The sequence below is a fragment of the Helicobacter sp. CaF467b genome, from assembly GCF_022664765.1.
Lineage (GTDB): Bacteria > Campylobacterota > Campylobacteria > Campylobacterales > Helicobacteraceae > Helicobacter_D > Helicobacter_D colisuis.
On the sequence record NZ_JALAIY010000001.1, the window covers coordinates 62,217 to 119,887 of the forward strand.

59 protein-coding genes and 3 tRNA genes (1 of these 62 only partly in view) are annotated in these 57,671 nt (G+C 35.3%); 34 read left to right on the forward strand and 28 right to left on the reverse strand.

Annotated elements, in window-relative coordinates:
• Window positions 1-1,384, reverse strand: a 1,384-nt coding sequence (locus MKD52_RS00355) for a hypothetical protein (protein WP_242098848.1), incomplete at its 3' end; no start/stop codon positions are given.
• 242 nt (window positions 1,385-1,626) lie between these two features.
• Between MKD52_RS00355 and MKD52_RS00360 the strand changes: the two genes are divergently transcribed.
• Genes MKD52_RS00360 through leuB form a run of 3 tightly spaced genes read left to right on the forward strand, consistent with a single transcriptional unit; the run spans window position 1,627 to window position 3,403 of the window.
• Window positions 1,627-1,845 (forward strand): hypothetical protein, encoded by a 219-nt coding sequence (locus MKD52_RS00360; RefSeq protein WP_112058000.1) that lies wholly within the window; start codon window positions 1,627-1,629, stop codon window positions 1,843-1,845.
• 9 nt (window positions 1,846-1,854) lie between these two features.
• Window positions 1,855-2,340 (forward strand): 3-isopropylmalate dehydratase small subunit, encoded by a 486-nt coding sequence (locus MKD52_RS00365; RefSeq protein ID WP_242098850.1) that lies wholly within the window; start codon window positions 1,855-1,857, stop codon window positions 2,338-2,340.
• Window positions 2,315-3,403, forward strand: coding sequence for a 3-isopropylmalate dehydrogenase (gene leuB, locus MKD52_RS00370; RefSeq protein ID WP_242098851.1), 1,089 nt, complete (start codon window positions 2,315-2,317; stop codon window positions 3,401-3,403). Before MKD52_RS00365 ends, leuB begins: the two co-directional genes overlap by 26 nt.
• On the opposite strand, the gene MKD52_RS00375 is transcribed toward leuB, so the two are convergent.
• The 6 genes from MKD52_RS00375 to secG all read right to left on the reverse strand — a co-directional run bounded on the left by MKD52_RS00375 (window position 3,400) and on the right by secG (window position 6,711).
• Complete coding sequence (locus tag MKD52_RS00375) at window positions 3,400-3,966, reverse strand: thiamine phosphate synthase (protein WP_242098853.1); 567 nt, start codon at window positions 3,964-3,966, stop codon at window positions 3,400-3,402. The two genes, leuB and MKD52_RS00375, sit on opposite strands and share 4 nt — an antisense overlap.
• Window positions 3,950-4,630: a F0F1 ATP synthase subunit A gene (locus tag MKD52_RS00380; protein WP_112058004.1), complete on the reverse strand. Its 681-nt coding sequence runs from the start codon at window positions 4,628-4,630 to the stop codon at window positions 3,950-3,952. The genes MKD52_RS00375 and MKD52_RS00380 overlap by 17 nt, the downstream gene beginning before the upstream one ends.
• A gap of 62 nt (window positions 4,631-4,692) precedes the next feature.
• Window positions 4,693-5,163 (reverse strand): RDD family protein, encoded by a 471-nt coding sequence (locus tag MKD52_RS00385; RefSeq protein WP_242098856.1) that lies wholly within the window; start codon window positions 5,161-5,163, stop codon window positions 4,693-4,695.
• Window positions 5,164-5,178: 15 nt separating this feature from the next.
• Window positions 5,179-5,790 carry an orotate phosphoribosyltransferase gene (gene pyrE, locus MKD52_RS00390; RefSeq protein WP_112058006.1) on the reverse strand — a complete coding sequence of 204 codons (612 nt, stop codon included), beginning with the start codon at window positions 5,788-5,790 and terminating at the stop codon, window positions 5,179-5,181.
• Window positions 5,791-5,802: 12 nt separating this feature from the next.
• The gene (gene frr, locus MKD52_RS00395; protein ID WP_112058007.1) at window positions 5,803-6,363 is read right to left on the reverse strand and encodes a ribosome recycling factor; all 561 of its coding nucleotides are present in this window, start codon (window positions 6,361-6,363) and stop codon (window positions 5,803-5,805) included.
• Window positions 6,364-6,372: 9 nt separating this feature from the next.
• Window positions 6,373-6,711 (reverse strand): preprotein translocase subunit SecG, encoded by a 339-nt coding sequence (gene secG, locus MKD52_RS00400; protein WP_112058008.1) that lies wholly within the window; start codon window positions 6,709-6,711, stop codon window positions 6,373-6,375.
• Between the two features lie 152 nt (window positions 6,712-6,863).
• Between secG and MKD52_RS00405 the strand changes: the two genes are divergently transcribed.
• A complete protein-coding gene (locus tag MKD52_RS00405; RefSeq protein WP_242098858.1) occupies window positions 6,864-8,777 on the forward strand; it encodes an NERD domain-containing protein in 1,914 nt (637 codons plus the stop codon).
• A gap of 19 nt (window positions 8,778-8,796) precedes the next feature.
• Here the strand turns inward: MKD52_RS00405 and MKD52_RS00410 are convergent, their stop codons facing one another.
• The 12 genes from MKD52_RS00410 to MKD52_RS00465 form a co-directional block, all read right to left on the reverse strand.
• Window positions 8,797-9,339, reverse strand: a complete 543-nt coding sequence (locus MKD52_RS00410; protein ID WP_242098859.1) for a hypothetical protein — start codon at window positions 9,337-9,339, stop codon at window positions 8,797-8,799.
• Window positions 9,339-10,271: a protein-methionine-sulfoxide reductase catalytic subunit MsrP gene (gene msrP, locus MKD52_RS00415; RefSeq protein ID WP_242098861.1), complete on the reverse strand. Its 933-nt coding sequence runs from the start codon at window positions 10,269-10,271 to the stop codon at window positions 9,339-9,341. The genes MKD52_RS00410 and msrP overlap by 1 nt, the downstream gene beginning before the upstream one ends.
• 42 nt (window positions 10,272-10,313) lie before the next feature.
• The gene (locus tag MKD52_RS00420) at window positions 10,314-11,837 is read right to left on the reverse strand and encodes a 2-isopropylmalate synthase (RefSeq protein WP_242098863.1); all 1,524 of its coding nucleotides are present in this window, start codon (window positions 11,835-11,837) and stop codon (window positions 10,314-10,316) included.
• Window positions 11,838-11,972: 135 nt separating this feature from the next.
• A complete protein-coding gene (gene pssA, locus MKD52_RS00425; protein ID WP_112058012.1) occupies window positions 11,973-12,704 on the reverse strand; it encodes a CDP-diacylglycerol--serine O-phosphatidyltransferase in 732 nt (243 codons plus the stop codon).
• Window positions 12,704-13,306, reverse strand: coding sequence for a hypothetical protein (locus MKD52_RS00430; RefSeq protein ID WP_242098865.1), 603 nt, complete (start codon window positions 13,304-13,306; stop codon window positions 12,704-12,706). The genes pssA and MKD52_RS00430 overlap by 1 nt, the downstream gene beginning before the upstream one ends.
• Before the next feature lie 12 nt (window positions 13,307-13,318).
• The gene (ftsH, locus tag MKD52_RS00435; protein ID WP_112058014.1) at window positions 13,319-15,250 is read right to left on the reverse strand and encodes an ATP-dependent zinc metalloprotease FtsH; all 1,932 of its coding nucleotides are present in this window, start codon (window positions 15,248-15,250) and stop codon (window positions 13,319-13,321) included.
• Window positions 15,231-16,085, reverse strand: a complete 855-nt coding sequence (prmA, locus tag MKD52_RS00440; protein WP_242098867.1) for a 50S ribosomal protein L11 methyltransferase — start codon at window positions 16,083-16,085, stop codon at window positions 15,231-15,233. The genes ftsH and prmA overlap by 20 nt, the downstream gene beginning before the upstream one ends.
• 2 nt (window positions 16,086-16,087) lie before the next feature.
• Window positions 16,088-16,462 carry a chemotaxis response regulator CheY gene (locus tag MKD52_RS00445; protein ID WP_112058016.1) on the reverse strand — a complete coding sequence of 125 codons (375 nt, stop codon included), beginning with the start codon at window positions 16,460-16,462 and terminating at the stop codon, window positions 16,088-16,090.
• A 111-nt stretch (window positions 16,463-16,573) separates the two neighbouring features.
• On the reverse strand, window positions 16,574-17,281 hold the full coding sequence (hisA, locus tag MKD52_RS00450; protein WP_242098869.1) for a 1-(5-phosphoribosyl)-5-[(5-phosphoribosylamino)methylideneamino]imidazole-4-carboxamide isomerase: 708 nt from the start codon (window positions 17,279-17,281) through the stop codon (window positions 16,574-16,576).
• A 149-nt stretch (window positions 17,282-17,430) separates the two neighbouring features.
• Window positions 17,431-18,042 carry an imidazole glycerol phosphate synthase subunit HisH gene (hisH, locus tag MKD52_RS00455; protein ID WP_242098871.1) on the reverse strand — a complete coding sequence of 204 codons (612 nt, stop codon included), beginning with the start codon at window positions 18,040-18,042 and terminating at the stop codon, window positions 17,431-17,433.
• 2 nt (window positions 18,043-18,044) lie between these two features.
• Window positions 18,045-18,959, reverse strand: coding sequence for a PDC sensor domain-containing protein (locus MKD52_RS00460; protein ID WP_242098873.1), 915 nt, complete (start codon window positions 18,957-18,959; stop codon window positions 18,045-18,047).
• 136 nt (window positions 18,960-19,095) lie between these two features.
• Window positions 19,096-19,278: a hypothetical protein gene (locus MKD52_RS00465; RefSeq protein ID WP_112058020.1), complete on the reverse strand. Its 183-nt coding sequence runs from the start codon at window positions 19,276-19,278 to the stop codon at window positions 19,096-19,098.
• A 93-nt stretch (window positions 19,279-19,371) separates the two neighbouring features.
• Between MKD52_RS00465 and MKD52_RS00470 the strand changes: the two genes are divergently transcribed.
• Entirely contained in the window at window positions 19,372-20,565 is a 1,194-nt protein-coding gene (locus tag MKD52_RS00470; protein WP_146743791.1) for a hypothetical protein, read from the forward strand.
• Entirely contained in the window at window positions 20,562-22,208 is a 1,647-nt protein-coding gene (locus MKD52_RS00475) for a hypothetical protein (RefSeq protein ID WP_112058022.1), read from the forward strand. The genes MKD52_RS00470 and MKD52_RS00475 overlap by 4 nt, the downstream gene beginning before the upstream one ends.
• A 251-nt stretch (window positions 22,209-22,459) precedes the next feature.
• Here the strand turns inward: MKD52_RS00475 and MKD52_RS00480 are convergent, their stop codons facing one another.
• Window positions 22,460-23,290: a 3'-5' exonuclease gene (locus tag MKD52_RS00480; RefSeq protein ID WP_242098875.1), complete on the reverse strand. Its 831-nt coding sequence runs from the start codon at window positions 23,288-23,290 to the stop codon at window positions 22,460-22,462.
• A gap of 73 nt (window positions 23,291-23,363) precedes the next feature.
• Here MKD52_RS00480 and MKD52_RS00485 point away from each other — a divergent pair, with 73 nt between their 5' ends.
• From MKD52_RS00485 to MKD52_RS00500, 4 genes are all read left to right on the forward strand, one after another.
• Window positions 23,364-24,155: a pyridoxine 5'-phosphate synthase gene (locus MKD52_RS00485; protein WP_242098877.1), complete on the forward strand. Its 792-nt coding sequence runs from the start codon at window positions 23,364-23,366 to the stop codon at window positions 24,153-24,155.
• Window positions 24,156-24,327: 172 nt separating this feature from the next.
• A complete protein-coding gene (locus MKD52_RS00490) occupies window positions 24,328-24,648 on the forward strand; it encodes a F0F1 ATP synthase subunit C (protein ID WP_006656070.1) in 321 nt (106 codons plus the stop codon).
• Between the two features lie 47 nt (window positions 24,649-24,695).
• Window positions 24,696-24,779, forward strand: a tRNA-Leu gene (locus tag MKD52_RS00495).
• 154 nt (window positions 24,780-24,933) lie between these two features.
• Complete coding sequence (locus MKD52_RS00500; RefSeq protein ID WP_242098879.1) at window positions 24,934-26,136, forward strand: glycosyltransferase family 8 protein; 1,203 nt, start codon at window positions 24,934-24,936, stop codon at window positions 26,134-26,136.
• An 85-nt stretch (window positions 26,137-26,221) separates the two neighbouring features.
• Here the strand turns inward: MKD52_RS00500 and metK are convergent, their stop codons facing one another.
• Entirely contained in the window at window positions 26,222-27,382 is a 1,161-nt protein-coding gene (gene metK / locus MKD52_RS00505) for a methionine adenosyltransferase (RefSeq protein WP_242098880.1), read from the reverse strand.
• A 159-nt stretch (window positions 27,383-27,541) separates the two neighbouring features.
• Between metK and MKD52_RS00510 the strand changes: the two genes are divergently transcribed.
• Window positions 27,542-28,138, forward strand: coding sequence for a peroxiredoxin (locus MKD52_RS00510; protein ID WP_242098881.1), 597 nt, complete (start codon window positions 27,542-27,544; stop codon window positions 28,136-28,138).
• A 63-nt stretch (window positions 28,139-28,201) separates the two neighbouring features.
• On the opposite strand, the gene MKD52_RS00515 is transcribed toward MKD52_RS00510, so the two are convergent.
• Window positions 28,202-29,059, reverse strand: coding sequence for an HDOD domain-containing protein (locus tag MKD52_RS00515; protein ID WP_112058027.1), 858 nt, complete (start codon window positions 29,057-29,059; stop codon window positions 28,202-28,204).
• 149 nt (window positions 29,060-29,208) lie between these two features.
• On the opposite strand from MKD52_RS00515, the gene MKD52_RS00520 reads away from it, so the two are divergent.
• The 6 genes from MKD52_RS00520 to MKD52_RS00545 all read left to right on the forward strand — a co-directional run bounded on the left by MKD52_RS00520 (window position 29,209) and on the right by MKD52_RS00545 (window position 32,991).
• Window positions 29,209-29,904 (forward strand): MqnA/MqnD/SBP family protein, encoded by a 696-nt coding sequence (locus MKD52_RS00520; RefSeq protein ID WP_112058028.1) that lies wholly within the window; start codon window positions 29,209-29,211, stop codon window positions 29,902-29,904.
• 98 nt (window positions 29,905-30,002) lie between these two features.
• Entirely contained in the window at window positions 30,003-30,416 is a 414-nt protein-coding gene (gene ndk / locus MKD52_RS00525) for a nucleoside-diphosphate kinase (RefSeq protein WP_242098882.1), read from the forward strand.
• Window positions 30,417-30,791, forward strand: coding sequence for a hypothetical protein (locus MKD52_RS00530; protein WP_242098883.1), 375 nt, complete (start codon window positions 30,417-30,419; stop codon window positions 30,789-30,791).
• A 10-nt stretch (window positions 30,792-30,801) separates the two neighbouring features.
• Entirely contained in the window at window positions 30,802-30,954 is a 153-nt protein-coding gene (gene rpmF / locus MKD52_RS00535; RefSeq protein ID WP_112058031.1) for a 50S ribosomal protein L32, read from the forward strand.
• Between the two features lie 21 nt (window positions 30,955-30,975).
• Window positions 30,976-31,971 (forward strand): phosphate acyltransferase PlsX, encoded by a 996-nt coding sequence (plsX, locus tag MKD52_RS00540; protein ID WP_220101908.1) that lies wholly within the window; start codon window positions 30,976-30,978, stop codon window positions 31,969-31,971.
• A gap of 15 nt (window positions 31,972-31,986) precedes the next feature.
• A complete protein-coding gene (locus MKD52_RS00545; protein WP_112058032.1) occupies window positions 31,987-32,991 on the forward strand; it encodes a beta-ketoacyl-ACP synthase III in 1,005 nt (334 codons plus the stop codon).
• Between the two features lie 303 nt (window positions 32,992-33,294).
• Here MKD52_RS00545 and MKD52_RS00550 read toward each other — a convergent pair whose 3' ends face one another.
• Entirely contained in the window at window positions 33,295-33,705 is a 411-nt protein-coding gene (locus MKD52_RS00550; RefSeq protein ID WP_242098884.1) for a prepilin-type N-terminal cleavage/methylation domain-containing protein, read from the reverse strand.
• On the reverse strand, window positions 33,695-34,180 hold the full coding sequence (locus tag MKD52_RS00555; RefSeq protein ID WP_242098885.1) for a prepilin-type N-terminal cleavage/methylation domain-containing protein: 486 nt from the start codon (window positions 34,178-34,180) through the stop codon (window positions 33,695-33,697). Before MKD52_RS00555 ends, MKD52_RS00550 begins: the two co-directional genes overlap by 11 nt.
• Window positions 34,181-34,408: 228 nt before the next feature.
• Here MKD52_RS00555 and MKD52_RS00560 point away from each other — a divergent pair, with 228 nt between their 5' ends.
• Window positions 34,409-36,403, forward strand: a complete 1,995-nt coding sequence (locus MKD52_RS00560; protein WP_242098886.1) for a hypothetical protein — start codon at window positions 34,409-34,411, stop codon at window positions 36,401-36,403.
• Between the two features lie 127 nt (window positions 36,404-36,530).
• On the opposite strand, the gene MKD52_RS00565 is transcribed toward MKD52_RS00560, so the two are convergent.
• From MKD52_RS00565 to MKD52_RS00575, 3 genes are all read right to left on the reverse strand, one after another.
• Window positions 36,531-37,193: a 16S rRNA (uracil(1498)-N(3))-methyltransferase gene (locus MKD52_RS00565; protein WP_242098887.1), complete on the reverse strand. Its 663-nt coding sequence runs from the start codon at window positions 37,191-37,193 to the stop codon at window positions 36,531-36,533.
• A gap of 1 nt (window position 37,194) precedes the next feature.
• Complete coding sequence (locus MKD52_RS00570) at window positions 37,195-37,602, reverse strand: hypothetical protein (RefSeq protein ID WP_242098888.1); 408 nt, start codon at window positions 37,600-37,602, stop codon at window positions 37,195-37,197.
• Window positions 37,603-37,670: 68 nt separating this feature from the next.
• Window positions 37,671-38,423, reverse strand: a complete 753-nt coding sequence (locus tag MKD52_RS00575; RefSeq protein ID WP_242098889.1) for a TSUP family transporter — start codon at window positions 38,421-38,423, stop codon at window positions 37,671-37,673.
• 171 nt (window positions 38,424-38,594) lie between these two features.
• On the opposite strand from MKD52_RS00575, the gene mnmG reads away from it, so the two are divergent.
• From mnmG to MKD52_RS00635, 12 genes are read left to right on the forward strand one after another with little or no spacing between them, the layout of a single operon-like run.
• Window positions 38,595-40,514: a tRNA uridine-5-carboxymethylaminomethyl(34) synthesis enzyme MnmG gene (gene mnmG / locus MKD52_RS00580; protein WP_242098890.1), complete on the forward strand. Its 1,920-nt coding sequence runs from the start codon at window positions 38,595-38,597 to the stop codon at window positions 40,512-40,514.
• 59 nt (window positions 40,515-40,573) lie between these two features.
• Window positions 40,574-41,866: a S41 family peptidase gene (locus tag MKD52_RS00585; RefSeq protein WP_242098891.1), complete on the forward strand. Its 1,293-nt coding sequence runs from the start codon at window positions 40,574-40,576 to the stop codon at window positions 41,864-41,866.
• Between the two features lie 10 nt (window positions 41,867-41,876).
• Window positions 41,877-42,593 (forward strand): phosphoribosylaminoimidazolesuccinocarboxamide synthase, encoded by a 717-nt coding sequence (purC, locus tag MKD52_RS00590; RefSeq protein ID WP_242098892.1) that lies wholly within the window; start codon window positions 41,877-41,879, stop codon window positions 42,591-42,593.
• A gap of 9 nt (window positions 42,594-42,602) precedes the next feature.
• A complete protein-coding gene (purS, locus tag MKD52_RS00595) occupies window positions 42,603-42,839 on the forward strand; it encodes a phosphoribosylformylglycinamidine synthase subunit PurS (protein ID WP_112057883.1) in 237 nt (78 codons plus the stop codon).
• Between the two features lie 13 nt (window positions 42,840-42,852).
• Entirely contained in the window at window positions 42,853-43,512 is a 660-nt protein-coding gene (gene purQ, locus MKD52_RS00600; RefSeq protein WP_242098893.1) for a phosphoribosylformylglycinamidine synthase subunit PurQ, read from the forward strand.
• Window positions 43,509-44,810 (forward strand): SH3 domain-containing protein, encoded by a 1,302-nt coding sequence (locus MKD52_RS00605; RefSeq protein WP_242098894.1) that lies wholly within the window; start codon window positions 43,509-43,511, stop codon window positions 44,808-44,810. The genes purQ and MKD52_RS00605 overlap by 4 nt, the downstream gene beginning before the upstream one ends.
• Window positions 44,794-45,495, forward strand: coding sequence for a lysophospholipid acyltransferase family protein (locus MKD52_RS00610; protein ID WP_112057885.1), 702 nt, complete (start codon window positions 44,794-44,796; stop codon window positions 45,493-45,495). Before MKD52_RS00605 ends, MKD52_RS00610 begins: the two co-directional genes overlap by 17 nt.
• Window positions 45,496-45,553: 58 nt before the next feature.
• Window positions 45,554-47,074, forward strand: coding sequence for a DEAD/DEAH box helicase (locus MKD52_RS00615; protein ID WP_242098895.1), 1,521 nt, complete (start codon window positions 45,554-45,556; stop codon window positions 47,072-47,074).
• A 3-nt stretch (window positions 47,075-47,077) separates the two neighbouring features.
• The gene (locus MKD52_RS00620) at window positions 47,078-48,199 is read left to right on the forward strand and encodes a succinyldiaminopimelate transaminase (protein WP_242098896.1); all 1,122 of its coding nucleotides are present in this window, start codon (window positions 47,078-47,080) and stop codon (window positions 48,197-48,199) included.
• On the forward strand, window positions 48,190-49,524 hold the full coding sequence (gene murC / locus MKD52_RS00625) for a UDP-N-acetylmuramate--L-alanine ligase (protein ID WP_242098897.1): 1,335 nt from the start codon (window positions 48,190-48,192) through the stop codon (window positions 49,522-49,524). The genes MKD52_RS00620 and murC overlap by 10 nt, the downstream gene beginning before the upstream one ends.
• The gene (locus tag MKD52_RS00630; RefSeq protein WP_242098898.1) at window positions 49,524-49,889 is read left to right on the forward strand and encodes a hypothetical protein; all 366 of its coding nucleotides are present in this window, start codon (window positions 49,524-49,526) and stop codon (window positions 49,887-49,889) included. The genes murC and MKD52_RS00630 overlap by 1 nt, the downstream gene beginning before the upstream one ends.
• Window positions 49,886-52,096, forward strand: a complete 2,211-nt coding sequence (locus MKD52_RS00635; RefSeq protein WP_242098899.1) for an endonuclease MutS2 — start codon at window positions 49,886-49,888, stop codon at window positions 52,094-52,096. The genes MKD52_RS00630 and MKD52_RS00635 overlap by 4 nt, the downstream gene beginning before the upstream one ends.
• A 157-nt stretch (window positions 52,097-52,253) precedes the next feature.
• Here the strand turns inward: MKD52_RS00635 and uvrA are convergent, their stop codons facing one another.
• Window positions 52,254-55,079, reverse strand: a complete 2,826-nt coding sequence (gene uvrA / locus MKD52_RS00640; protein WP_242098900.1) for an excinuclease ABC subunit UvrA — start codon at window positions 55,077-55,079, stop codon at window positions 52,254-52,256.
• Window positions 55,080-55,364: 285 nt separating this feature from the next.
• Here uvrA and htpG point away from each other — a divergent pair, with 285 nt between their 5' ends.
• The 4 genes from htpG to MKD52_RS00660 form a co-directional block, all read left to right on the forward strand.
• Window positions 55,365-57,251, forward strand: coding sequence for a molecular chaperone HtpG (htpG, locus tag MKD52_RS00645; protein ID WP_242098901.1), 1,887 nt, complete (start codon window positions 55,365-55,367; stop codon window positions 57,249-57,251).
• 98 nt (window positions 57,252-57,349) lie between these two features.
• Window positions 57,350-57,427, forward strand: a tRNA-Pro gene (locus MKD52_RS00650).
• Window positions 57,428-57,453: 26 nt separating this feature from the next.
• Window positions 57,454-57,530: transfer RNA gene (locus MKD52_RS00655), tRNA-His, on the forward strand.
• 105 nt (window positions 57,531-57,635) lie between these two features.
• Window positions 57,636-57,671, forward strand: partial view of a hypothetical protein gene (locus tag MKD52_RS00660; protein ID WP_242098902.1) — the 5' portion only. 1,092 nt of this gene lie beyond the right edge of the window; only the first 36 of its 1,128 coding nucleotides appear in the window; it begins with the start codon at window positions 57,636-57,638; the stop codon falls past the right edge of the window.

The window sequence follows — 57,671 nt, forward strand, 5'->3', positions numbered from 1 at the left end:
CTGTGCTACTTTTTGCACTTTCTCTTACATCTTTAAAGAAGTCTTTATTTGTGATTGCACCTATACCCACACTAGCATTAATATTAGAGTTAATCAAACTATCAAAGATACCTTGTGCTTCATTTAGGTTGCCGGAGGATTTTAGGGAAGTTACTGCGTCACCTATATTTTTATTTACATCTAAAAGTAAAGCTGCGTGCATTTCTGTATTTTTTACACCATTTAGTTTATCTACTAGCTCTCCTGCTAGGGCTTTATCGCTTTGTGCTATGCTTGTGCCTACTACATTAATAAAATCTTTACCGCTAATCTGCCCATTTTGATCTGTAGGGATTGCACTTTCAATGGCAGTTTTTTGTGCGGTGATGAGTGTGATAGCTTCATCTATCCTTGCTTTTTCAGCTTCATCTATAGTGTTTGCTTTTTGGTTATTTAGCTCTATTAGCATATCATCTCTAGTTTTTACTTCTTCTGCTAGAATCTTTGCAAGGTTTCTAGCATCTTCTGTGGTAGTAATATCCGTAGAGAGCCTTTTTTCATCTTTGCTTAAATCTAAACTCGCTTTATAGAGATTTTCGCTTACTTCTCTATCAATCTCATAAGCAGCAATGCCATCAATATTTTGTGTGCCCAAGAGATCTTTTAGGGTAACTAAATATTGTAAATTCACTTTATTATTTCCACCAAGTGTGATTTTGCTATCACTTCTTATCAGTTCATAATCACTAAATGTTAAACTAGAAAGGCTTTGTGTGATGACTCTAAAAGTAGAGTTTATAAGGCTTACATCGCCACTTACATGTAAAAGTCCGCCTTTTCTATTTGAATCAGCGATTGTAAAATAACCATAATTTGAATTAAGAGTGCCATCAATACTTAAAGAACCATTTGCGCCCCAAATTTTAAACACTTCTAGACTACCACCACCTTGTTCGCTTCCATTTATAGTCACATTTCCATTGATATAAGAGGGGCTTTGTGCTAGGAGATTCCCATCGGTTTTAATCTCCACATCTGCATTAATTGTATAAGAATGGTTTCCATTCTGGAATTCAACATCTGATTCTCCAAAATAGCTGTCATCCTCACCCATTCCATCACCGATTATAAATTTAGTGCCATTGTATGTAATGTCTTTAATATTTAGCCCTAAACCTCCTTGATCTTGTGGGTCGGTTAGAGATAGAGAGTCAAAATTAAAAGTTAGATTATCGTTTTTGTATTGTTCTTTTAGCACCCATTTTCCACTGCCCTCGCTACTTTCTTCAAAATAAGTTTGAAAGTCATTAGCATTATTTAGGGTGTAATCTGCTCCAAATGCACTCACACTCCCTAACACTCCTAAACCAAATATTGCTCTTGATGCAATAAGAGATAATTTCATTCTTACTCCTTAAAAATTAAAATAAAACATTTATTTTGCCCCCCCCCCTTATTTTTTGTTTAAATATGATTTTATTAAAGATAATAAGGATTATTTGGTGCTTTTTGTAACTTTTTTAGAAAATTTGATTTTAGTGGTATGACAATAATTTAAGAGAGAATTCCAAAGAATAGAAGCTTAGAGTTTAGGAAACTATGCTATAATAATGGGCTTTTTAAAATGCTAAAATACAAGGATAAGCGATGACAATTATTTCACAAGATAGTCAAGAAATTTTGGTGGAACATTGTAAAATTGCTAGTGCAGAAAATTTAATTTTAGGCATTGAACATTCATTGTTAAGCGCAGATGTAGAGCCACAGAGAGTTTTCTTTTTGAAAGTTCCTCCTGAGTTTAAAAAGAAGCTTTATAGCAAAGATTGGTATTGGAATGGCACAAAATTAGAAGTTTATGAAGATTAAGGGGAAAAGATGCAAGGCAAGGCTTGGAAGTTTGGAGATAATATAGACACAGATTTAATCATTGCAGCGCGTTATTTAAACACTAGCGATGAGAAAGTTTTAGCATCACATTTAATGGAGGATGCAAGGGCGGATTTTGTAAGTTTAATTAGCAAGGGAGATATTATTGTAGCAGGGGAGAATTTTGGCTGTGGTTCTAGTAGGGAGCACGCACCTGTGGCGATTAAAGCAGCGGGGATTGCCGCAGTGATTGCTAAGAGCTATGCGAGAATCTTTTATCGCAATGCTTTTAATACAGGGCTTCCGATTTTAGAAATTAAAGAAACTGATTCTATTTGTGAAGGGGATGTACTAGAAATTGATTTGCAAGGGGGTGTGATTAAAAACATTACTCAAAATACACAATACCACTTCACTCCTATTCCGCCCTTTATGCTTGAGCTTTTAGAAGCAGGAGGGCTAATTCCATATGCAAAATCTCAAAAAGGAAAATAAATTGAAAAATTATAAAATTGCTGTTATCAAGGGAGATGGAATTGGTCCTGAAATCATTAATGAAGCCCTTAAGGTTTTAAAGGTTGTTGCAGAGAAATTTGGATTTGGCTTGGAATTTGAAGATTATTTGATGGGCGGAATCGCTTATGATTTAACAAAAAACCCCTTGCCAGATGAAACCATTGAAGGATGTCTTAAGGCAGATGCCACGCTTTTTGGAGCAATTGGTGGTGAAAAATGGGATAATTTGCCTAGAGAATTACGCCCTGAGAGCGGTTTATTGCGGTTGCGCAAAAGTTTGGAAGTATTTGCAAACTTCCGACCTGCAAAAGTTTATGATGAACTTATCGAAGCAAGCACTTTGAAGCCTGAAGTGGTGCGTGGAGTAGATATTTTGGTGGTGCGAGAATTGATTGGTGGAATCTACTTTGGCACTCCAAAAGGGCGTGATAAAGATCGCGGATTTAATACAATGGTCTATAGTGTTGATGAAGTCAAGAGAATTGCTCATATTGCCTTTGAAGCCGCGCAAAAGAGAAATAAAAAAGTTTGCTCTGTGGATAAGGCAAATGTGCTTGATGTTAGCCAGTTGTGGCGAGAAGTGGTGAGTGAAGTGGCAAAAGAATATCCTAGCGTGGAATTAAGCCATATGTATGTTGATAATGCAGCGATGCAACTTATCCGCAATCCTAAGCAATTTGATGTGATTTTAACAGGGAATCTTTTTGGAGATATTTTGAGCGATGAAGCGAGTATGCTAAGTGGATCTATAGGGCTTTTACCTTCTGCATCACTTGGCGCTAAAGCAGCAATCTATGAGCCAATTCACGGAAGTGCGCCAGATATTGCAGGAATGGGGATTGCAAATCCAATTGCAACAATAGCGAGTGCTAGTATGCTCTTACGATATTCTTTGGGTGAGATTAGGGCTGCTGATGCTATAGATAATGCGATTCATTTGGCGCTAAAAGAAGGCTATCGTACTAAAGATATAGCAGAATTTGGTGCAAAAGAAATTTGCACAACAGAGCAAATGGGAAGTATCATTGCAACTAAAATTTAACTGCTTAAAAAATAACGAATAGAAGCAAAGCCACAAAAAGGAATTTGAGAGATTTCCAAAATTTCTTTTTGGCTAATAATTCCTCCTAATGCAAAAATCTTCGCCTTATAACAATCAAGATTAAGTGTTTTTAAAAAATCAATTCCCAGCGGTTTTCCTTTATTGGGTGTTGCAAAGATTGGACTAAGGGTAATTCCATCTGCCCCATAGGAATCAGCCTCCCTTATCTCTTGCTCATTGTGTGCGCTAAAAAAAACCAAAGGGAGCTTTTGTTTGGCATCGCTGATTTGTTGTATTTGTTTGCCATTGCAATGCAATCCATCAAAGCCATATTCTAAAGCCATCTCAAAATGAGAATTTAAAAGGCTTGGGATTTGATAGTTTTGATTGAGTTTTAAAAAAACTTCAAAGAGTTTTGGCTTTGGGGATTCTTTGTCGCGATAACAAGCAAAGGAAATGGCGTGAGAATCAAGGATATTTTTGTAAAAATCATAAAATTTTAAGGGAGAGCTTGGGTAGAGATTGGGATCGGTGATGAGGTAAGCTTTAATGCGCTTCCTCACTTGCTAAAACTGCACCGGCTAAAAAAACATAAGTTAGAATCATAAAAATGAAAGCTTGTAAAAATGCCATAAAAGTCAAAATCAAGAAAGCAGGTAATGGAGCAACCCAAGGAGCCAACATAAGCATAACAAGCAAGAACATATCATCCCCTTTGATATTTCCAAAAAGACGGAAAGAAAGAGAAACTACTCTCGAACAATGAGAGATAATTTCAATAGGGAACATTAAGGGAGCAAGAGCTTTCACTGGTCCTGCAAAGTGTGCAAAATATTTAATGATTCCAAAAGTGCGAATCCCTTCAAAATTGTAATAAACAAACACAACTAATGCAAGCGTAAGAGTGAAACTAAGGCTTGATGAAGGTGCTTCAAAACCTGGGATAATACCAATTGCATTAGCTAGAAAAACAAATAGCGCTAAAGTAGCAGTTAAAGGCAAATATTGTCGTGCTTTTTCCTCGCCGATAACATCTTTTGCCATAAAGATAACACCACCCAAAAAAGCTTCAAAAACATTTTGGATAGTCCCTGGAACAACTTGCATTCTTGAAGTGGCAAGTTTTGCTAAAATAACCGCAATAATAGCTACAAGCACCACATGGAATGCAATGATAAAGTCGTGATTATGATTAATCAACCCCGCAAATGTGAAAATGGAATTCATAAATGTCTCCCTTGTAAATTTATAAAGTCTATAATTATGCCAAAAATAATTTTAATAAAAAATTAACTTTTTTTAAAGACTCTTGTTTTGAGTAGCAAATCGTGCAAGGCGCTTCTATCTTTTCTCCACAATGGCATTAAAATGCCAATAATAGTAACTCCAGAGATTAAAAAAAGAAAGAATCGCAAAAGCGCAAAAAGGAAAGTAATGGGCTGATTATTTTCTCGCCTCACCCATAAATCATAGGCTTTTTTACCGGGAGTTTGACCTTTGAGTGCCATTAATAAAGCCACAATCAAACCATAAATTAACACCGCAACAAAAGGACCCCAATTTGAATCGCGGAATCTTTGCGCACTCCCTATGACAACATAGGTTAAGAAATACAAAAGGGGCAAATAAATCATAAAAGTATCAATCACTTGAGCCTTGCCTCTCTCCCAAAAAGTCGCGTAATTAGAATCTTCTTGTAAAGGCAAAGAGATATTTTGTGGGGTGTTTTGTTTCTTTATCTTCCTCCAGCGTTTTGACATAGGGTAGCTTAGAGGCTAATTGCCACGACTTCCGGGTTTAATTGCCTTGCTACCCTGTTGGCACAAAGGACACTGACTTGGCTCATAGGTTTCAAATACAAAATCTTCTAAGGCAAAGAGAGGTAGATTAGAATCTAATTTGCATTCTTTAGAGTCAAAGGTATTTGGGCTTTGGTAGCGGTTGCAGATTCCTCGATTAGCAAGGGCAGCATAACCAACAACTTCAGCACCAAGACTTTCAACTTCTTTGGCAGATTCCATAGCAGAACCACCGGTGGTAATAATGTCTTCACAAACAAGAATCTTTTCATTTTTTTTGATTTCAAAACCGCGTCTTAGAGTCATCACTCCATTAACGCGTTCTGTGAAAATAAATCGCACCCCCAAAGCCCTTGCAAGCTCATAACCAGCAAGAATCCCACCAAGTGCGGGTGAGCAAACGCAATCCACTTTTATTTTAGATTCTTGAATGATTTTTGCTAGTGCTTTTGCTAACTCTTCTGCGGTTTTTGGATTTTCTAAAACCTTAGCAGACTGCAGATAAAAGGGTGAGTGCTTACCACTACTAAGCAGAAAATGCCCCTCTAAAAGTGCGTTTGAATTTTTGTAAATTTGAGTAATATCCATTGCTTCTCCTTACTAGATTTTTAGCAATTCCTCTTCTTTGTGTTTGACAAGTTCATCGATTTTTTTAACCGCGTTATCAGTTAGTTTTTGGATTTCATCTTGCCCTTTTTTAGATTCATCTTCACTGACAACTTTATCTTTTTCAAGCTTTTTGACTTTGTCATTAGAATCTTTGCGGATATTTCTAATTGCAATTTTGGCTTTTTCTCCAATATTTTTGGCTTCCTTGGCAATTTCCTTTCTTTGCTCACTTGTCATTGGAGGGAAAAAGAGTTTGATTGTTTCTCCATCGTTGTTTGGATTTACTCCGATATTGGCTTCTTGAATCGCCCTTTCAATGTCTTTGAGTAGATTTTTCTCCCAAGGCGTGATGACAATCGTGCTAGCATCTTGAGCGATAACAGAGCCAACTTGATTGAGTGGTGTGGGTGTGTCATAGTAGCTAATGCGGATATGATCTAAAATGGCTACAGAAACCTTTCCGCTTCTTAAAGTGCCAAATTCCTTTTTCATGGATTCAATACTTTTGTTCATTGATTCTTGTGTGTGATTGTAAATCTCTTGCAAACTCATCTTGTGTCCTTATTGATTAGGTTGGGTGTTTGATTGAGGTGCAGCAGGTGCAACAGGAACTGCTGGTGTAGTGGGTGTTGGATTAGCTGGAATTTCCACATTATCAAGAATTGAACTTTGAGAATCTTTGGTATAGAAATAGCCCAATGCGATTGTATTTACTACAAATAAGAATCCAAGAACAAAAGTAGTCTTAGCCAAAAAACCTGCTGGACCTTTTGCCCCAAAGAGGCTTTCATTGCTTCCACTATACGCTCCAAGTCCGATGCTAGAGCTTTTTTGCAAAAGCACTATAATGGTAATAATAACCGCTAAAACAAACTGGATGATTAATAAAATTCCACTCATACTTTCCCTTCTAAAAATAAAAAAATTATGCGAATTCTACCCAAAACATACTTAAATAAAATAAAACTCTAGCTAGAGTCTTGCATAATTGCTTCAAGTAGAATAGAATATGTTCTTTTAAAGTGGTATTGAATTTTGATGAAGGATTTAAAATGGCTTTTTCAAATCTCTCTAAGGTTTTGGCAAAATATTTTAAGGGAGAGCAGGGTGAGAGTTATGTGTGCGATTCTATTGCTTCACTTCTAAGGGATAAAAGTGATAGAGAAAACTATTATCTTATTCCCAAAGCAAGACTAGGATTTGCCGAGAATATTTTTGAAATAGATTTGCTTTTGTTGCATCCGACTCTTGGGATTTTTGTTGTTGAAGTAAAAAACTGGGATTCTTTAGAATTGATTAAAAAACACTCCCCTTATGATCAGGCAAATAAATATAGAAATTTAATTTTGTCTATTTTAAAAGAAAATTTTGGAGATTGTCCTATTCCTATTAATGTTGAGATGCGCGTTATCTTTCCATCCATTTCTAAAAGCGATGCAGAAGAGTTCTTTTCTCGACACCCTTATGATGCAACTATGCGATCTTTAACATTTTTTAAAGAAGATTTGCAAAATAAAGAATCTTTTGGTCGTTTTTTTAAATCCACTAGTATCAATGTGCCTAATAAAAAAGATTTTCTTAAAATTACTTCTTTGTTTGTTTCTGCCAAAGATTCCAAAAGCAATCAAATAATCCCGATAATTACAAAAGATGAAGTGGTCTTTTTTGATCATAAACAACTAGGGATTATGAATGGCTACAAAGATGGCTTTAGAATCATTCGCGGTGTTGCAGGAACTGGTAAAACGATTATATTGACTAATTTTGTAGCGCAGCAATTGAAAAAAGATAGCAGTGAGCGCTTTTTGATTTTGTGTTTTAATAACAACTTAGAAAATGCCATTAAAACAAGTTTTGAAGAAAATTATGATTCCAAGCAAATTAAAATTATTTCTATTATGGCTTTTTTAAGGGAGATTAGCTTTGATTTTAGTAAAGTGGGAATTAAGGCGCAAAGCACAAAAGAGATTCAAGCCACACCTATCTCCAAGCAATATGAAATTTTTGAAAGTGATGAAGCATTAAAAGAATTTAGGTTAAAACTGCAAAATTATCTTAAAAGAAATCCTGTGGATTATATGCTGTGTGATGAAACGCAAGATATGCCAGAGGGCTTTATGCGAATCTTATATGAAGAAATTAAAGATTGCATTTTCTTTATAGATGAAGCACAAAGATTCTATTCTTATTCTATGGAGAATATCGCGCAAGTTTTTCACCACCCAAAATTTGAAAAAATCTCTATGCAAGGGCGCGTTAAAAATCTTAAAAATGTCTATAGAACTCCATCAAATATTGCCGTGTGTGCCTTTAAAATACTCAATAAAGACAAAAAGCTAAATGAATACTATAAAAAGTCTTTTTATTTGAAAAGTAATTTCACAAGCGATATTAATTGTGTCCTAGAAACAGGCGAAATAAAGGTGCAAAATTTCAATTATAAGGAAAATGATAATTTAAAAAATTTATTGAAAAATCTTCCTAATAATGAAAGTAATATTCTTTTGACTTTTAGCAATAAAAATATTGAAGAGTTAAAAAGTATTTTAGATTCCATTGGAAGAAAAGATATAAAAATTATGACTATTCAAGGAATTAAAGGACTAGAAGCTCAAAATGTCGTGGTTCATGGATTTGTTGATTTTTTAAATATTACACAAAAATATGAACCCAATCTCTTATATCGCAAAACCTATGTTCTTCTTACGCGTGCTAGGGAAAATATTTATTTGGACTTTAGCGGCAAAGGATTCTCTGATGAAGTTAATGAAATATTAAAAATCATTCAAGAGGATTCTAAGCAGGTTGAAGCGCAAAAAGAAAAAGACAGCACAGAATCTAAAGGAACTAGTAAATTTAAACTTGCAAAGATTTGCCCCATTCTCTCTGGAGCAAAAGATAGCGCGGAGTTTATAGTGGCTGCGAGTGAAATTTTTGCCGTTGTTGCAGGGCTGTGTGCGCTATAGCGCGTTATTAAAATAAGACTTAATTGGCTTTTGGCGTTTTTATGTGTTTGTAGATTTTAAGACTAAGCGCACATAAAGTCGCAATAAGTAGTGAGTAATGGAGGGTGCTTAGAATCTTTTGTTGAGTAAGGATATGTAAAAGCGCAAGTAAGATTATCAAATAGACCCAAAAATACATTTTAAAGCGCCCAAAAAGATTTGCCAAAGAAGCACAAAATACAAATATGCTTGTTAAAAAGCTAATGCTTCCCAAAATTAAAGAGTTTTCTGCAAGAATCTTTTGGAGTATTAATTTAATGTTTAATCCAAAATCCAAATAAACAAAAATAAGAAAATGCCAACTCATAGCAACAAAGGCTAGTAAGCCAAGTAATCTACCATAGGGATTTGGCAACCAAAGCCCAACAAAAAGCAAGGCAAAGGCAAAATACCCAGTGTAGAGATAGAGAGCTTCAAAGGAAAAATAGATGCCATAAAGAATCTGATTCTCTATGGATAAGATTCCATAAGAACCAAGGCAAAATAAAGCAAAAAGTGCAATGGATTCAATGATGATTTGCATTAATAAAGCTTTGCCCTATCTAAGCCTTGATAAAAGTGTTCCACTTCTTTGGCATAACCATTGAGATAGAGAGTTTTAATCTGTCCTCTTTTACCAATGACACGCTCACTGCTTTGCGACCATCTAGGGTGCGAGACTTCAGGATCTACATTACCATAAAATCCATATTCTCTAGGGTTTTCTTCTTCCCAAGTAGAGATAGGTTTTTCTTTTAAGAATTCAATTTTATGAATACTTTTAATGGATTTATATCCATATTTCCAAGGCACAACTAAGCGCAGAGGTGCTCCATTTTGTGGAAGTAGAGGTTTTTGATACATTCCAACAGCTAGTAGCGTTAAGGGGTGCATCGCCTCATCAAGGCGCAAAACTTCTTTGTAAGGGAAATCAAGCAGCTGTATAATTCCCTGCATAGGAAATTGTTTAGGATCATAAAGTGTTGTAAAACGCATGTATTTGGCATCGCTATTTGGTTTTGCAAGCTCTATTAGCTCTCTTAGCTCAAAGCCAACCCAAGGGATAACCATACTCCAAGCTTCAACACAGCGGAAACGATACACTCTCTCAACCAAATGCACCTGCTTTAGCAAATCAGTATAAGAAATGCTAAAAGGCTTTTCAATCTCACCTGCAATTTGAATCTCCCAAGGAGAAGTTTTTAGAGAGTGTGCTCTATTTTTGGGATCTGTTTTGGAGAATCCAAACTCATAAAAATTATTATAGCTAGTTGCAATTTCTTCTTTGGTAAGCTCCAAATGCTCACCATTTAGTGCATACGCTTCTTCTTTGCTCATTCCTTTGAAGTCTAATCCTTCTTCCTTTAGCACTGCTGCTAGGAGATTATCGGCTAATAAGGTGCTTACCAGACTTCCAGCGCCTAATTTTAAAAATCTTCTTCTAGCATTAAAAAGTCTCTCTGGTGTGATTTCCATTTTATATTCCTATTAGAACTTATTGTTTTAATGTTATAGATTTTACATTAAATTTTGCATCGAGAGATAGCTGTTTAATGCACCAATATATGCTTTAGCCGTTGCTTGCAAAGTATCTAAATGCAAACCATGACCAATAAATGCAGGTTTATTTGATTCAAACTCTACTTTAACAACAACTTTAGCCAAGGCATCTTTGCCCTCACTCACCGCTTCTACTTTGTAGTCTTTTAGGACGCCATTATAGCCGCTAACCCTATCAATGGTTTTTAAAATCGCATCAACGCTTCCATTTCCAATAGCAGCGTCAATGCGACTTCTACCATCTTTTTGGATAGAAATTGCAGCATAAGGCACACCATTAGAATCGCTACTAATTTGCAAACTAATTAATTCAAAGATTTGTGGAATTTTGCTAGTTTGATCAGTTAGGATAGAGCGAATATCCTCATCATAGATTTCTTTTTTCTTATCGCAAAGAATCTTAAATTTTTCAAAGGCATTATCAAGTTCTTCTTGTGAAATTTCATCAAATCCTAAACTTGCCAATTTATCTTTAAAAGCAGCTCTACCACTATGTTTGCCAAGCACCAAGCCATTTTCTTGCGGAATTCCAATATCGCTAGATTTCATAATCTCATAAGTTTCTGGGTGCTTTAACATACCATCTTGATGGATTCCACTTTCATGAGCAAACGCATTTTTACCTACAATAGCTTTGTTGGGCTGTGGTCTAATGCCTGTAATGTCTGCAACAAGTTTGCTAGTAGCATAAATTTCTTTGGTTTTGATTCTTGTATCTAGATTACCAAAAACATCTTTGCGCGTTTTTAGAATCATAACTACTTCTTCTAAGGCTGTGTTTCCTGCACGCTCTCCAAGTCCATTAATTGTGCATTCAAGCTGTCTTGCGCCATTTTGAATCCCTGCAATAGAATTAGAGACTGCCAAGCCTAAGTCATTGTGGCAATGCACTGATAAAATCGCACGATCACCAACGCAAGTTTTCATTTCTCTTATCATTTCTCCAATTTCATTAGGCAAACGATAACCCACTGTATCAGGGAGATTAAGTGTTGTTGCTCCTACTTCAATCACCGCTAAAGCAACTTCCTTTAAAAACCCAATATCACTACGACACGCATCTTCGCAACTAAACTCTATATCTTCACACAAGCTTCTTGCAAGTTTGACAGCTTCTATGGCGCGTTTAATGACTTCATCGGGTTGCATTTTGAGCTTGTATTCCATGTGTATGGGGCTTGTTGCAATAAAAGTGTGGATTCGTTTATGTTTTGCCTTTTCTAGTGCTTTTGCAGCTAATTCAATGTCTTTTGGAACAGCTCGCGCAAGGGAGCATATGGTGCTTTCTTTGAGTGTTTCAGAGATTCTTGAAATCGCTTCAAAATCTCCAGGGCTAGCTGCGGCAAAGCCTGCTTCAATAATATCTACACCCAATTTTTCTAACTGCAAAGCAAGTTTGACTTTTTCTTCTGTATTCATTGAAGCGCCAGGGCTTTGCTCACCATCTCTTAAAGTGGTATCAAAAATTTTTATCATTTCCATTAGTATATCCTTAAAAAAATTATATTCATTATTTTTGAAAAGCGAGAATTAAATATCAGATTCCCAGCGGTAGTAGTAATGACAGAGTTAAAAGATTTTTATATGCATTACCATAATGTCGCGTGTAAGACATTCTCATTTTCTTTTCTCCATAAAATGCTTAGTGAGATAATATAAGGCTCTACTAGGACCAAAAAGGACATAGCAAGTGATTAGAATCGTAATGCTTAAGATAGGATAAGCAAAGAGAATTGCCAAAATTATCATCAAAAAAACAATGATTTTACCAAAACTTATTTTTTCAAAATTTAATTTTTTAAAACTAGGATAGCGAATGTTACTCACCATTAACAAAGCCACTATTAAACTTGCTATTAATAAAAATGGCGAGATTATTTTTGGATTTTCAAAGTATTTTTGAAGGTATCCCATTTCAAGCAATAACCAACTAACTACAAAAACCGCTGCAGCAGGAATGGGTAATCCTATAAAAACATTGGGTTCATTTTGGCTAGTTGTTACATTAAATCGCGCAAGTCTAATTGCCCCAAAGACCACATAAAGTCCAGAGACAACGATTCCTAGCTTCCCATACATATAGCCAATATAAGTAAATAAAATCATAGCAGGTGCTACGCCAAAAGCTACAATATCAGCCAATGAATCAAACTCCACACCAAATTTACTTGTGGTGCCAGTTAGTCTTGCAACACGCCCATCTAATCCATCAAAGATTAAGCTTAATAGCACAAGCCAACAAGCCAATTGGAATCTCCCCATTGTTGCATAGGTAATGCTTAGGACTCCAAGATAAATACTTGCCCCTGTGAAAAAATTTGGCAAAATATACAAAGGATCAATTTTCATTAGCGGACATACCCCACTATACTAGAACCAGCTAAGATTTTATCGCCTATGGAGACTTTAATTTCTACATTTTTAGGTAATTGTAATTTAGCGATTCCTTTTAAAAAAAAGCCAATTCGCTCTCCTTCTCTAAAATTAGAATCGCTAAAATAAATAAAAAGATTGCGCGGACAGATTTTGGGATACAAAATGAGTGAAGTATGATTTTTAGACTTGCCAAACTCCAAGCATATTTTCTCACCCGTTGATTCTTGAGCATTGGCTAAGCCACGGATATGATAGACTTTTTTGGCTACGCCATTAAAAGGCATTCGTATCAATCCGCAAAAGCAAATGGGCTTTTTGATTGTTATTAAGAGATTATTCTCTTGGTTTTCTATGTGAGTGATGATTCCATCAATGGGTGCTAAAATGACATCTTCTGAAATGTCTTGTGCGATTCTTTCAGGATTATAATAAAAATAAAGAAAGGATAATAAAAATACAAAAGCCAAAAAGCCAATGAATTTCCAACTCAATAACCAACAAAAAAATAACACAATTAAAGTGATAATAATAGGCTTCCAACCTTCTTTTGCAATAATTTGTGTTGTTGTTTTCAATATGGCTCCTTTTTAGGCTTCCTCTTTTTCTTCTTTAATAATTCTACTTTCTAAATTATGAGCCTTTTCATACTCCGTAATGATTTCTCGCACTTTCTCCCCATCAATATTTTCTTTTTCAAAAAGTTCTTTAACGATATTTTCAATAGCTTCTCTATAAGTTTCTAGCGATTCTTTTACAGCTTCAAAACGCTCATTAAGAATAGTTTTAATATAAGAATCCATTTTTTGTGCCATTTCCTCGCTATATTCTCTTGTGCTGCCTAATCCGCCATTTAAAAAAACATTGCGTTGTTTCTCTAGCACCATAAGCCCAGCTACATCAGTCATTCCATAATAGCTTACCATAGCTTTAATAATGTCTGTGGCTCTCTCTAAGTCATTACTAGCTCCGGTAGAAATTTCGCCTAAAAATACCGCTTCAGCCGCCCTTCCTCCGAGTAAAACATCCACTTCAGCAAGTAGTTCGTGCTTTTGCATCAGATATTTGTTTTCTTCAGGCGTATTAAGTGTGTATCCAAGCGCTGCCAAACCGCGTGGAATAATAGATACTTTGGTTACCTTTTTTGCCCCTTTAGTGATTTCTGCTATAAGTGCGTGTCCGCTTTCGTGGTAGGCAACGATTTTTTTCTCTTTTGGAGAGATTCTGCGAGATTTTTTCTCCAATCCTGCAATACTTCTTTCCACTGCTTCTAAAAAGTCGCTTTGTTCAACTTCTTTTTTATCGTTTCTTCCTGCAAGAAGTGCGGCTTCATTAACAATATTAGCCAAGTCTGCTCCTGCAAGTCCGGCTGTTAGTTTTGAAACTTCAAATAAATCAACATTGCGAGCAAGTTTGATATTTTTGATATGCACTTTTAGAATCTCCACTCTACCTTCAAAATCAGGTTTATCTACTAAAACTTGCCTATCAAATCTACCTGGACGCAAGAGAGCAGGATCTAAAACTTCAGGTCGGTTAGTTGCCGCAAGCACGATAACAGGGGAGGAATCAGAATTAAATCCATCCATTTCGGCTAAAAGTTGATTGAGTGTTTGTTCGCGCTCATCATTTCCTCCACCCACCATTCCATTAGCGCGACTTTTACCAATGGCATCAATTTCATCAATAAAGATGATGCTTGGTGCTTCTTTTTTGGCATTTTCAAACAAGTCTCTTACTCTACTTGCCCCAACACCTACGAACATTTCAATGAAGCTACTTCCGCTAACTGAAAAAAATGGAACATTGGCTTCACCTGCTACAGCTTTTGCAAGAAGTGTTTTACCTGTTCCTGGAGGTCCCACTAATAGAACACCTTTAGGTATTTTAGCCCCAAGTGCAGCGTAACGCTCAGGATTCTTTAGAAAATCTACAATCTCTACTACTTCATCTTTAGCTTCTGCATTTCCTGCCATATCATCAAATTTAACATTAGGTTTTTCTGAATTGACAAGCTTTCTTGAGCTTCCAAATCCCAATATTCCACTTCCCATATTTTTTTGCATACGATTGGCTAAGAACATCCAAATTGCAAAGAAAATAAAGATGGGCAATACCCAACCAAAGAGCATATCGCTAAGCCAATTACTCTCGCTATAGCCAGTGTATTCCACACCTTTTTCATCTAACAAAGGAATTAGCGTATTATCCGGACTTACTCTTTGAGCATTATAGACAATTTTTCCATTTTCGTTGTTTGAAGTTGCCTTGATATTGGTTTGTCCAATGGCAACAAAATCCACTTGTTTATTTTCAATGAGTTTTTTTAGCTCATAATAGTTGATAGTTTTAGTAGTATTTGCACCGCTTAGTCTGCTTACTTCGCCATTTGGGGACATGAAGCGAAAAACAACAATAGCAATGATTGCAAAAATAACAAACATCAAAAGAGGATTCTGATTGAAAAAATTATTAGGTTTTTTATCTTGTGGCTGATTTTGATTATTGTCTTGTCGTTGCATTATTATCCTTGTATTTTTTGAAGGTTAAAGTTACCCATTCTTGATGATTATTTTGGGTAAGTAATTCTAAGTTTTTAAACTTATCAAGGACTTTTTTTGTATATTTTTCTAAAATCCCTGATAAGATTAATATCCCATCTCGTTTAACATACGAATCTAAAGGCAATGCTACAATAATGTCTGCTAGAATGTTAGCAACTACAACATCAAAGCAATCTTTTTTGTCAGCTATTTTGTCAATGGATCCCAAGAAAACTCTATCTAAAGTAAGATTGTTTTTTTTGGCATTGTCTTTGGTGGCATTCACTGCTATTTCATCAGTGTCGCAGCACCAAACTTCAGCACCACTTTTTTTAGCAGCAATAGCCAAGATTCCACTTCCACAGCCCACATCTAGGAGAGTTTTATTTTCTAAAGAGAGTTTATTAAGTGCTTCTAGGCAACCAAAAGTACTACCATGATGCCCACTTCCAAAGGCTAGTGCAGGTTCAATAATGAGATTGAGTTTATCGGTTTTGGGAGAAAACCAAGGGGGATAAATATAATATTTTCCACATTCAATGGGTTGTATGGAATCGCGATATTTTGTGATCCAATCTTCATTTTTTTGAGTGCTTGATTTAAATTCAAGATGAATTTTTTCTTGCATAAGATCTTCAAGCTCTTTGCTATAGCTTTCTAATTGCTTTTGAATGGTATTGATGTCTTGATGAGTGCGAATAATAAAGCCATTTTCAATTTCTTCAATGGCTTCTTTGGTGATTTCTAATGCCTTATTCTCAAAAAGCCATAAAAATTTATCAACTTTGATATTGAGGCAATTATAAGATCCCATTGTTAGTCATTTACACCTAATACAACTTCTAATTTTTCTTTTAGAACTTGCGGGGTAAATGGTTTGACTATGTAGTTATTAACCCCTGCTTTGAGAGCTGTAATAACCTCTGCTTTTCCTCCCTCTGTGGTAACCATAATAATAGGAATATCTTTAAATCTCTCATCGGCACGAACTTTTTTAACTAAGTCTAAACCATTCATTTCAGGCATATTCCAATCGGTGATCAAAACTTTTACATCAGGATTAGCATTCATCTGATCCCAACCTTCAAGACCATTTTCTCCCTCTAAAATATCATTATAACCTAATCTTGCAAGTGTGTTTTTTATGATTCTTCTCATCGTAGAACTATCATCAACAACAACCATTTTCAAAGCAAACTCCTTATTACTAGCTAAAAATAAATTTCATTACAAAAATATTATAATATCATAGCAAAATTTACCATAAGCTACAATTAAATTTTTTGATCCCACGGGATTTTGTTATTTAAATTTTCTAAAGGCTTCTTTTAGATCAAGCTTTTTTTCATAGAAAGCTTTGCCTACAATTACGCCATCTATTTTAGAAAGATAGAGCTTCTCTAGATCTTCTAGGCACGATAATCCACCACTTGCAAGAGTAAATTTACCGCTACTTTGGGCGATTTCTTTGGTAAAATCAATATTGATTCCATTAAGCATTCCATCATTGCTAATATCTGTGCAAATAATCGCTTCTATAGGGCTGTTTTGAAATTCTTTTGCAAATTCACTTGCAAGCACTCTACCCACCTGATCCCAACCTTCTGTGGCAACTTTTCCATCTTTGGCATCAATCCCAATGATAATAGGATATTTTTGTGCCATTTCTTTAGCAAACTTAGGATCTTTTAGGGCAATGGAGCCTAGTATGATTCGATTTGCCCCAAGATTTAAGTATTCTTTAATAGTCTCTTCATTGCGGATTCCACCACCAATTTCAATTTTGAGTGTGGAATTTTTGGCGATATTTTCTATCACTGCTTTATTTTGTGGTTTGCCACAAAAGGCTCCATCTAAATCAACAATGTGTAAATATTCTGCGCCCATTTCTTCAAAAATCTTTACCACTTCTAAAGGATTTTTATAATAAATTTTGGCACTTTCCATTTTGCCTTGCATAAGCCTTACAGCACAGCCTTCTTTTAAATCAATTGCTGGAATAATTTGCATTTTTTGTCCTTGAAAGTTCCGCAACACATTAAGTGAAAAATTAATCGCAAAATTATATAGGAACATATCTATTTTTTTGCTTTAAACAAAAAGAGATTATATTCCAGATAAGTCTAATTGCGCGTAAAACAGTAAAACATAGGGTTAGATTAAGAAAATTTGAGAAAATTTTCTAAAATTTTTAAGCCTATATTGTGAGACTTTTCAGGGTGTGGCTGAATCCCAAAGAGATTATCTTTCTGCACCAAGGCTGCAAAATCTACTCCATAATGGCTTATTCCGATGGCATTTTTAAAATCACCCAAGTAATAACTATGCACAAAATACAAATAAAAATTTTCTTCTAAGTCTTTTGTAAGCGGGCTATTTTGGGTTTTATAGACAAGATTCCACCCCATATGTGGAATCTTCTCATCCTTTTTAAGTAATTTTTTATCAAATTTTATAATTTCACCCTCTATCAAACCAAGCCCTAAATGTTCTCCAAACTCATAACTTTTTTGGAATAAAAGCTGCATTCCAAGGCAGATTCCAAGCAAAGGTTTTCCATTTTTTGCAAATTCTAAAATCGATTCTTTCATACCACTTTTTTCTAGATTTTCCATAGCTTCACCAAAGGCTCCAACACCAGGGAGTATTAATCGATCATAGTTTTTAAGCTCAGCAGGATTAGATTCAATTCTAACTTTTCCCCCAAGCTTTAAAATAGCATTTTGCACACTTGCAAGGTTTCCGATTCCATAATTTACAATCCCAACCACGATTAATCTCTTTTTAAATGCGTGGTGAGTTTCACATACAAAGCTAAGCCAACAAGCAAACAAGTAACCGCACCGATTAAATACACCGCATAAAGCAGTTTTTCTGGCGCAGTGATTGCGAATTTAAAGACGAGCATTAAGGATTCAATGGCTAGGGCAATGACGATAGAACCCAAAAAGCGCGTCATTGTTTTATGCACCACTTTGGAATCCTGCGATTTCTGACGCCCTAAGACTTCCTCCTCAAAGATTGCGCGCACCAAATCAAAAATTGCTAAACTAAGCGTGATGAGAATCGTGGCTTCAAAGACGCCCTTAATATCTAAAATCTCCACGCTACCAAAGCGCAACATTGCGTCCCACAAGCTAATGCTACCTTTCACAAGCAGGAGCATACACACAAGAAGCAAGGATAAAGCCATTACAAAGTAAATCGCTTTCCCAATTCCAAAGGATAGCCCAAAAAGTGGCGTCGGGCGCACGAGTTCTAGGCTTTTCTCCAAGCGCACATCCATACACACGACATAGGCTAGATTGCCATTGGTATCATAGAGAGGATACGCCACCGTGATGACGAGATTTCCACTTGCCAAAGAGGGATAAGGGTCGGTTAGAATGCACTTTTTCTCACGCACAGCGCGGTAAAAGTAGGCGCGTTCATTGTGGTTTTCACCCTTTTTGCACGCAATGTTAGAATCCCTAGAGATTCCATCTAGCACGATTGTTCCGCTAGAATCCAACACATAAATTAACTCAAAGATTCCGACTTCTTTTTCTATTTTGTGAATACCATCTACGATTTTATTTAGCTCAATGTGCGGCAAATGGTTTTTGATATTGCGCTGCATTAAAAAACACAAGTATGCGCGGATTTCATAGCGCATTTCGCTAAAATACGCAATGTCTTTGGATAGCATTTAGATTCCTTGTTTTGTTTTGCGTAATTGTAGCAAAACTAGATAAACCTTTAATAAATGGATTTGTGTTTGTGTTTGGTTTTCTGTCATTGCGAGGAGCAACGCGACGAAGCAATCTATAAGCTAAATCTTGCCTTTAAATTCGCGATTCCATTGCAAAATCCCCTTTTGTGTTAAAATTATGGATTGCCGCACTCCGCTTCGCTTCGTTCGCAATGACGAAACAATCTACAATCTTATAAACCGAAACACTTACCACCTCGTCATTGCGAGGCATAGCCGAAGCAATCCATAATCTCGCAAAAAGTAGATTCCACAAGTGGAATCCCACAACAATAAATGTAAAATTTATCTTAACTTTTCTTGAAAAATTCCGATATAATAAATAAGTTTTTTATAAAAGGAGAAGGAAATGTTGAAAAAATCGTTGTTTGGATTTGTTCTTTTTGGGGCTTTAGGCACATTACTTTTCGCACAAACACAACCCAAAGTGCAAATTGGTGAAGCCCTAAGCGGAAAAGAAGCAAAGGAAATGTTACAAAACTTCCCAAAGGAAGTAAAATCTGCAATTAAGATTCCTCAAAAACAAACAAAGGTAGTTAAGGGTGCAAGAGGTGGAACTTATCCTTATAATAACGATGTTGTGCCACCTTTTAACCCCTCTACCGATTCGCTTGTTGCACTCAAAGATAGTGCGGGTAATGTCATTTTGTACATAACTTATACCACAGATAAACCATTCGCGGAAGTTGGAAATATTCTTGCCATAGATTCTAGCAGACTTGATAGCCCAAAAGATTATGCGGTGCAAAAGTGGAATCCTGACAAGAAAGAGCTCTATACAGAATATGTGAATGCTAGAACTTATTATAATGGCGGGAGAAATGCCACAGATAAATATCCTGAATGGGGTATGCCCTATTCTAATAGCTTTGGAATGTGGATAAAACTTGGCGGATACTTCTCTGAAGCCATTTCGTTATTTAACAGAAATGAAATATATAAGCAAGACGACCCAGCTTGGGAATATCAGTATTTTAATTTTGAACTATTGCCCTCTGGTTTGCTTTCTGTTACCACAAAGTATTCTGATTATTCTACGGAACGCATTATCACAACAAAGCCGATTCCTCTTAACAAATGGGTATATATTCAAGCAATAGAAAAAGTGTTAGATTATCAAATTGGTTGGAAAGCAGAAGATGGAAGCGATGAAGAATTAGTCCAAAAAACTTTTGGGAATCAGACAATTAAATTTTCAAAAGATGTTTCTTATCAGAGATATTTTAGTGCAGATGATTTAATGCGATATTTAGAAAATGACGAAACAAGATTCTATATTAACGCTAAAGAGCTTTTTTATAATCCCATTGTAGGAATGTTTGAACTTATGAGCAATTATAATGCAAAAGAGAAGCTAATCTATTCCACAGGTGGGCAGGTAACTTATGGTATTAATACCCTAATCCAAGAATCTTACATAGTCTTAACAGGTGGCACTTCCTCTATTTTAACTCTACAAGATATAGATATTTACTATGACCCACAAACACTAAATATACTTTTGATTGATTGGCGAGTTAATAGACAAGGAGCTGGGCAATGAATATCAACAATCCAATGCATATTAAACCCAAATTGGTTTCAAACAATTTGGGCACACTAGAGACTAATGGCAACTTCAAGCTAACAGAGGAAACAATCAAGGAATCCCAAGAACAAGCAAGAATAGCAAAAGAACAAGAGCGCATAAGACAAGCACGAGAAAGCACTAGAGCTAGGGTATTAAATGTTTTAGGCTCAAACTCCATTCAATCCTTTGGACTTAAGAGTTCAAACTCAAGCTTAAATGGAGACAAGCTAAACTACTTCACCCCTAGCTTCTACTCTCACTCTATCTCTTATGATGAGTTTGGTAGAACCAATTTTGATAATGCTTACCGCTGGAGCGGAGCAAATGGTGGCGGAGATATGCTTAATGCCGCTGGAAAGTCTCAATACTTGAATACGCCTGTGGGAGAAATGCAGGTTTTCTTAGACTTAGATGATGATAATGACCAATATGGAGTGGGGAGCATAGAATATATGGGGCAGCTCATTAACCTAGATGATAATCAAGATGGATTCTTGGATTCTAGCGATGAGTTTTTTAGTAAGCTAAAGCTAAAGGGTTACAACTCTAAGGGCGAGGAAATTATCTTAAAATTTAGCGATGTTTATAACTCTCTTGATTTGACGAAATTTGTCAATACGCAAAGAGATGTAGAGGAGAATATCAAGAAATATGGCTACAATAAAGGAAACTTAGAAAGTGGCACAAGCCTCTTTCGCCCAGAGGAAAGCTATAAAAAGCTCAATGACACGCAAAAAGACCAAATTAGAAAAATGTTTGCAGAAAATGCCGATGAAAGCGGTTGGATAGATTTAACAAAAACCTATAAAGACGAATACCGCCTAGAGAGGCTAACCTTTGAAAAACTCTTAAAAAACCTAGATTTTGCATATTCTAAGACGGATTTAAACGGCGGATTGAAGCTAGAGCGACTTAGATTTAGTGGATATGACGGCAGAGACGATAGAAAATATGGGAAGCAGGAGAGCTATTTAGCAGGTTTGCAGAATCGCTTTAACAAAATGTATCACGATTATTACAATAATGAAGAAGCCGATAAACTAGCAATCCGCAGAGAATTTCAGGCAATCACAGGTTTGAAGTTTAGCGAGGCAAATTTTAGAGAGTTTTACAATGGGTTAAATAGCTCCTCTACTGCTATGAAGTATGCAAGTGCGCTTAAGAGTGTGGATTCTGTTGTGGCAATGAGGTTAGACGATAATGGAATGATGACATTGAAGTTTGATTCAGGCAGAACGATGCGGTTAAGCCTTGATGAGCTATATACTAGCAATGGAGACTTTAACGACTTAACAGAGAGAAGCGAGAGAGCAAGTGCGTTTAGCGAGGCTATGAGCTTTGATGAAGAGGATTTAAACAAGCTAGACTTCAACAAAATAGGCGCAGACATAAATATGAATGGTTCTATTACCTCTCTAGCGGAACTTGGAGTGGAACTTATCCGCAAATTAAGCTTCCAAAATGGTCGCTCCGCCTTTATCCTAACAACAGGAGATGGCAAGGAACTCGTAGCAAATGCGCTGCATAAGATACAAAATGTGGAGAATATGATAAGATTCTCGGAACTAGAGGAGAAAGATAAGCTAAGAGGAAGCAAGTTTGAAATGGAAATGTAGGGAGGTTGCGTTTGCCACCGCGTCATTGCGATAGCAGAATCGTGGCAATCTATAATCTTGCATATTTGAGAGATTCCATTGCAAAAGTTTTCTTTATGCTAAATTATAGGTTGCCACGAATCGCGTTGCAATTCTAGCAATGGCAAAAGATAGTTGGTGTGCCACGATTCTATATAGAATCTCACAATTACAAAAAGTCAGAATTACAAGTGTGCGCCAACATTTTACAATCAAGGTTGAATCCCAACGTCTTAAGCTCCAAGCGATTCCAAGATTCCATTCACAGCCTCGCAAAATACGCCATAATACGCACTCTCTTGTGGCAACTTTTCTTTAACGCCCATTAGGATTCCGCAATAATCCTCTTGTGTTAAATTGCCCTTTAAAAGCTCGTAATTTAGGTATAAACCATAGGTGTTTAACACATCGCTTTGGCAATATTCATCAATTTTTTCATATTCCTCTTGATAATAAAGCTCTAGCACCATATCTCCGTGAATATCATACTTTCCTGGGAATCCCATAAGGTTTGCAAGCACATCAAGTTTTAATCCACGCACACTTCCAAAATTTCCCAATACATCAAGCAAATCGGTATGAAATTTTTCACTATACCTTTGGCGGTAGTTTTCCCATTTATTTTTATTGTATTGAAGATTGTCTGTTTCAAAATACGCATTGGCTTGAAGTTTGTATTTCATCGCCCTAAGTAATAGCATTGGCAAGTCAAATCCCCTTCCATTAAAGCTTACTAGTTTGGGCTGATGTTTGTTTAAATAATCTAAAAAAGCTTGTATGAGCGATTTTTCTCTTTCTTCTTTGGTGTTGCCTATGGCTTTGAAGTTTCCTACCTTTTTAAAATAACCATATTCATCGCAAAAAATGGCAGCAATAGAAACGACTTGGTGGTAGCAAATGGGTAAAAATTCACTCCCACTATTTTCCTTTTGAATCTCCATTGCTTTTTTGCTAATGGCTAGTTCATTAGAAAAATCCAAGTTAAGCGCTTCAAACTCTTTTTTAAAACCTTGCTTTATAAGTGTAGTATCAGGAATTGTTTCGCAGTCAAATACCATTACCATAGCAAACCTTTGTGATAAATTTTAAAGTTATTTTAGTTAAAATCCTATCAATTTGACATAAAAAGGAGTGAAAATGCTACTTGGAGTAAATATTGATCACATTGCTGCTTTAAGAGAAGCACGAAAAATCAATGATCCAGATCCTTTGGAAGCGATTTTTATCGCAAAGAGAGCAGGGGCAGATCAAATCACGATGCATTTAAGGGAAGATAGGCGTCATATGCATGATGAAGACATTTTGCGGATAGCACAATCTTCGTTTTTACCTATTAATATTGAGTCATCAATTAATCCTGCTATTATTGAATTTCTTTTAAAAATTGCTCCACATAGAATCACGCTTGTTCCAGAGAATAGAGAGGAAGTAACGACAGAGGGTGGGTTAAATGTTGTGGGGAATTTTGAGCGCATTTTGCAAATTACAAAAAGTTTTCAAGAAGTTGGCACGCAAGTTTCGCTTTTTATTGATTCTGAGGTAAGTCAAATTGAAGCCTCTAAGGAAGTGGGGGCAGAGATGATAGAGTTGCACACAGGGAGTTATGCGAATTTGCACTTAATGCTTTTTTCAAACTTACCTAAGATGAAAAATAGCATCAAAGAATTAGAATTGCCCAAAAAAGAGTTGCAAAATCTTTGGAAGCAGTCTTTGGATTCTCTTAAAAAAGGAGCAAAAAAGGCAAATGAGTTGGGCTTGGAGGTCGCAGCGGGGCACGGATTAAATTATGTCAATTTAAAGCCTATTTTGGAGATTCAAGAGATTGTGGAATTAAATATTGGACAGAGTATTATTGCAAGAGCAATTTTTGTTGGGCTAGAGAATGCTATTAGCGAATTAAAGGCTTTGTTGGCACAAAAAAGTCAATAAAAAAGTGTTTTGCGCAACAATTAAAACAAAGAAAACAAAAAATTTGTAAATTTTTGTCAATTGTGGGCTTACTTTTATTTAAAATTTAGCAAAAAATGATAATAATTGCACCTTACAAAGTGATAAGTAGGGGACAGATCCGAACAGACTTTGAAATTTCAAGGAGATAATGATGAAAAAGTTATTTTTAGCATTTTTTGCATTAGCTAGTGTAGCATTTGCTGCTGAAGGTGCTGGTGAAATGTTGTTGTCTTATTCTGCAATTGCTGCAGGTATTGGATTAGGTATTGCTGCGCTTGGTGGTGCTATCGGTATGGGAAGCACAGCAGCTGCGACTATTTCTGGTATGGCTAGAAATCCTGGTGTGGGTGGTAAGCTTATGACAACAATGTTTATTGCATTAGCGATGATTGAAGCACAAGTTATTTATACACTTGTTGTAGCTTTGATTCTTCTTTATGCTAACCCTTTTGCAGGAATACTAGGCTTATAATAACCCTTTTAAGATTCTAGTCTTGGCTAGAATCTTAAGCTTTTATTGCGCTGGTGGTGGAATGGTAGACACACCATCTTGAGGGGGTGGCGGGGCGACCCGTGCGAGTTCAAGTCTCGCCCAGCGCACCATACTTCTAAAATTTCTTTTGTAAAATAGTCTATTCTTCTATAAATGTAAAATTAAATTATTTAAATACTATAAAGTATCGTAATTTGTGTTGGTTGATATTTGATTTTATGCTACAATCTTGCAAAATATTTGTAAAATACTTAGGGGATAATAATGTATGATGTTGTTTTGAATTTAAATGAAAATTATGTGCCTTATGCAGCAGTGCTAATCGCTTCAATTATTCAAAATACCAATCAAGATTCCAAATTAGAAAATAAAGCCTATCATTTTCATCTTTTAATGGATTCTATTAGCCAAGAAAATAGAGAGAATCTAGAAAATCTTGCCTTAGAGCTTTCAAAAATTTATCCTTGCACACTCGCTATTTATATTTTAGATGACCAACTCTTTAGAGAATACTCTATGCCTACACTTAATGGAAATTATTTGACTTATTATCGTTTAAAGATTGGCGCTGCTTTGCCATTATCAATTAAGCGATGTGTTTATTTGGATGTAGATATGGTTGTTTTGGGCGATTTAAGAGAGCTATTTGAGGTGGATTTGCAAGGTAAAATTTGTGGGGTTGTAGTGGAGCACCATTCTCAAAAGATTTTTAAGCCCAAAAATCAAGCTTATCAGCCCATAAATATTACAGGTAGTTATTTTAATGCCGGAATGTTGCTTATAGATTTGGATTTGTGGAGACAAGAAAATGTAGAAAATAAGGCTTTTGAGATTGGAAAAAATTATCGTTATTCCTTCCACGATCAAGATATATTAAACATAGTTTTATCTGGGAAAACTTATAAGGTTGGAGTAGAATGGAATCTTATGGTTTGTGTTTATTATCGTGCGATTTGTAAAGATGAAAAAGGTAGAGATAAACTTCCTTATTATAGAAAAGACTTTAATAGCGCATTGCAAAATCCCAAAATCTTGCACTATTTCACACACACTAAACCTTGGAATAACGCTAAAATCTATTTGGATTATCATAATAAATTTTTAGATCAATATTGGTGGGATGTGGTGGAGCAAACCCCTATTTTTAAAGAGAAATTATTACCACTCAAGCCACAAGCAGATAGTGCCTTAGCTTTTCAATGTTTGGTTGGATACAAGCTTTTAAGATATTATCAAAAAGGCTTATTTATTCTAATTCCATTTTATACTTATTTTCTTATTAAAAATAAAGATTCAATAGAGCAAGAAGAAATTCCACTAAAAGATTATAATTTAGCTAGAGATATAGGAAGAGTTGCTTTTAATGCTTATCATAAACGCAAAAAAGGTAAATTAATTTCATTCCCTTTTAGAATGTTGCATATGATTAAAAACTTCAAAAAAAATCAAGCAAGGATTTTAGGCTAGGAGTATCGAATAAATTTTGATAATTTGTTGTGAAGCGATGTGCAAGGAATAAAATTAGAGAGAATCTTGGATTCTCCCTAAATTTTTATTTGAGATTAAAATAATCTTTGATAGCTTCTGCTTTGTCAGTTTTTTCCCAAGTGAATTCAGGTAATTCTCTACCAAAGTGTCCATAACTTGCAGTTTTTTGATAAATAGGGCGGAGTAAGTCTAGAGTTTCAATAATGCCTTTTGGTGTAAGGCGGAAAAGATTTTTGACGCATTCTTCAATTTTGGAATCTTCTACCTTTCCTGTTCCGTGAGTATTGACAAGAATTGATACAGGTTCTACCACTCCAATAGCATAGGCAATTTGAACGGTGGCTTTATCGCAGATTCCACTTGCCACAAGATTTTTTGCGACATATCGCATCGCATAAGCACCACTTCTATCGACTTTGCTTGGGTCTTTTCCACTAAAAGCTCCCCCACCATGCGGACAGCTTCCACCATAAGTATCAACAATGATTTTTCGCCCTGTTAGCCCTGCATCACCTTGAGGACCACCGATGACAAATTTTCCAGTTGGATTGATAAAGTAGCGGATATTGTCAGTTGCAAATTGCTCTGGCAAAGATTTTTTGATAACTTCTTCAATAACGGCACTTCTAAGTGTTTCTTGAGAAGTCTCTGGACTATGTTGAGTTGAGACAACAATAGTGTCAATGCTCACAGGGATTCCATTAGCATATTTGATTGTAACTTGAGATTTGCCATCAGGGCGTAAAAAGGGAAGTGTTCCATCTTTTCTAAGGGTGGCTAATCTTTCGGTGATTCTGTGGGAAAGATAAATAGGAAGTGGCATTAAAACATCAGTTTCGCGACAAGCATAGCCAAACATTAAGCCTTGATCTCCTGCTCCAATCTCACCATCTTCTCTATCTACACCTTGATTAATATCGGGGCTTTGCTCTCCGATTCCATTAAGCACACCAGCACTGCGGTAATCAAATCCATAACGCGCATCAATATAGCCAATCTCTCGAATCACGCTTCTAGCAATGTCTTGCATAGGAGCATAAGCGTGAGTTTTTAATTCCCCAGCAATCACACAATAACCATTAGAAAGCAAAGTTTCACAAGCTACTCTAGCCTTTGGATCGCGCTCTATAATATAATCTAAAATCGCATCGCTAATTTGATCAGCCATCTTATCTGGATGTCCCTCGGTAACTGATTCAGAAGTAAAAAGAAATTCTTTTTTCATAAATTCACCTTGTATTTTTAATTTTTGTAATCTTATCAAAAATAATCTTAAAAAGTGTAAAAAAGATTCAAGAAATATTTAATATTGAATTTATATTACTATTGGTATCATTCCAGTTGATATTTTTTATCAACAAATTATTTTTATAAAGGATTTAAAATGTTAGTAACAAAAAAAGCTCCAAATTTCAAAGCACCTGCTGTTTTGGCAGACAATCAAATCGTTAATGATTTTGAACTTTCTAGAAATCTTGGTAGAAATGGTGCAGTCGTTTTCTTTTGGCCAAAAGATTTTACATTTGTTTGCCCTTCAGAAATTATCGCTATGGATCACAGAGTAAAAGCTTTTGCAGAAAAAGGTTTTAATGTAATTGGTGTTTCTATTGATTCTGATGTTGTTCATTTTGCATGGAAAAATACTCCAGTTAATCAAGGTGGAATCGGAAATGTTCAATTCCCTATGGTTTCTGATATTACAAAACAAATCTCAAGAGATTATGAAGTTTTAATTGATGAAGCAGTTGCACTAAGAGGTTCTTTCTTGATTGATAAAAATCAAGTTGTTCGCCACGCTGTAATCAATGACCTTCCACTTGGCAGAAATATGGATGAAATGCTAAGAATGTGTGATGCATTAACTTTCTTTGAAGAAAATGGTGAAGTTTGTCCAGCTGGTTGGAACAAGGGCGATAAAGGTATGAAAGCTGATGCTAAAGGTGTAGCAGACTATCTTTCTCAAAACGCAGATAAACTTTAATTTGCCACAATCCCTCTAGCCAAAAAGGCTTAGGGGGTTTAACTAATTCCCCCCTTTTGAGATTTAGCTTTCTAATTCTTGCGCTAGGTTATCTTTAGCTTCTTTAGGCAAATTGGCTAAAAAATTCTCCATATTAAAATTAATATTTTGTGTTTTTGCTTCATTTAAGAGAGCAATAGCTTTTTTGGAATTAAAATGATTAAGCGGTGCATATGGTTCAAAAAGGCAGTTGGTAATGGCTAGAGCATACGCATTTTTTTTGGTCTCATCTGTGGCAGCGTGAGGAGTGTCAATGTAAGAGATACTCTGAATTAGGATTTCATCAAATTTCCAATAATCAAATAAAAATCCCAAAAAAGATACGCTATCAACACCACAATAATGATTCTCTACTTCGTGAATGTCTTGGAAATTATGAGCTTTATTTTCAGCCAAGAACTCCTTGTCTTTATTGGACCTAATAAGTATGTCAGAGAGCAAAATCATGCCCAATCTTAAAAGCATTGCACAAGGCACAAGCGTATTTGCTAGGGCTTTATCTTCTTCTTTGAGCCAATTTGAGATGAAATCTACTTCCTTAGAGCAGTTGTTAAGAAAGTCTGCAGTGTCCAAACCATAAGGAGAAACATCAATAGTAAAGGTAGATTTAATGGAATTGGCTAAAACAACATTTTTGATATTGTTGATTCCTAGTAAGGAAATAACTTGCTGAATCGTAGATACTTGTCGCGAGAATCCATAAAAAGGAGAGTTTGCAAGGCGCAATAATTCTGCGACTAAAAGCGGATCTTTTTGGATAATGGTAGCAATCTTTTTGATTTCCAAATTTGCACCATTAGAATCAATATAATTACGCAATTCTGTTACGGTGCTTGGTAGAGGTGGAAGATCTTGAATAGCCTTTAATAATAAGGGGTTCATACATTTATCCTTGTTTCCAATTATTTTTGCTTAATTTTATATTATTTTTTTTAAAATTTCACTTATTTATTGAGCGGTAATTAGGGTGAATATTAAAGCGATATAGTGTAAAATATTGAATTATTTGGAATATTTGGCAAGGAGAGTTTATGCGTTTTGGGAAAATTGATTATTTGAATCTTTTGCCTTTTGAAGTTTTTATACGCGCGTATCCAACACCTTCTCAATTTATGTTGTGTTATAAAAAACGAAAATCTTATCCAGCTAGACTTAACAAAGAGTTTTTATTTGGCTACATTGATGCAGGGTTTGTGTCTTCTATTACAGCTTTAGGAAAAAGTAATTTTTTTGCCTCAAAAATTGGAATTGTCGCAAGAAAAAAAGTCTTAAGCGTTATTTGCCTAAAAGAAGAAGAAGGGAGTGATTATCAATCAGCAACTTCTAACGCACTTTTAAAGGTTTTAGGCTTAAAAGGGCGTGTTTTGATTGGAGATCGAGCATTAATAGAGGTTTTAAAACAGCAAAAGGAAGCCAGAGAAGATTATATTGATATGGGGGAATATTGGGTTTCTAGGCAAGGGTTGCCTTTTGTATTTGGGAGATTATGCGTAAGAAAAGATTTAACTTTTTTTAAGAAAATCATTCAGGCTTTTAAACAAAAAAGCATTAAAATACCTTACTATATCTTAGAGGAAGCTTCTTTAAAAACAGGGGTAAGCAAAAAGCAGATTTTAGAATATTTAAAAGTTCTTTCTTATGAGATTGATAAAAAGGCTAATTTTGGTATGCAAAGATTTTATAGAGAGTTGCGAATTTTGGGAATTAAACCTCCAAAACGATTCTAAAATAATGCGTTTAATGTTAAATATAATTTTTTATTGTATAATAATAACTTTGATTTTATAAAATTCCAAAATTTTTGGTGAAATATAGGAGTAAGGAAATGGAGAAAACATTATCCATTATTAAGCCAGATGCAGTAAAAAAGAATGTTATTGGTAAAATTGTTGATAGATTTGAAAGCAATGGCTTAAGAATTGCCGCAATGAAAAAAATTCAATTAAGCCAATGTGATGCGCAAGAGTTTTATGCCATTCACAAAAGTCGTCCCTTTTTCAATGATTTGGTTGCTTTTATGGTAAGTGGTCCAGTTGTTGTAATGGTATTAGAAGGCTTGAATGCAGTTGCGAAAAATCGTGAATTAATGGGTGCTACAAACCCTAAAGAAGCAGCAGAAGGGACAATAAGAGCAGATTTTGCTGAAAGCATTGATGCTAACGCAGTGCATGGAAGTGATAGCTTAGAGAATGCAGAAAAAGAAATTAAATTTTTCTTTGCAGAAAGAGAAATTTGCTAATTGGCTTCTAAGATTCCTTTTTTAAGAGCATTTCAAGCTTGTAGAAATGGAGAGAAGATTCCATTTAGTCTTCAAAAAGATTCAGTTAAGTTTGAAGGTTTCTTGTCTTATGATAGAACTTATAGAGACTTTATCAGGCTTGATGCGAGTTTGCAAGGAGAGATGGAGTTAGTATGCGATTTGAGTGGAGAAGAATACTTAGAGACATTAGACAATGAAGTTTCATTTTATCTTAGCAACGGAAAAGTTAGCTTGGATAATGAACATTTTGAAGAAGTTGTTGAATGTGAGAATGGAAGTATTGATTTGGCGGAAATTTTGAGGGGCGAATTGGAAATGATTCGCTGTGATTATCATATTAAAACTAAAATTTAAGGAGTAAAAAATGGCAGTACCAAAGAGACGCGTAAGTAAAACAAGAGCAGCAAAGAGAAGAACACATTATAAAATCACTCTAGCAATGCCCATAAAAGATAAAGATGGCACTTGGAAAATGCCTCATAGGGTAAATAAATTTACTGGAAAATATAAAGACTAAAATCAAGGCTTGGTAAGTATTGTGAAAATTGCTGTTGATGCAATGGGTGGTGATTTTGGAGCTTCACCGCTTGTAGAAGGTGCTTTGTGGGCATTAAAAGAGCGAGATTTTTCGTTAGTTCTTATTGGGGATAAAACGATTCTTGAACCTTTGATTCCTGCAAATATGGTAAATAGAGTTCAAATCATTCATTGTGAAGATTTTATTGCAATGGATGATGGTGCTACTGCAGCACTTAAGCGTAAAGATAGCTCAATTTACCTAGCTATGGAAATGCTCAAAAACAAAGAAGTAGATGCGGTGGTTTCTGCTGGGCATAGTGGTGCAACTATGAGTTTGGCAACTTTAAAAATTGGACGCTTAAAAGGCATTTCTCGTCCTGCAATTTGCACCTTGATGCCACGCACTGATGGAAATAAAAGTCTCATTGTTGATGCAGGTGCTAATGTGGATTGTAAGCCTGAAAATCTTTTTGAGTTTGGCGTTATGGGGCATGAGTATGCAAAATGGATTTTGAAATACCCTAAAGTGCGAATCGGATTGCTTGCCAATGGAGAAGAAGAATGCAAGGGCAATGAAAACACAAAAGCGGCAATGGAAATATTAAGGAATCATCCAAGCTTTATTGGAAATATTGAAGGCAATAATATTTTTGATTCTTCAGTTGAGGTGATTGTTTGTGATGGTTTTGTCGGAAATGTTGTCCTTAAAACAAGTGAGGGCGTTGCAGATTCAATCATTCATCTCTTAAGACAATATATCAAAGATTCCTTTGCAGGAACTTTTGGAGCATTGTTTATGCGAGGTGTGTTTAAGAAGCTTAAAAAGCAAATTGATTATGCAGAATACGGCGGTGCGCCACTTCTTGGCATTGATGGGAATGTGATTATTTGTCATGGGAAAAGTAATGCTAAAGCAATGAAAAATGCAATTTTTCAGGCAATTTCTACGATTGAAAATGGCATTAATGATAAGATTCTAAGTGCCTTGCAACAATATAAAATAACAACAAAATAATTTTTAGGAGTTCCTATGGAGAAAAAAATCTATGCAAGTTTAAACTCCATTGGGGCTTATGTGCCAAGTCGAATTATAACAAACGATGATCTCTCAAAAATTGTTGATACAAGCGATGAATGGATACAAAAAAGAACGGGAATTAAAGAGCGGAGATTTGCCGATTCCACTGAAGCGACAAGCGATTTAGCAACTAAAGCAGCGCAATTAGCCATAGAAAGGGCAAAGCTTAGCCCCGATGAAATTGATATGGTTATTGTAGCAACTATTTCTCCAGATTTTCTTTGTATGCCTTCAACGGCTTGTGTGGTGGCTAATAATCTTGGGATTATTAATAAACCTGCTTTTGATATTTCAGCAGCGTGTAGTGGCTTTATTTATCTTTTGTATCTTGCAAAATCATTTATTGAATCGGAAGCTTGTAAAAATGTCCTTATTATTGGGGCAGAGAAGCTATCAAGTATTATTGATATGGAAGATAGAAGCACTTGTGTTCTTTTTGGAGATGGAGCGGGAGCGGCTGTGATTGGGAGAAGTGAAGATTTTAGTCAAGCTATTTTGGATGTAAGAGTGGCATCTAATGGTGGCTATCAAGACTTTTTGATGACACCTGGTTGTGGGAGTAGGAATCCTGCGAATGCTAAAATGCTTGAAGAGCGGTTGCAGTTTATCAAAATGAAAGGCAATGAAACCTTTAAAATAGCGGTAAAAACTCTCACTAATGATGTGATTGAAATTATGAAAAATAATCATCTAACAAAAGACGATATTGATTTTTTCATTCCTCATCAAGCTAATATGCGGATTATTTCAGCAGTGGGTGAAAGCTTGGGATTTCCGATTGAAAAAGTGGCTCAAAGTGTGCAAAAATATGGTAATACTTCGGCTGCTTCGATTCCTATGGCGATTAATGATTATTATGAAGCAGGAGCATTAAAGAAAGGTTCTAGGTTGCTTCTTGATGCTTTTGGTGGTGGATTAACTTGGGGATCAGCAATTCTTAGTTTTAATGGAGAGTGATTAAGTTAAGCAATGAATATAATTTTGATTAATTGCAAATAAGATAGAAACTTGACTTTTGTTTGTATTGTTGATTCTAAGGAATAGATATAGGTTGTTTGGTTGTTTTTGTTAATTTTTTAATATTTAAGATTTGAGCTAAAGTTTTTAAAGTTGGTTTTTTAAAAATCTATTCTTTATATTTGTGTTTTTTAATAACTAAAAATAGTTTAAAAATTTTTAGGAAATGAAAAATAAAATGGTGATTTAAAAAGAGGGTGATATTTTATGATATGCAAAAGAAACTCACTTTTGCGCCCCTAGCTAGAAAATATCACAATATGATTCTCCATTATACAAAGTAGAACTTTTGGTATTTTCGCACTCTAAGATTCCATTTTTAAGCACAAAAGACACAGATTTATCAGAGTTAATTCCGATAAAACCATTGTTTTGTATTTTGAAATAGCAGCGACTAGGTTGCGTATCTAAGTTTTTATAAAGTTTGGATAAGTCAAGGTTTTGGGTGGAATTGTTTTGAGCTTTGATATGGTTTCTTAGTGCAATTTTAAAATTAAGAACTTGAATTTGTAGTTTTTTATCACAAGCGCTTTGTTGGTAATCAAAAAGCTTTGGGATTCCAAAGCTAAGTAAGATTCCAAGCAAAAGCAAAACTAGCAAAACTTCCAAAAGCGTGAAGGCTCTGTGATTCAAAAGAGGTTTATTAAAATACAATAGAATTGCTTAGAAGCGGTATTATAAGTGGAGTTGCTGAAGTGAGATTGATTTGATAGAGCAGTTTTTGACAAGTGTCTCCATTGGCATCTGGAGTGTCAGCAGCAGAAATTTCTAGAAAACGCACTTGAGTTGGCGAACTAGCTTGTGTGCCATTTGAATTGCTTAATAATTCTGCACTAATGCAAGATCCTCCGCTAGATGCTTCAAGTTTTGTAGAAATCGTATAATCTCCTAGATTCCAATTGGTTTCACTCAAAGTGATAGCATCGCTAAAAGTGCCTTGTCCTTGAGAGAGGAAATAGGCAGGAAAAGAGCTCTTTAGGGTGCTTATATCGCTTTTTAGTGCGACAAGTTTGGCATCATCGCGACTAGCAGAGATTTTTGGAATAGCAATGGCGGCTAAAATACCTAAAATGACTAGAATAAACACTAGCTCAAGCATTGTAAAAGCTTTTTTATTTTTTAACTTCATCGCATTCCCTAATTTGTAGCTATTATGCTTTTTGTTTAGATTCTAGTGATTTTATCACTTTCTATCGCGCGTGTAAAGGGTTTTTAGTTTTTTTGGTATCATTAGAGAAAATTTTTGGGAATAAAAGGAATGAAATATGATAGAAACTAAGATAAGCTCGGGGGGGGGGCAAATAATAGTGCCTCTTTAAAGAAAAATATTGTTTTACTTGGTGGAAGTAATTCGGTAATGGTTAATGGGTTGCAAAAAGGAATTAGAGAGGGAATTGCAAAACTTAATGAAAATAGAAAAGAAGAAGAAAAGTTAGAGTTTTATAATTTTGCTTTGGGAAGTTCCATTGGTTTGCAAAATCTTTATGAATTATTAAGGGAGAGAAATAGTTCTATTTTGCAAAATACCGATCTTATTATTACTGAGTCTAACATTAATGAAATTGCTAATCACCATGCTTATAGCAGAATTCCATTGGAAAAGATTTTTGCAAGTATTGAATGGTTTTATGGAACGCTTTATAATTTGCAAAAGCGCGTTGTTGTCTTGCTTTTGCCACTATTTGGATATCCCAATGAGATCGCAATTAATAATGCCCATAGAATTTGTGCTAATCGATATGGATTTAATCTTATTGATATGCAAAAAATATATACACAAGATAATTTATGGGATTTTTATAAATATTGGGGATTTCATCAGATGATGCGACTTATGAGTGCAATGGGAGAAAATATTATTAAATCTTTTAATGATTTTCAAAAAACAAAAACAATTGAGTTTTTTCCGCAGTTGCCGAAATTTGAGATTGTATCACCTAAACAGATGATTCTTTCTAGTGAAAATATTGAAACTAAAACGCTTAAAAATTCAGCCTTTTGCGAGGAGATTTATAGAATTAGAAGCGGAGTGTGTTTGCAATTTCCCACAGAATATAAAGGGTTTCATTTATTGGGTATTCATGCTTGGAATGAAGGAAAACCTAAGGTTGGTTCTGTTTATAATTTTTATTCTAGTATTATTGTTGGTAGTTCTAAGCAGAATCTCATTAAGGCTAGTTCGCTTATAAGGCTATTTAATACCATTAATGCTGATTTTATTGTGGATGATAATACTTCTGTGTGTTTTAATGAACTTAATCACCCTGCAACAGAAGGCAGTGAAGCTGTCATTCCAAATCAGCATACTAAAATTTTAGATTATTTTGATCTTGTCGATTTTTTATTGGCTAGTGGAGGAGAATGGCATTATCCTATGCCAGATAATCATGAAACTATTGAAATAGAATCCAAATACAACTTCAATCATTTAATTCCAGATGTTAAACTTTATAAAGAAATCATAGATGAGTATTGCAGATTAATGGATCCGATTAAAATTGCCCCCCTCCAAAAACAACTCCAACAAAAAGACCAAATCATCCAAACTAAGAATCAGGAACTAGAAACTAAAACCCAACAACTCACCCAAACTAAGAATCAACTTGATACCATTAAAGTTCAATTAGATTCCACTAAGAATCAACTCAATTCTGCTCAAAAAGAATTAGATTCCACTAAACAACAACTTGATTCTAAAGTTAAAGAACTCTCTTCTCTTCCTATCAAAAAACAAACTCTAGAAATAAAGAATCTAGAACAAGACTTAATCAATAAACAATTACACACCAAACAACTTGAAAAAGAATTAAGATATGAATCCAATGTTTTAAAAGAATTAGAATTAAAGAATCAAGAATTAATTCAAACTAAGAATCAATTAGATTCTACTAAAAAACAATTAGATTCTAAAACCAAAGAATTAGAATCTAAAAACAAGATTCTATCTTCTAATCCAAATACTTCTTGCTTTAAAGGAAAACTTGCTTATCTTAATACACTCACTACTGCTAAAGATAGAATCCACAATCATCTATCATACAAACTAGGACAAGCTATGATAGAGAATTCTAAATCTTTACTAGGATATATTAGAATGCCTTATGTGTTATCTTATATTAAAGAACAACACAATAAAGAACAAAAACAATACCAAGAAGCTATTAAAAAGAATCCTAATCTTAAACTCCCTAATCTAGAATCTTATCCTGATTACAAAGAATCTTTAAAAGAAAAAGAATGTCTTACTTATAAACTAGGAGAAGCTTTTATAAAAGCTGATAAAACTTGGTATAAGGGTGGATATGTTAAACTGTGGTTTGAGGTTAGGAGATTGAGGGGGGAGAGGAAGTAGATTTCATCACCCAAAGAGCATTTTATTTTGAAGGCTGTGGGCATATAAAAAAGAATTTCTATGCCCAAACATAATTGATTCTATGTTATGAATAAAATGCAATTGCCCAAAAAGCGTGTTAGTAATATCAAAGAATCTTTGACATTGCATAAATAGTGGCGGTTTCGCTGCGTAGAATGTTGGAGTGGATAGCAGTGTATTTGGGGTTGCTCTTTAGAAGTTCTTTTTCTTGTGGGCTAAAGCCACCTTCAGCACCAACTAAAATGGGAATTTCTAGGCTACTCTCTAGTGCTTTTCCGCCAAAGTCTAAAACTCCAGTATTAGGATATTTTCCCAAAACTTCTTGTAGGTTTTCTAGCATTTCAATTTCTAAGAGTGTGATTCGACCGCATTGCATACAAGAATTTTCTAGAATCTTTTGAAACCGCTCCAAGTTTAACTTGAAATTTTTTTGTGAATATTGTGCATAAAAAAAGCTAATTTTAGAAATATTAAGTTCATTAAGAAAGGGCAGTGTTTTTTCGATAATTTTGGGATCAATCATTGCCCAGATTAGATGCCCTTTGGGTGGATTTTGAGGCGGTGTTTCAAGCTTAGATTCTAGCCTTAGGGTGGCATATTTTTTGCTTAGTTCAGCAATGCTGTAAGTGTAGCAATAATAGTCCCTAAGATTTCGTAGTTGCAATGATTCTGTTTTTTTAGCACGCCTTGAGTGAAAAAGGTGATGATAAGCTTCTCCTTCTAATATCAAGGATTCATTACCAGCATCTTTGTGGATAATAAATTGCATTTTAACTCCAAAGAATAAAAATCAATCCAAAGGCACAAAAATCAAAAAGGTATTTTAGCCTTGCCCATTTAAAAAAGGATTCTCTAATAGCGGGGTTAGATTCTACTCTAGTCATTTTTTGTTTTTTGTGGCGTTTGATTTCGGCAACAAAAACAATCAACCACAAAATAACCATAGCAAGGATTTTTAGAGTTAGGATAAATCCAAGGGTTGCCCAAATGACAAGTCCGCTAAAAAGACTCGCACTTAAAAAAAGATAATATGCAGGAGTGGCGATTGCAAGGATTTTTAGCCTTTTGGTGTGTGAGGGGTAGAAAAAAAGCGCATAAAGATTGATAATAGGGAATAAAAATAAAGGCAAACAAAGCCATAAGTGGTAAGTTAGAAGTTCAGCGATGATTGATTCCAAAGAGAGCCTTTTTGTAAAATTTTGGAAATTGTAGCAATAAAAGCATAGCTTGTAAAGTCATATAGGCTTTAGAATTGATCATAGAGTAGCTTGGTTGCCATAGAAAAAGATACAATAACAATAAGGGGTTTGATGATTTTGATTCCATATTTGATAGCTGCCCTTGAGCCAAGATTTGCTCCGATAAACTGCCCCATTGCCATAACAAGCCCGATTCCAAAGAGCATATTTCCGCCAATGGCAAAAAATATCAAAGAAGCAAGGTTGGTTGAAAAATTATAGAGTTTTGCTTCAGCTAGGGCATTAGTAATCCCAAGTCCTCCTAGTGCAATAAGGGCTAACATTAAAAACGATCCCGTGCCTGGACCAAAAAATCCATCATAAAATCCTATTCCTACAAGGGCTAAAAAAAGATAGGCTTTGTGGATTTGTGTGGCTCTTTGATCTTCACTAATTTTTGGTGAAAGGAGAAAATAAAATCCAAAAATCATAATCAAAAAAGGCAAGAATTTGGAGAGAAAATCGGTGTTAATAAACTGCACAGAAATAGTTCCTAGACTTGAAAAAATAAAGACTAAAATAGCAAAGGGAAGGCATTTTTTTAAGTTTAAATAGCCCTTTTTATAAAAATGTCTTGTCGCAGAGAAGCTTCCAAATGAGCTTTGAAGTTTATTGGTTGCAAGTGATTCTAAGGGTGAAGCTCCAGAGAGTAGAAGCGCAGGTAGAGTAATCATTCCTCCGCCTCCAGCAATTGAATCAATAAAACCTGCTAAAAATGCAGCAAGAAAGAGCAATATAAGAGTGCTTATTTCAAATTCCATACAAATGCCTTAAACATTTTTAGCGAAATTATAATCCCAAAAAGTTTTTTTATCCCTTATTTAGCTTTAAATATTGAGAGCAAAAACTAGGGAATTATTGGGGATTTTTATATTCTTTATTTTTATAAAAACAGCTTTAGCTATAATTTCAAAAAAATAATAAGGCAAAAAATGACTTATGATGTGATTGTAATTGGTGGTGGGCATGCTGGTATTGAAGCCTCTATCGCCTCAGCAAAGCGAGGTTGTAAAACTTTGCTTTTGACAATGCTTGTAGAGCAAATTGGCGCAGCAAGTTGTAATCCTGCTGTAGGTGGGCTTGGAAAGGGGCATTTGGTAAAGGAAGTGGATGCATTAGGTGGGGTAATGGGCTATATCACTGATAAAAGTGGGATACAATTTCGTACTCTTAATGCTTCAAAAGGTCCTGCGGTGCGTGGGACTAGAGCGCAAATTGATATGGATAGATATAAAATTATCGCGCGTGAAATTTGCTATCAAACTAAAAATCTTGAAGTCTCACAACAAATTGTAGAATCGCTATTGCTAGAAAACAATTGTGTAGTAGGGGTTAAAACTAATATTGGAAAAGTCTATCACTCCAAAAAAGTGATTTTAACCACAGGGACTTTTTTGCGTGGAAAGATTCATATTGGCGAGAATATCTCTAATAATGGTAGAGCGGGAGAACCACCCGCAATGGAGCTTGGAGAATGTTTAAGGGAATTAGGACTTGAAGTGGGGAGGCTAAAAACTGGAACTTGTGCTAGAATTAAAGCAAGTAGTATAAACTTTGAAGCCCTAGAGAAGCACTATGGCGATATGCCACCCCCATTTTTTAGCAAACAAACTCAAAAAGAATTAGGAAATAAAGAGTTTTCTCCCACTCAACTCCCTTGCTATGTAACTTATACTAACGCCAAAACTCACGAAATTATCAGAAATAATTTTCATAGAGCACCAATGTTTATAGGGCAAATTGAAGGGATTGGACCGCGTTATTGCCCAAGCATTGAAGATAAGGTGAATCGCTTTAGTGATAAAGAGCGTCATCAGCTTTTTTTAGAGCCACAAACGCTAGAGGCTAATGAATATTACATTAATGGCTTGACAACTTCATTGCCTTTTGATGTGCAAGAAGAGATGATTCATAGTATTGAAGGCTTAGAAAATGCAGAAATTGTGCGTTATGGCTATGCTATTGAATATGATTATATTAATCCCACAGAATTAAAGCACACGCTAGAGACTAAAAAAATTAAGAATCTTTATTGTGCAGGGCAGATTAATGGCACCACAGGCTATGAAGAGGCAGCGGCGCAAGGTATTTTTGCAGGGATTAATGCTAGTCTTAGTGTTCAAGGAAAAGAAGAAATCACGCTAAAGCGCAATGAGGCTTATATTGGCGTGATGATTGATGATTTGGTAACAAAAGGAACCAAAGAACCTTATAGAATGTTTAGTTCAAGGGCAGAATATAGGTTGCTTTTGCGTGAGGGAAATGCAATCTTTAGGCTTGGAGAATTGGCTTATGAGCTAGGCTTAATGCAAGAAGAAGAATATCAGGCTTTATTGCAAGATAAAAGCGATATTCAAAAAGGTTTGCAATGGTTAGATTCTACTGCACTTACACCTACTCAAGAGATTTTGGCATTTTTGGATTCTATTCAAGAAGAAAAAATTAGCGATAAGACAACTTGGAGAACAATCGTGGGGCGTAGGAGTTTTGATTTGCCTAAGCTTTTGAAGCTTGGAGAGATTGTCCAGACGCCTTTTGCAAAGTTTTCGCATCGTGCTTTAGAAGAAATTTTGGTGGAAGCAAAATATGCAAATTATATCCAAAAGCAACAAAGCCTTATTGATAATATGGATAAAATGCTAAACATTAAGATTCCAGCTGATTTTAGCTTTGATATGATTCCTGGATTAAGCTTGGAAGTGGTGGAAAAACTCAAAAAATTCACTCCCAAAAGTCTTTTTGAAGCAAGTGAGATCAGTGGAGTAACTCCTGCTAGTTTGGAAGTCTTGCAACTTTATATTCATTTGCATCACAAGAAAAAAGCCCTAGAATTGGCTAAGGAAAATAACTAAACTTTATTTTAGTGAGATTGCGTTAGAATCTCATCTTAAATTATCTTTAGGTGTAAAATATGAAAACCACAAAAAGCCTTTTTAAGACATTTTTGATTGTTATGATCTTGTCTTTTTTGTCATCTTCTGTGAGCTTGGCTCAAGAAACAAAGGGAGAAGAATCGCGTTTAGATTCTTATAATAAACTCCGAAAAGTGATTGGAACGGTGGAGAAATATTATGTTGATGAATTAACTTTAGAACAGATTGTTGATAAAGCAATTGATGGTCTATTATCAAACCTTGATGCGCATTCCGCATATTTGGATGAGAAAAAGTTTGAAGAGCTTAAGATTCAGACTAATGGGGAATTTGGTGGTATTGGAATTACCATTGCGCTCAAAGAGGGTGCTTTGACAATTATCGCCCCTATTGAGGGAACTCCAGGTGATAAAGCAGGATTAAAAAGCGGAGATATTATTTTAAAGATTGATAATGAAAGCACTCTGAATATGAGTATTGATGATGCGGTTAATCGTATGCGAGGCAAACCAAATACAAAAGTGCAACTTACAATTGTAAGGAAAAATAATCCAAAACCATTGGTTTTTGACATTACAAGAGATAATATCAAAGTAGAAAGCGTTTATGTAAGAGGGATTGAAAACACCGATTATGTTTATGTGAGAGTTACTTCCTTTGATAAAAATGTAAGCCAAAGAGTGGAGGATGAGCTTAGGAAGTTTAAAAAAGTTGATGGAATTGTGTTGGATTTGAGAAATAATCCTGGAGGGCTTTTAAATCAAGCTGTGGAATTGAGTGATTTATTCTTAGAAAATGGTGTGATTGTTTCCCAAAAAGGTCGCATTGAAGATGAGGATATCGTGTATAAAGCTAATAAAAGAACGCCTTATGCAAAAGTGCCTTTGGTGGTGTTGATTAACAATGGAAGCGCAAGTGCTAGTGAAATTGTTGCAGGAGCGATTCAAGACAATAAGCGCGGGGTGCTTGTTGGGGAAACAACTTTTGGAAAAGGTAGTGTGCAAGTGATTTTGCCAACAGAAGAAAAAGAAGCTTTGCGCTTAACTATTGCGCGTTATTATTTGCCAAGTGGAAGAACGATTCAAGCAGTTGGTGTAACACCAGATGTGGAAGTAGGACCAGGGGCTGTCCCAGTGGATAATGATCGTATTAGCATCAAGGAAGCTAATTTACAAAAGCATTTAGAGGGTGAGTTGCAAAAGGTCGGTAGCAAAGAAAGCAAATCTAAAAAGAAAGAAGATAAAAATATTATCACACAAGAAACTATTTTTTCAGACATTCAGTTAAAAAGTGCCATTGATGCACTTAAAGTTTTTAAAGTAGTTGATTAAAGGAGAAAATATGCAAGTAGAACAAAAAGAAATGATGTATGAGGGCAAAGGAAAGAAACTTTATAAGACTAGTGATACAAATTTAGTGATTGCAGAGTTTAAAGATGATTTAACAGCTTTTAATGCAGAAAAAAAGGGCAGTGAAGAAGGGAAAGGGAGTTTGAATTGTAAGATTTCAACAGAAATTTTTAAATTACTCCAAAAAAATGGAATTAAAACACATTATGTAGAGACTTTGGGTGATAATTTAATGCTTTGCAAAAAAGTGCAGATTATTCCTATTGAAGTGGTAGTAAGAAATATTGCCACAGGATCTTTAAGCAAAAGATTAGGGATTAAAGAGGGAGAGAAACTACCCTTTGTGCTTGTAGAATTTTATTACAAAGATGATGCATTGGGTGATCCACTTATCAATGATGAACACGCCTTGATTTTAAATTGTGTCAAGAGTGTGGAATCGCTAGAAACTTTGCGAAAAATAGGGCGTGAGGTTAATGAAATTTTGCGTGAGTTTTTTGATTCTAAGAATTTACTCTTGGTGGATTTTAAGCTTGAATTTGGCGTGGATAATGAGGGGAATATTTTATTGGCTGATGAAATTACGCCTGATTCTTGTCGTTTTTGGGATAAAGATACAAAAGAAAAATTAGACAAAGACCGCTTTAGACAAGATTTAGGAAGCGTTAAAATGGCATATGAAGAAGTTTTAAAGCGAATTTTATCTTAAGGTGATAATATGAAAGTAGAAGTGATTGTATCATTAAAAGAGGGGGTGCTTGATCCTCAAGGCAAGGCGATTTGCCACGCTTTATCATCATTGGGGTATGAGAGTGTAAAAAATGCAAATGTGGGCAAAGTGATTACCTTGGAGATGGTAGGAGAAGATAAAGAAAAGGTTTATAAGGAAGTGGAGGCAATGTGTGAATCGCTTCTTGCAAATGTAGTGATAGAAGACTACAAAATTAAAATGTAAATAAAGAGATCTAATGAGTGTTGCTATCTTACAATTTTTAGGAACAAATTGCGAATATGATATGCAGTATGCCTTTTCTTTGTTGAAAGTGCCAACGCAAATAGTTTGGCACCAAGAAACTAAATTACCAAGTGAAACTAAGCTTGTTGTGATACCTGGTGGATTTAGCTATGGGGATTATCTGCGAAGTGGTGCGATTGCAAGGTTTGCGCCTATTATGCAAGCTGTGGTGGAATTTGCCAAAAAAGGTGGTTATGTGCTTGGAATCTGCAATGGATTCCAAATACTTCTTGAGAGTGGATTATTGCCTGGTGCAATGAAACGCAATGAAAACTTACATTTTGCCTCCAAAGATGTTTGCTTAAGAGTTGTGAATAATAACAATATTTTTTTAAGCAAATTTCAAAAAGATGATTTGTTGCAAGTGCCTATTGCCAATGCTGATGGTAATTATTACATTGATAAAGAAGGCTTAAAAATGCTAGAGCAAAAAGATCAAATTTTATTAGAATATGTTGGTTATAACAATGGTTCTTTGAGAAATATTGCAGGAATCTGTAACGAACAAAAAAATGTTTTTGGGCTAATGCCACACCCAGAACGATGTGTAGAGAAAATTTTGGGTGGTGATGTTGGATTAAAAATGTTAGAAGGTTTTTTAGAGATTCTATGAGATTTTTACTTTTTTTCTTTTGCATTATTGGGCTTTTTGCACAGGAAACTTCTATGTTTCCACAGGATTCTGATGCCTATACTCAGCCTATGCAAAACCAAAATTCTCCCCAAGGTTTCTTACCTGCTACTCCTGCGCCCATTGAAAAAGAATCATCTTTAAACACTCCCTTGGTGCAAGAAAAAGATTTAAAAAATCCCTTTGAAAAATTGCCACCACAAGAGGATTTAATTCCTTTAGAAAATAGCGATTCTAATCAAGCTCCAAATTCTATTCAAGAGAATTATCAAGGCACCTTAACGCCTAAAAATGTTTATTTGAGTCTTGTTAGCCCACTTCAAAATGTTTTGTATGTCAAGCAAATTATTCCTATTGAAGTAAAGCTTCTAATTTTTGGTGAATATTCCAAGATTACTACAAATTTTATTGCCAAAGATTCAAGTGTTAGCGTGTTAAATCCAGAGGAAAATTGGATTTTAAATCAAGATTCAAGCTTAAGGAATACCTTTTATTTTAGGATTGAACAGGTGAATTTTACGATTCCTAAAATAGAAGCTATAATTCAAACTAGCGAGGGAGTATTAAGGGAATCTACAGAATCTATTGTTGGTAAAGCTGTGCCTTTAGAGCGAAAGGGTAGCTACTCACAAGTGGTTGCTAATGATCTTAGGATTGTCGATACTAAAATCACAAGCTATGATTCACAAAGTAATTTAGCAGTTTTTCAGCTACAAAGCACGATGGGGAATTTATTTGATTTCCATTTGGAGACTTACGCACAGCAGGGAATTGAGAGTAAAAGGGGAGATTATAAAGAATCAGAGATTTTTTATTATGCAGTAGTGCCTAAGAGCTTGGATAAAATATCTTTTGATTATTTTAATGTGCAAAGTGCCAAATATGTAGAATTACACATTGATAATTTTTCACAAGACGATCGTGTTAGCACACAGAGCGATATTAGACCTAAAAATACTCTGCAAATTTATAAAATTCTAGCTACAATTTTTCTTATTATTGTCTTTTTGGGATTGTATTTGTATTATCGCAAAAAGCTGTTTTTGGTTTTGGGAGCTATTGTTTTGGCTGTTTTGATTTATTTATTGTCTATTAAAACTTCTGCTACTTTAAAGACAGATGTAGAAATTAGGATTCAGCCGACTTTTAATTCAACGATTATTTTAACAACACAAAATCCTATGGAGGTAAAGATTCTTTCAGATAAATATGGCTATTACAAAATATTGCTTGAAGATGATCGTATTGGATGGGTGAGAAAAGATGGTATCCAAAATTAGAGCTTTTAGTGCAGTGATTTATACTATGGTGGTAATACCCTTTAGTATTGCCTTGATGTATTGCTTCCAGAAATCTCATAGAAAGATACGCATAGCAACTGCTAAAGCTTTTATGAAGCTCTTTGGAGTAAGGGTGCAGGTGTTTGGAGAGATAGACAAGGAAGCAAGAATTTTGGTGATGAATCACCAAAGCTTTATGGATGTGATTTATCTAGAAGCAACACATCCTAATAACTTGTGTTGGATTGCCAAAAAAGAGCTTGGCAAACCTTTTTTGTATGGTCATGCTCTAAAAGCTCCTAAGATGATTTTGATTGATCGAGAGAGTAAAAAAGAGATGGTGTATCTACTTAAAGAAGCTAAAGATAGGTTGCAAAATGAGAGAACTCTGTGTATTTTCCCAGAGGGCACTCGATCATTAGGTGGTGAGAAATTTTTGCCTTTTAAAAGTGGTGCTAAAGTGCTTACAGAGCATTTTGGGCTTAGAGTGCAACCAGTGGTTTTTTGTGGAACAAGAAAATGTTTGGATATAGGTGCGATGCGTTTTGATAATGAAGCTTTTATAGTGAAATATTTGCCTTCTTTTGTGCCAGAAGGTGAGGATTGGTTTGTGGAGTTAAAAGAAAAAATGCAAAAGGAATACACTAGCCTTTATTCTCAACTTTTTGCATCGCCAAACTCGTAGATTACCTAAGTAGAGTGGGCTTTATGCTGTAATTTATTTCAAAATGGATAAGTAAAAAATGGAAAAAACAAGAAAAAAAACAAACAATGGATTTGTCGAATTTGGACTTAAGAGTAAAGTTTTAAAAGGAATTGATGAAGCAGGATTTAAAGAGCCAAGCCCTATTCAAAAAGAAGTTATTCCGGTAATTTTAGATGGGCTTGATGTGATTGCACAGGCGCAAACAGGGACAGGAAAAACAGCGGCTTTTGCTTTGCCCTTGGTTAATGATTTAAGACATGATGGTAGTGTTGAGGCTTTGATTGTTGCGCCTACAAGGGAGCTTGTAATGCAAATTGGTGATGAGGTTTTTAAGCTTGGGAAATACAATAAAGTCCGCACAGTATCGCTTTTTGGTGGGCAACCTATCCGCCGTCAAATTGAGCTTTTAGAAAAGAAACCTCAAATAATCATTGCAACACCAGGGAGATTATTAGATCATTTGCGCAATGGGCGTTTAAAGGATTTTAATCCAAAAGTGGTGGTGCTTGATGAATCAGATGAAATGTTAGATATGGGCTTTTTAGATGATATTGAAGAGATTTTTACTTATCTGCCAAGCGATCGCCAAACTCTGCTTTTTTCAGCGACGATGCCAACACCTATTAAGCATTTGGCACAAAAGATTCTGCATAATCCAAAGCTGATTAAAGTTACGCCAAGTGATACAACTAATCAAGATATTTCACAACGATATTACATTATTAATGAGCAAGAACGCGAAGATGCGATTGTGCGTTTAATTGATAGTGAGATGCCAAGCAAGGCTATTATTTTTACGCGTATGAAAAAAGAAGCAGATTTGCTTTGTGAAAGGCTTGTTAGCCGTGGTTATAAGGCGGGAGCTTTGCATGGAGATATGGAACAAAGAGAGAGGCAAAGGGCTATTAAAGCATTTAAAGATTCAAGTATTAATGTTTTGGTGGCTACAGATATTGCAGCGCGTGGGCTTGATATTAGTGGTGTAAGCCATGTGTTTAATTTCCATATTCCACTCAATCCAGAATCATATGTGCATCGCATAGGCAGGACAGGGAGAGCAGGCAAAAAAGGTGTTGCTATTACATTGGCAACACCTTTGGAGTTTAAAGAGTTGCGCAGAATCAAAGAAAACACAAAGGCTAAAATTGAGCTTTATGAGATTCCAGACTTACAAGATACGATTGACAAAAAAGATTCTAGTCTTTTAGAAAATATCCTAAAATGTGAAATCACCGATGAAGCTTTGAAGTTTTATGAGCAGATTCGCGCAAATGCGGATATGACACAATTAGTATGTAAGCTACTTTCTATGGTGCTAAAAGAAAATAAAATTATAGGTCCCAATAAGATTGGGCTAGACAAAGAGGGTTTAAGTCGCTTCCAAAAGCAACTTCAAAGTGATGAAAAAAAACACTCTAGCAAAAAAGGTGCGCATTCTCCCAGAAATATTTCTAGTAAAAAAAGCTTCAGTGAAAAAGAACGCCCAAAGAATCAAGGAAGAAAAGGCGCCACAAAAAGCAAAAAAAACTCCAAATCAACTCGCTCAAAAAGGAGATAAATTATGGAATTTCAACCTTATCCTTTTGAAAAACTTAATGCTCTTATTAAGGATATTCCACAAAAAGAGGGCAGAATCTCACTAACTATTGGAGAACCGCAGTTTAAGACACCTGAATTTATTTGCCAAACCCTAAGCCAAAAGGCTGCCTTACTAAATAAATATCCAAAAACTAGTGGAGAGGAATCGCTTAAAGAAGCCTTGCTTGGATTTGTCAAAAGGCGTTTTGGGATTGATTTGCCTTGCGAAGCGTTGATTTCAACTTTTGGAACTAGAGAAGTATTATTTAATTTTCCGCAATTCTATCTTTTTAATAAAAAAAATAAGGTTATGGCATACCCAAATCCTTTTTATCAAATTTATGAGGGTGCAGCAATCGCCTCAAGGGCAAAAGTGATTCATATGAATCTTACAAAAGAGAATAGTTTTAAGCCAAAATTGAGCACTAAAGAAATGCAAGAATGTGATTTGGTTATTCTTAATTCTCCAAACAATCCAACAGGTAGCACTCTAAGCTTAGAAGAGCTAAAAAAATGGGTGGAATGGGCTTTGGAATATGACTTTTTATTGCTCAATGATGAGTGCTATAGCGAGATTTATATGGATTCTAAACCCGCTTCAATTTTAGAGGCAAGTTATGCAGCAGGAAATTATTCTTTTAAAAATATTTTGGCGCTTAATTCCATATCTAAACGCTCTAGTGCCCCTGGACTTAGAAGTGGCTTTATTGCCGGAGATAGTCAAATTTTAAAACAATATGCACAATATCGCACTTATGTTGGCTGTGCCTCTCCACTGCCTTTGCAAGAAGCCGCTAGAGTTGCGTGGAGTGATGATGAGCATACTTTGTATTCAAGAGAGCAATATGCAAAAAATTTGCAACTAGCAAAAGAGATTTTGGGGGTGGAAGTTCCAAGTTCGACCTTTTATGTATGGCTTTTTGTGGGCGATGATTTGGAATTTGCGCGTAATTTACTAGAGAAAGAAAATATCGTGGTATTGCCAGGAAGCTTTTTGTCAAGAGAAAATGGTATAAATCCAGGGCGTGGATATGTGAGATTGGCTTTAGTTTATGAGCAAGAGATTATCAAAGATGCACTTTTAAGGATAAAGAAGTGGCTTTAGAGATTCCCAAATTTATACATTTTATCGGAATTGGTGGAATTGGAATCTCGGCTTTAGCAAAATTCTTACATGCGCAAGGCGTGAAGGTTAGCGGATCGGATATGTGTGAGGGCTGTGTAACAAAGGAATTAAGGACAATGGGGATTTCTCTTAGTATTCCGCACTCCAAAGAATCAATCACTTGCCAAGATTTGGTGATTCACTCTGCGATTATTAAGTCTGATAATGTTGAAGTAATTGAAGCCAAAAAAAAGGGTATTGCAGTGCTTTCGCGCAAAGAAGCCTTAAATTTAATTTTAAAAGATAAGCAGGTTTATGCAGTCGCTGGTGCGCATGGCAAAAGCACCACAACAGCAATTTTGAGTGCGATTTTGCAAGAGAGCAGTGCATTAATTGGGGCAGAGAGCAAGGAGTTTGGCTCTAATACACGCGCTTTAAAGACTAATAAAGTGGTGTTTGAAGCTGATGAATCAGATAAAAGTTTTTTGGAGTGCAATCCTTATTGTGCGATTGTAACTAATGCAGAACCTGAACATATGGAGACTTATGGGCATAATTTGGAAGTGTTTTATCAAGCCTATAGGGATTTTTTGGAATTAGCAAAATATCGTGTGATTAATGCTGAAGATGAGTTTTTAAAAACACTTAAATGTGAATGTGTGAGACTTTATCCTTCAAAAGATATTGAAAATATTGAATATTTTTTAAAAGATGGGGAGCCAAAAACGCGTTTTAGATTAAAAAATAGCGGTAAAGATTTAGGAGTTTTTGAAGTTTATGGGCTTGGAGAACATGTCGCACTTGATGCAGCCTTGGCAATTTTAGCAGCATTAGAATGTATGGAAGTGGAGCAAATCCGCCAAAATATTCAAAATTTTTGTGGAATCAAAAAGAGATTTGATATTTTAAGCAAGGGTAAATGCTTAATTGTCGATGATTATGCGCATCACCCAACAGAAATTAAAGCCACTCTAAAGTCGCTAAAAAAATATCAAGAATTAACTCAATATCAGCAGATTTGCGGAATCTGGCAACCCCATAAATATTCACGTATCTTGGATAATTTAGAGGAATTTGTAGAATGTTTTAGCGGAATAGATAAACTAGTTATTCTCCCAGTTTATGCTGCTGGGGAATCAAAGCAAGAGATTGATTTTGATAGGCTTTTTGCTAAGTATCAGCCTATTTTTGCGGATTTAGTTAAAAGAGAAGGGGATTCTTTGGTGCTTTATTGCAATGGAGCAGAGATTGATAGGATAGAGAGTGGGATTGCAGTGGGGTTTAATGCTGGGGATTTGACTTATCAGCTTCGAGGAGGTTTTTAGTGGTGCATTATTGGCTCATTGTTATTGCCGCTGTAGTTGTTTTGGCATTGCTAGTTCAGCTTTTGGCACAATACAATCTAATTGAAAAAAAGAGTAAAATTATCGTGGGTGCTATGCTTTTGATTTTTGCGCTTGGAATTGGCATTTTTACTCTTTTTCAAGAAAAGGCTAATGGAGAACTAACAGAACTTGCAAAGCTATTTCTGCAAGGAAAAAAACTGGTGTGTGTGGTAGGGACAGAGACTTTAGAAGTTGATAGCAATACATTTAATTTTATTAGTGGCACATTAACCTTAATGGGGAAAGAGGAAAGTGGGTATTTTAGAACGACAATTCCACTAAAAGCTTGTGAGCTTAAAAAATGAATAATTTAGTTAGAAAGCTAGATTTAGAAGACTATTTAAAGAATTATGAGAGCTTTTTATCTCGTCCCAAAGATTTGTTTTTAGAAGGTGATAGTAAAATTCATTTTAATTTCATTAGGGAGTTAGAGCAGGTTGTTTTTACTCCGCCCAAAGAAGTTAAGAATCTTGATACGCAACTAGCACTTTTAAAGAAATTTGGCTATTTAAAACTAGATGAAATTTTTGAATTTATTAAAATAATTCGCTATTTTAACTACCTTAAAAGTTTGAAATTAGAGGGGATTTTAGGGAATTGGTTTGAAGGGATTGTTATTCCACAGCCTATTTTGGAGGTTGCCAAGTTTTTTTTGGAAAATGGTGAGCTAAAAAGTGGGATTTATTTGGAGCTTGATTCTATTTTAGAAAGTCTTGTGCGGATTAAAAGAGAGATTGCTCAACAATTAAATCAAATCCTAAATCATAATAAACTTGCAGCCTATCTTGTAGATAGGCAAATACATTTTGTGAATGAAGAAGAATGTTTGCTACTTAAGGCAGGATTCCATCATGTTCTATCTGGACAAATTATTAATCGATCAAGTGCTGGATTTTTCTATGTTTTACCTCAAAGTATTGCAAATTTAAAAAGCAAAAGCAATGAGCTACAAAACAAAAAAGAAGAGCAATTATTTTATATTTGTAGGGAAATTTCAACACTTTTTACCAAGAATCTTGCATTTTTAAAATTTATTAATAAAGAATTTGATCGTTTTGATTCTTATCAAGCGCGTTTAAATTTTGCAAAATCAAAAGGATTAGAGTTTTTAGCACCCAAGCCTAATGGTAAAAAGATCATTTTAAGTGAGTTTAAGCATCCAGCACTAAAGAAACCAAAATCTATCAATCTCTCTTTTGATGGGCAAATTTTGATGGTTACAGGGGTGAATGCAGGGGGAAAAACAATGCTTTTGAAATCCGTAATGAGTGCGGTTTTTCTCTCTAAGTATTTGATTCCACTTCCTATTAATGCAGCAAAATCAAGCATTGATTCTTTTAAATTTATTGAATTAATTTTAGAAGATCCACAAAATAGTAAGAATGATATTTCTACTTTTGGGGGTAGAATGTTGCAGTTTTCGGAGATTTTAAACCAAAGAGATGGAATTATTGGTGTGGATGAAATTGAGCTTGGGACAGATAGTGATGAAGCAGCTAGTTTGTTTAAGGTGCTACTAGAAAATTTGATTCTCAAAAATAACAAAATCATTGTAACTACCCACCATAAGCGTCTTGCTGCGCTAATGGCAGGGAATCCTAAGGTGCAACTTTTAGCAGCTTTGTTTGATGAAAAAAATCAAATGCCAACTTTTAGCTTTCTTGATGGCACTATTGGCAAAAGCTATGCCTTTGAAACAGCGGTGCGCTATGGGATTCCAAAGACGCTTGTGAATGAGGCGAGAATCCTTTATGGAGAGGACAAAGAAAAACTTAATGAATTAATTGAAAATTCTTCACGCTTAGAAATGAAATTGCAACAAGAGATTAAACAAGCAGAACTCAAAAGGGAAGAATTAGAGCAAAAAATCAATCATTTAAAATCCAAAGAAGAAGCCTTAGAGCAGTCTTATAAAGCAAAATTTGCACTCTTGGAGCAGACTTATCAAGAGGCAATTAATGTTGCAAAACAAGCAAGCAAAATGCATAATCAAGCCGAGATTCATCGCCAAATGAACGAGGCTAACAAGATTTTAAGACAGGCAAAAAAACAAGAAGAACAAAGAGAGAAGCCAAAGATTCAAGTTTTTAAAGTTGGAAATAGGGTAAAATATCGCCAATCAAGGGGTGCAATTGTGAGTATTCAAAGGGATAGTGCAATGGTGCAGCTTGATGATGGATTTAAACTTAGAGTGCCTTTAGGTGCGTTAAAATTAAGCGGCAATCCCCCAGAGATTCCGCAAGTTAAATTTAATGTGCAATCCCCTAAAAATGCCAATGTGGTTTTGGATTTGCATGGAATGAGGGCAGAAGAAGCTTTAGAAAAACTTGATGAATTTATTTCAAATAGCCTTATTGCTGGATTTGATGAGGTTTTAGTCTATCATGGAATCGGCACTGGAAGACTTTCAAGTGTGGTGAGAGACTTTTTAGAAAAGCATCCAAAAGTTGTGGAATTTACAGATGCACCGCCAAAGTCTGGTGGATTTGGTGCAAAAATTGTGAAATTATAAGAAATTATAAGGAGTTAAAATGAAAAAAATTTTATTTTTAATTGGTGTTATTTTTGTGGCTTTTGTAGCAACAGGTTGTGATAAATCTGATTATCAGCATCCTATGCATCGCAGTGGAGGGAAGTAAGATTTTTCCTAGCCTCTTTGGTAAATATGCTTAGATTCTAAGCTCTTTTGCTAGAAATTTTCCCGTATGACTGCCTGTTTTTTTGTATCTTTTAGCAATATGTTCTGGAGATCCGCTATCAACTATGTTTCCTCCACCGCTTCCGCCTTCAGGTCCTACATCAATAATAAAATCGGCATTTTTAATCATATCTAGGTTATGTTCAATTACAATTACACTATTGCCTAAATCAGTAAGGTGGTGCAAGACATGCACGAGTCTATCAACATCAGCAAAGTGCAGTCCTGTAGTTGGTTCATCTAAAATATAGAGTGTTTTGCCGGTGTCTTTGCGACTTAGCTCTTTAGCAAGTTTGATTCTTTGAGCCTCCCCACCACTTAGTGTTGTGGCATTTTGCCCTAGCGTGATATAGCCTAATCCGACATCTTTAAGTGTTCTTAGTTTTTGGTAGATTTTTGGAATCTTAGCAAAAAACTCACACGCTTCATCAACACTCATCTCTAGAACTTGAGCAATATTTTTTCCTTTGTATTCTACTTCTAGAGTTTGTGTATTATAGCGCGTTCCTTGACAAGAATCGCATTTGACTAAAATATCTGGCAAAAAGTGCATTTCAATTTTGATTTCCCCTTCTCCTTGACATTTTTCACATCTTCCGCCTTTGACATTAAAGCTAAAGCGACTAATATTATAGTTGCGGATTTGTGCTTCTTTGGTTTGTGCAAAGATTTGGCGAATCTCATCCATTGCACCTGTATAAGTTACGGGATTTGAGCGCGGTGTGCGTCCAATTGGGCTTTGATCAAGGTAGATGACTTTGTCAAGCTTTTCTAAGCCTATAATCTCCACGCCATCAACTTTTTTGACTTTTTTGCGATTGTTGAGTAGTTCTTGCGCAACTGGGAGCAGAGTTTGAAGCACTAGAGAACTTTTGCCACTTCCACTTACACCTGTAATGCAAACAAAGTTTTTAAGTGGCATTTCAACATTAAGATTGTGAATATTATTGATATTAACATTTTTAATAGTAAGCCAATCTTCTTGATTGCGGCGGATAAAATATTCGATTCTCTTTGTACCATTGAGATATTGAGCAGTTTGGGTGGAGCTTGAGAGAAGTTGCGTGAGATTTCCGCTGAAGACAACTTCTCCGCCATATTTCCCTGCACCTGGACCTATATCCACAATAAAATCGGCGTGTTCTATGGTTTCTTTATCGTGTTCTACAACGATAACCGAATTTCCCTTTTGTTGCAAACTTCTTAGGGTTTTGATGAGTTTTAAAGTGTCTCGTTCGTGCAAACCAATACTTGGTTCATCAAGCACATACATTACACCTGTTAGACCACTCCCAATCTGGCTTGCGATTCTAATTCTTTGCGATTCTCCTCCGCTAATGCTTCTTGCATCACGCCCCAAACTAAGATATCCTAGCCCAACATCATAAAGAAAATAAAGTCTCTCACAAATTTCTTTTAAAATGGGTGCGGCAATCATTGCTTGTTGGTTATCAAAATAATCAAAGTTTTGAGCATTGGCAAAGAATCCATAGCATTCACTAATTGGCATATCTAAAATATCTCCAATAGTTTTGTTAGCGACTTTGACAGCAAGACTTTGGGGGAGAAGCCGATGCCCTAAGCAATCCTCACAAACCTTTTCGCTCATATAATCACTTAAGTCTTTATTGTCTTTAAACATATCATAAGCAATCGCTAAAATCCCACTCCAAGGTCGCTTAAGCTTAGTGCTTTTCCAAGTGAATTCTATATCTTGGCTATTGCCATATAAAATGAGCTTTTTTTGGTGTTCTTGCAAATCTTCAAAAGAAGCTTTAGAATCAATCCCATTGGCTTGACACATTGCTTTAAAAAGCTCATTATAATAGCTTTTATTAAAGCCATAAATGATTTTGATTCCGCCCGATTCTAAAGGCAGGGAGCTATCAAGGATTTTTTTGACATCAATGCTATATCGGATTCCAAGTCCATCGCATTTTGGACAAGCACCTTTGGGGGAATTAAATGAAAAACTAAGAGGTTCTAGCGGATTAAAAGAAACTTTGCAATCAAAACAAGCTAAGTGCTCACTAAAATGGATTAACTGATTTTTACTTTCTCCCAAAATCTCTATTTCTACCTCACCATAAGATTCTTTAAGGGCTTTTTCAATGCTTTGAGCAATTCTTTCTTTATTTTCAGGCTTAATTGTGATTCTATCAATCACGACTTTGATGGTATGTTTTTTCGTTTTGGAGAGTTCAATATTTTCATCTAGCCTTGCTAAAACTCCATCAATCTGCACTCGCACATAGCCTTTTTGTCGCAATGATTCTAGTTTATCTGTAAAAGTTCCCTTTTTTTCGCGAATGAGTGGAGATAGGATTAGCACTTTTGAATCTTCGGGGATTTTGAGAGCTTGAGCGATAATATCACTAGCACTCATTTGAGAGATAGGCTTTCCACATAAATGGCAGTGTTGAATCCCAACGCGCGCATAAAGCAAACGCAAATAGTCATAAATTTCTGTAATAGTTCCAACCGTGGAGCGAGGATTTTTGCTAGTGGTTTTTTGATCAATAGCAATGGCAGGGGTTAATCCCTCTATTTTATCCACATCAGGTTTGCCAATTTTATCCAAAAATTGCCTTGCGTAGCTTGAGAGTGATTCAATATAGCGTCTCTGTCCTTCTGCATAGAGCGTATCAAAGGCTAGGGTGCTTTTGCCACTTCCACTAAGTCCAGTAAGCACTACTAGCTTATTTTTAGGGATATTAAGGTGGATATTTTTGAGATTATTTTCTTTAGCATTAGTAATAATGATATGATCTAGTGGTGATGCATTTTGCGGATTCAAAGTTTTTCCTTATGAAATGAAATAACCAAATATTATACCAAAAACATTTTTTAAATTCACATTGTAAAAGTTAATCATCACTGCTAATAATGTGGTTTGAAATTTAGTAATTTTTGCAGGGGGTGATTTTGGAGTAAAAGCAATAAAGATTATCCTTGAATACTTAATAGCTATATTATTTTATTTTTATTGTATCAATAAACTTTAGTGCATTAATATAAACTTTGTTGATTTTTTGGAAGCTCTGTGTTATAATTCCACTAAATTTTTAAAAAAGGATTAAAAATGGCAAAACATACCTTTCAGACTGAAGTGAATCAGCTTTTAGATTTAATGATTCATTCCCTTTATTCCAATAAAGAAATCTTTTTGCGTGAGCTTGTGAGCAATGCCTCTGATGCGCTTGATAAGCTCCAATATCTTACGCTAACGGATGAGAAATTAAAGACTTTAGATTTTCAACCTAAAATTGAAATTAGCTTTGATGCAGAGAAAAATACCCTAACTATTAGCGATAATGGGATTGGTATGAATGAGCAGGATTTGATTGAGAATCTAGGGACAATTGCAAAGAGCGGGACAAAAAATTTCCTTTCTAAATTAAGTGGCGATAAGAAAAAAGATTCAGCACTTATTGGGCAATTTGGGGTTGGATTTTATGCAGCATTTATGGTAGCAAGCAAAATCATTGTAACCACCAAAAAAGCAGGAGAATCTCAAGCTTATGCTTGGATTAGTGATGGAAGTGGAGAATTTGAGATTGAAAAATGCGAAAAAGAAGGGCAAGGAAGTGAGATTAAGCTTTATTTAAAAGAAGATGAGAAAGAATTTACAAGTCGCTGGAGAATTGAAGAGATTATCAAAAAATATTCTGATCATATTCCATTCCCAATTTTCTTACACTACACTGAAACAAAAAGCGAAGGTGAAGGGGATTCAAAAAAAGAAATTAAAGAAGAAAAATGTGATCAAATCAATAAAGCTTCAGCGCTTTGGAGAGTAGCTAAAAAAGATCTTAAAGATGAAGAATATAAAGAGTTTTATAAAAGCTTGAGCTATGATTCAAATGAACCTTTGGCTTGGGTTCACACTAAAGTTGAAGGAAGTTTAGAATACACTACACTTTTTTATATCCCGCAAACAGCACCTTTTGACCTTTATCGGGTGGATTATAAAAGTGGTGTAAAGCTTTATGTTAAACGCGTGTTTATTACAGATGATGATAAAGAGCTTTTACCGCCTTATTTGCGTTTTGTTAGAGGTATTATTGATAGCGAGGATTTACCTTTGAATGTTAGTCGTGAGATTTTGCAACAAAATAGAATCTTAGCTACAATCAAATCAGCTTCAACAAAGAAAATTATTAGTGAGATTGAATCGCTCCAAAAAGATGAGGAAAAATATGCAAAATTTTATAAAGAATTTGGAAGATGCCTAAAAGAAGGTGTTTATAGTGATTTTGAAAATAAAGAGAAATTGTTAGAACTTTTGCGATTCCAATCAAATAAAAGTGAAGGAAAAGAAATTTCCTTTAAAGCTTATAAAGAGCGAATGAAAGAGGGGCAAAAAGCGATTTATTATTTGCAAGGGGAGGATTTAGAATTGCTTAAAAATTCTCCACTTTTAGAAAGCTATCAAAAGCAAGATATAGAAGTTTTATTTTTTGCAGAAGAGATTGATGGATTTGTAATGCCAATGGTAAATGAGTTTGATAAGACTCCATTGCGTTCTATTACCTCTAAAGAGGCTTTGGAAGATTTAGGCACACAAGAAGTGGATAAAGAAACACAAGAAAAATATAAAACTATTTTAGAAGAGTTTAAAAAAGTGCTAGGCGATGAGGTTAAAGAAGTGCGCTTAAGCAATAGGCTTGTGGATGCGCCTTCTTGTGTGGTGGCTGATCCTGATGACCCAAGTGCTGCAATGATGAAAATGATGAAGCAAATGGGCGCAATGGGTATGGGCACAGAGATGGCAGAGCCTAAACCTATTTTAGAGCTTAATCCAAACCATACGATTTTAACTAAATTGCTTTTGAATAATGATTCTGTAAAGATTGCAGAAATTGCACATTTATTATTAGAAGAAGCAAAACTACTAGAAGGCGGAAAACTTAAAGATGTGAATGCTTTTGTGAAGCGATTAAATACGCTTTTAGAAAATACACTTTAAGACTAGATTACTATCCTTGGATTTTCAAGGATAGAATCTTTTAAATATTCTTGACTTTTTATCACTTAAAGATTATAATTTCAGTCCTTTTTGCTTGTCGGGGCGTAGCGCAGTCTGGTTAGCGCACTTGGTTTGGGACCAAGGGGTCGAAGGTTCGAATCCTTTCGCCCCGACCACTTCTTTTTAAAACTTATTATCAATGGTGGGCGTAGCTCAGTCGGTTAGAGCATCAGATTGTGGTCCTGAGGGTCGTGGGTTCGATTCCCATCGCCCACCCCATTGTTTTCTTAATTTTATCTTTGAAATAATTTTACAGAGCTTATGTTATCTGTCTTTAAAGTTTTATATTTTATAATATCTTTATAGTTTTTAAAAAGTGCGGCAATGTTTCAAAGAGATGTGTTTTACATTGCAGGATAT

Coding starts and splice junctions, on each gene's coding strand:
- MKD52_RS00360 (WP_112058000.1), top strand. CDS start 1,627: ATGACAATTATTTCACAAGATAGTCAAGAAATTTTGGTGGAACATTGT.
- MKD52_RS00365 (WP_242098850.1), top strand. CDS start 1,855: ATGCAAGGCAAGGCTTGGAAGTTTGGAGATAATATAGACACAGATTTA.
- leuB (WP_242098851.1), top strand. CDS start 2,315: ATGCAAAATCTCAAAAAGGAAAATAAATTGAAAAATTATAAAATTGCT.
- MKD52_RS00380 (WP_112058004.1), bottom strand. CDS start 4,630: ATGAATTCCATTTTCACATTTGCGGGGTTGATTAATCATAATCACGAC.
- MKD52_RS00385 (WP_242098856.1), bottom strand. CDS start 5,163: ATGTCAAAACGCTGGAGGAAGATAAAGAAACAAAACACCCCACAAAAT.
- pyrE (WP_112058006.1), bottom strand. CDS start 5,790: ATGGATATTACTCAAATTTACAAAAATTCAAACGCACTTTTAGAGGGG.
- frr (WP_112058007.1), bottom strand. CDS start 6,363: ATGAGTTTGCAAGAGATTTACAATCACACACAAGAATCAATGAACAAA.
- secG (WP_112058008.1), bottom strand. CDS start 6,711: ATGAGTGGAATTTTATTAATCATCCAGTTTGTTTTAGCGGTTATTATT.
- MKD52_RS00405 (WP_242098858.1), top strand. CDS start 6,864: ATGGCTTTTTCAAATCTCTCTAAGGTTTTGGCAAAATATTTTAAGGGA.
- MKD52_RS00410 (WP_242098859.1), bottom strand. CDS start 9,339: ATGCAAATCATCATTGAATCCATTGCACTTTTTGCTTTATTTTGCCTT.
- msrP (WP_242098861.1), bottom strand. CDS start 10,271: ATGGAAATCACACCAGAGAGACTTTTTAATGCTAGAAGAAGATTTTTA.
- MKD52_RS00420 (WP_242098863.1), bottom strand. CDS start 11,837: ATGGAAATGATAAAAATTTTTGATACCACTTTAAGAGATGGTGAGCAA.
- pssA (WP_112058012.1), bottom strand. CDS start 12,704: ATGAAAATTGATCCTTTGTATATTTTGCCAAATTTTTTCACAGGGGCA.
- ftsH (WP_112058014.1), bottom strand. CDS start 15,250: ATGCAACGACAAGACAATAATCAAAATCAGCCACAAGATAAAAAACCT.
- prmA (WP_242098867.1), bottom strand. CDS start 16,085: ATGGGATCTTATAATTGCCTCAATATCAAAGTTGATAAATTTTTATGG.
- hisA (WP_242098869.1), bottom strand. CDS start 17,281: ATGCAAATTATTCCAGCAATTGATTTAAAAGAAGGCTGTGCTGTAAGG.
- MKD52_RS00460 (WP_242098873.1), bottom strand. CDS start 18,959: ATGCTATCCAAAGACATTGCGTATTTTAGCGAAATGCGCTATGAAATC.
- MKD52_RS00470 (WP_146743791.1), top strand. CDS start 19,372: ATGTTGAAAAAATCGTTGTTTGGATTTGTTCTTTTTGGGGCTTTAGGC.
- MKD52_RS00475 (WP_112058022.1), top strand. CDS start 20,562: ATGAATATCAACAATCCAATGCATATTAAACCCAAATTGGTTTCAAAC.
- MKD52_RS00480 (WP_242098875.1), bottom strand. CDS start 23,290: ATGGTAATGGTATTTGACTGCGAAACAATTCCTGATACTACACTTATA.
- MKD52_RS00485 (WP_242098877.1), top strand. CDS start 23,364: ATGCTACTTGGAGTAAATATTGATCACATTGCTGCTTTAAGAGAAGCA.
- MKD52_RS00490 (WP_006656070.1), top strand. CDS start 24,328: ATGAAAAAGTTATTTTTAGCATTTTTTGCATTAGCTAGTGTAGCATTT.
- MKD52_RS00500 (WP_242098879.1), top strand. CDS start 24,934: ATGTATGATGTTGTTTTGAATTTAAATGAAAATTATGTGCCTTATGCA.
- metK (WP_242098880.1), bottom strand. CDS start 27,382: ATGAAAAAAGAATTTCTTTTTACTTCTGAATCAGTTACCGAGGGACAT.
- MKD52_RS00510 (WP_242098881.1), top strand. CDS start 27,542: ATGTTAGTAACAAAAAAAGCTCCAAATTTCAAAGCACCTGCTGTTTTG.
- MKD52_RS00515 (WP_112058027.1), bottom strand. CDS start 29,059: ATGAACCCCTTATTATTAAAGGCTATTCAAGATCTTCCACCTCTACCA.
- MKD52_RS00520 (WP_112058028.1), top strand. CDS start 29,209: ATGCGTTTTGGGAAAATTGATTATTTGAATCTTTTGCCTTTTGAAGTT.
- ndk (WP_242098882.1), top strand. CDS start 30,003: ATGGAGAAAACATTATCCATTATTAAGCCAGATGCAGTAAAAAAGAAT.
- rpmF (WP_112058031.1), top strand. CDS start 30,802: ATGGCAGTACCAAAGAGACGCGTAAGTAAAACAAGAGCAGCAAAGAGA.
- MKD52_RS00545 (WP_112058032.1), top strand. CDS start 31,987: ATGGAGAAAAAAATCTATGCAAGTTTAAACTCCATTGGGGCTTATGTG.
- MKD52_RS00555 (WP_242098885.1), bottom strand. CDS start 34,180: ATGAAGTTAAAAAATAAAAAAGCTTTTACAATGCTTGAGCTAGTGTTT.
- MKD52_RS00560 (WP_242098886.1), top strand. CDS start 34,409: ATGGTTAATGGGTTGCAAAAAGGAATTAGAGAGGGAATTGCAAAACTT.
- MKD52_RS00565 (WP_242098887.1), bottom strand. CDS start 37,193: ATGCAATTTATTATCCACAAAGATGCTGGTAATGAATCCTTGATATTA.
- MKD52_RS00575 (WP_242098889.1), bottom strand. CDS start 38,423: ATGGAATTTGAAATAAGCACTCTTATATTGCTCTTTCTTGCTGCATTT.
- mnmG (WP_242098890.1), top strand. CDS start 38,595: ATGACTTATGATGTGATTGTAATTGGTGGTGGGCATGCTGGTATTGAA.
- MKD52_RS00585 (WP_242098891.1), top strand. CDS start 40,574: ATGAAAACCACAAAAAGCCTTTTTAAGACATTTTTGATTGTTATGATC.
- purC (WP_242098892.1), top strand. CDS start 41,877: ATGCAAGTAGAACAAAAAGAAATGATGTATGAGGGCAAAGGAAAGAAA.
- purS (WP_112057883.1), top strand. CDS start 42,603: ATGAAAGTAGAAGTGATTGTATCATTAAAAGAGGGGGTGCTTGATCCT.
- purQ (WP_242098893.1), top strand. CDS start 42,853: ATGAGTGTTGCTATCTTACAATTTTTAGGAACAAATTGCGAATATGAT.
- MKD52_RS00605 (WP_242098894.1), top strand. CDS start 43,509: ATGAGATTTTTACTTTTTTTCTTTTGCATTATTGGGCTTTTTGCACAG.
- MKD52_RS00610 (WP_112057885.1), top strand. CDS start 44,794: ATGGTATCCAAAATTAGAGCTTTTAGTGCAGTGATTTATACTATGGTG.
- MKD52_RS00615 (WP_242098895.1), top strand. CDS start 45,554: ATGGAAAAAACAAGAAAAAAAACAAACAATGGATTTGTCGAATTTGGA.
- MKD52_RS00620 (WP_242098896.1), top strand. CDS start 47,078: ATGGAATTTCAACCTTATCCTTTTGAAAAACTTAATGCTCTTATTAAG.
- MKD52_RS00635 (WP_242098899.1), top strand. CDS start 49,886: ATGAATAATTTAGTTAGAAAGCTAGATTTAGAAGACTATTTAAAGAAT.
- htpG (WP_242098901.1), top strand. CDS start 55,365: ATGGCAAAACATACCTTTCAGACTGAAGTGAATCAGCTTTTAGATTTA.